The following is a 44,107-nucleotide window of genomic DNA, read 5'->3' as shown; positions in this document are numbered from 1 at the left end:
CTTTGCGGTGGTTTATGTGATTAAGGCGCTGTGCGGTAGCTTTTGTATTGCGTTACTCACACCTTAGCAAGGCGTTAACTGGCGCAGAAAATATGAAAGCGCAATGATACAGTTTCTAGGTTCAGAGATTTAGCGTGTTCGGTCGGTTTCCTTAGCTGAGCTAATGTGACTAATTTCAGTTTGATACTTAAGTTTACTGATGTGAAAGGCGGCACAAAGCCTTCTAATAATATAAGGCATTCGCGATTAGTCCGGCATACTTACATCGCCGAAGTATGGTGTTGTGAGACGCATTTCAAACTAAAGATAAACGGTAATTTTTTGGTTAAATACAAATTTGGGTTAGCTTTGCTAATCATTAATTAGCAAAATGAGCTTTGGCGAAAGTGGCTGAAAGAACGGCGAAAACTGAAAGGCGCTCAGTTAACAAACTGTTCAAGAGGGATTCGCAACGCGTGGCATTTTCACTATGCGTTGGCTTAAGTGATTAAGGTGGTATGCGGCAGCATCGGTATTGCGTTGCTCACCCCTTAACAGGGCGTTATACCTAAGGAAGCAAATGAGCAGTATTTACGAAATTATTCAAAAAGACCCACAATACTATGTTTGGCTTTTTGGGTTGTTCAATGCGGGTTGGATCGTATTCGCATTTCTATTTAAATCATGGCATGAAAGGCAACTCAAAAGGCTAGAGCAAGACTTAAGGTTTGATGCCGAAAGGCGCTTAAAAGTCTTTGACTTGAAAGCCACTGAGTATGCCAACTATGTTGCTAGTTTGGATCAGTTTGGAAAGAAAAATCAAAGTGAAATAATGGGGCGCATGCAACCTATTTTCGATCAATACCTTAATGATTTTATGGCAGCTTCGGCTGAAAACAACCAAGAGAAAACTCGTGAAGTGTTAGTGTGGTTTAGCCAACAAATTTCACTTATCATGCGCGAAGGAGGAGAAGACTTTTTCAAATTAAAGTCAGAGTCTAATAGGTTAAAGCTGATTGCAACCGACGAGATGCTTGGTACTTTTCAACAGTTGGAAGATTTGACTGAATTATCAATGAATACAGCACATGAATTCATGGGTAAATTGACGGAAATAGTCCTACATCAGCAAACTTCAATCCAAGAAGAATATTTGGCGAAACTGAATGATATATCATCAGATATTCAGGTGCAGTCTAAGTTGCTAATGACTCAGATGCGTACGGAAATTCGTGGAATTTAGGTATAACAAACTGTTTAAGAGTGATTCGCAACACGTGACATTTTTGCTATGCGTTGCGTTTTGTGTTTAAGGTGGTTTGCGGAGGCTTTGGTATTACGTGCCTCACACCTTAACAAGGCGTTATAAACACTGGCACGGCTCGAAGTTTAGATACGTTCACACTCAATAATCAACAGCATGCATGAAAATGCACTTTCATTTCAAGGAGGTGTGCATGCCGAAAATTTATGAGTACTTAGGGATTATATTGTTCTTTTATAGTAACGAACATGAGCCAATTCATATTCATGGTAAGTTTCAAGGTAAAGAGTCTAAAGCGGAAATTCACTTGAAAAATGGCCGCATTACAAAAATTGTCGTTAAAGATAAAGGTGCAGGATTAGAGAGCAAAAAGAAGCGTGAGTTTGAAGAGTTTGTAAACTGTTATACCGATGATATTGTAGAAAAGTGGATTGACTATTTTGTTAAGAAAAAGCTTGTAAGTCCAACTACAATTACGAAGAAGGTAAAAAATGTCAGAACTATCAGTGGTTAAAGTTACACATGTTACGGGTCATATTTTAGAAATAGAGTTTAGTGATAATCACGTTTCAATCGTTGATTTTGCTCCATTCATCTTTAGTGTTGGCCATCCTGATTACGATGTATATAAAGACATCTCTCGCTTTTTGCAGTTTGATTTGCTTGATGGAAACTTAAACTGGGACGACTACACAATGATCTTTCCTGTTGAACATCTATACGAAAATAAGCTGTAAATCGAGTTTATAACAAACTGTTTAAGAGTGATTCGCAACGCATAGCATTTTGGCTATGCGTTGGCTTTAGTAGTTAAGGTGTTATGCGGAACCTTCGGTATTGCGTGCCTCACACCTTAACAAGGCGTTAGCAGTCAATGGGTGGATTTAAATATGTATCTATACCACAGAGTACCTGTCAATTTACAAGGCAATATGCTGTTTCCACTCAATGAGTTGAAACAAGTGCATGACAACTTGTATCAGTTTCACGTGAAGAAATATCGAGACAGAGAGGGAGCATTAGAGCGTAGGGTATTACCTCTAGACTCTCTCTGGAATGACGTACTTCATTTAAGTCCGATACATCCTCATAAGATTAAAAAAGCTTTGATAGAACAAGGTCTACAGCTATCGAATTTAGGGCCTATTTTAGATTCGAGGCGTTGAACTTAGGGTTGGACGAATGCAATAGCACTTTCTTTTGGTCAAAAGAGCAAAAGTTTGGTGAGTGGTCTGCTAAAGAAATTGATTACTTCAAGTTTGATGTTGCTCGGCTCAGTGAGATGTCAGACTTGCAGCCAGAAACTGAGCGTTACTATGCGCAACAAATATCTATCGGAGCTAGCCCTCTTCTCTATTTCAGAACACCGCATGTCTTATTTAAAGGGAGTATAAATATAGATGAGAGTGTCGAAATAATTGACTGCTAACAAATTGTTCAAGAGTGATTCGGCACGCGTAGCATTTCTACTATGCGTTGTTTTTAGTGGTTAAGGTGTTATGCGGAGGCTTCGGTATTGCGTGCCTCACACCTTAACGCGGCGTTAGCCCTAAATTAAATAGAGAGGAAAGTGTAATATGCAACAAAGGAAAAAAGCGATAGTTCTCAAAAAGAAAAAGTCTTAGATGGTGACAATAAGACAGAAGCACTCAAAAGAGATGAAATCAGGCGTTCAGCAGCGTTAACTGAACGAGCAACGATGAATGATTCAAAAATAAGGAACAAAGTAACTTTTATTGAAATGGAGTAATAAAAATGAACAAGGATGTAAAGGTTTTTGTAAGCTCAGGATTTAGAGATAGTCTTGATAAAAGTAAACTAGATTTATTGGTCAGTCAGTTCAAAGATTACAAGAAAACGGGTGTTCCCCACGAATCATTTGGTCGAGACATTACTTATGATTTTCCAAGTCAGGTCAAGCAGGCTGGGATGTCCCACATCCATATTAGAGATTCTTCATCCAAACTTCGGCATTTGAAGAAGCTTTCATATCATAAGACCAGTAACACCGCGTTGATCTACTGCGAGGGCTTTTTGAATAAAAATTACTTTTTACTCTTAGGTTTTATTGAAAACGCTCATCAATTATGTAAATTAAAACCACTTTACTTAATGGAATTGGCCGACGTAGCTGAACGCTTTCGTGAAAAGTTTTAGGAGGTAGTATGAGTATTGAGTTGAATTGGGAAAAAGGACTGCCATCATTTGTTGGTATGTATTTTGTTGCGGTAAAACTAGGGCCAGCTGCAGGTGTTTATGATTTTGCTCAGTGGAATGGCTCGGCGTGGGAGTTACAAATAGAGGGTGACATAATTGCTTATGTAGATATTCAAGAATTCAAGAACTCCTTGGATATCAAATGGCCTGAAGATGTAGTTATAGAAAGAGAGCTTCAACAGCTATCAGAAGATGACTCTGAACTTTGGTCAGAATCCTAGGGCTAACAAAGCATTTAAGAGTGATTCCCAACGCTTGGCATTTTCAGTTCAAGGTTGGGTTTCGTGTTTACGGTGATATGGTTTGGTTTCGTGGTAGCGTTGCTCACACCTTAATGCGGCGTTAGCTTTCAAGGAGGAAAATTGAGCGCAAGTGACTATATCAAAGAGGTTCGTTCTAAGATTGGAACCATGCCACTTCTTATCCCCGGCGTTGCGGGTATCATTTTAAATGAAAACAAAGAGCCACTACTTCAGCAAAAATCAGATGGTACATGGAGTCTTCCTGCCGGAATGATTGAACCTCAAGAGTCGCCAGTGGAAGCATTGACCAGGGAAGTGCGCGAGGAAACAGGTTTAGATGTAAAAGTAGATCGCCTACTTGGTGTATTTGGTGGTGAGGGTTTTGGTTTTACATACCCAAATGGTGATCAAGTTGAATACACAGTCATCATGTTCAAATGTGTAGTAGAAAGTTCTTCTCAATCCGTAATCGATGATGAAACGGTAAGCCTTAAATGGTTTTCAAAGGGGAATATGCCAAGGCTTGAGCTTCCTTACCCGTTGTTTGCAGAAAATGATTCAGCGTACTTCGTTGGCTAGAAAGCTAACAAATTGTTCAAGAGTGATTCGGCACGCATGGCATTTTTACTATGCGTTGGTTTTAGTGGTTAAGGCGTTATGCGGCTTTTCATGGCTATTACACACGAGTTTTAACTCCATCGTATATTTAATATCGACAATTAGGTCACTTGTTAGTTCGTAATTAATGTTCAGGTTTTATTTCATCTGGAGTTAATTATGTTTCCGAAAGATTTTTATTTTCAGCCTTAAACCACCTACTTCAGTAGGTGGTTATCATCCGCTTCGGCTTTGCCTGTAAATCTACTCATGCTAAATGCATCTTTGATTTTTCCAGAAGCCAAAGAGGACAAATAACATGAGTAGATACAATCAAGTTTCCTCACCTTAGGAAGAACAGGCTTTGGGGTAATCACTTTTGGCAAAGAGGCTATTTTGTCGATAGTGTTGGAATCAATGAAGAAATAATACGCCGATATGTAAGACATCAAGAGAAGCAAGAGCGAGTAGAGCAGCAGCAATTGGCGCTGGACTAAACAAAGGCCCCCTCTTAGGGGGATCACACAAAGCCACCTTCTTTAGAAGGTGGTAATTTACATCTTACCCGAAGAACTATTTAGGATTGGTAATAAGGAAACTCCCAAGCTATCGCATGTGAGATCTAAGGATGTGGAAACGATGCAGTTAAATGGTACAACGGTAATAATTGCTAATGGAAAGGGGATCAGTGTATTTGACAAGACTGGTATTAACCAATCTAACATGACGGGTTGGGTTTGGAGGTTTCCACCCAACACGCGCCCTCCTCAGGGGCTAAAGCTTGTAAATGATAAGCCACATCATTACGGTATCGCACCTGTCACAAATATGCCTTTAGATAAGTATAAGGGGTTACTGGAAGAGATGGCTTTGAAAGCAACAAGGGTGTTTAAAAAAGAGGGTAAAGTAGTTTGAGACGGATAACTTTAGATTTAGCATCTTCGGATATGAAATTAGTCCTAGAAGGTTTGGAGTCATTGGAAAAGCAATGGGCACATGTTTGTGAGAACTCTGACGATGAGGATGAAATATCAGACTACGGTAACGATCTGATTGAATTGAGGTTGCTCATTAAATCACTACGAAACGATGCTATAAGTGTATTTGGAAATAATGTGGTTAATTTTTCAAGAGACCTTCTCTAAAATAAAGCTAACAAACTGTTTAAGAGTGATTCCCAACGCTTGGCATTTTCAGTTCAAGGTTGGGTTTCGTGTTTACGGTGATATGGTTTGGTTTCGTGGTAGCGTTGCTCACACCTTAATGCGGCGTTATGTAACTTCATGATTAGTCAGTTTCAAAACAATATGATTTCAATTATAAAATTTTCTTCTCTTTTTTACATGAGGTCGAATCAGCGGCACATTATATATCTTAAGATACTTACTAAGGATTGAGGTGAAAATGAAATTGCCAACATGGGAAAATCTTCGTGCCAATTACCCTGCTTTACCAGCTAATGTGGTTTTTAAAAAAATTGGTGGTAAAGTAGGTTCGAAGTACGAACTAGGTATATTTTCAAACGCTTGTGCTATTTGAGTTTCCAAAGCTCTTAATGGTAGCGGCGTAGAACACAAAATTCCTCGTTACAACGCGATTAGTCCGGAAGGAAAAATGAGTCTTCAAGTCTCTTCGGGACAAGATAAATTTTGGTATATTTTTCGAGTCAAAATTCTTATCAAATACCTATCAGAAAAATACTTTAGCCCTGAAGAGCTGACTCCCGAAGAGCACCTAGAGAAAATTAAAGAGCGTAAGGGCATAATTATCTATCAAGTTGACGGATGGAGTGATGCGACAGGGCATGCTGACCTATGGGGTGGGAATAAATGCGTATACCAAGGGTATGCATCAGTCACTCACAAAGTTCTGTTCTGGGAGTGCACATGATCAAGGTTATGACTTTCATACTTTTACTGATGTCATTATCTTTAAAAGCTAATACTGGTCCCCAATCTAATATCGATGAACGACTAATACAATTCGCGAGAGCGAATTGTTTATATCAGTACTTTCAACATAAAAACTATGACTTAGGTGATATTAGAAATATCTCTGCAGGTATAGTGCAAATGAATTCTATATCACCAGACACTTTCGTTGAAGTATCTAGGCTAGTAAAAAAATATGAGCCCGCAATTAATTATAAGAATGAGACGTCTCCTTTACTCGCGAAGTGTTTTACTTTGGAATACGATCCTTTTTTTCTAGAAAATCTGAGCTTGTTAACTCAGGTTGAGTAAAGTTACATAACAAACTATTTAAGAGTGATTCGCAACGTATGGCATTTTTGCTATGCGTTGCGTTTAGTGGTTAAGGTGTTGTGCGGAAGCGTCGGTATTGCGTTGCTCACACCTTAACAGAGCGTTATTGGAATTTAGATTTAGATATTTAACGTTAAAGGAGTAAAAATGAAATAAAAATCAAGATCTAAGGCGAAAAAACAGGAAACTTTCCCCTCTCATTATGTTGCTATAAATAGAGCAAAAAGGAGCTTTGAGCGTGCTAAAGATAGGCAAAGTGAAAGTTTCACTGAATTTGTAGAAGTCAAATAAAAGAGAAACGGTTTAAACATGGAGGTCAAAGTATACGTAACTAGGGTTCTCAGTGAGGAAAGAAAACTTAACAAAGACCTAGATTTATTAATTCATGACTTTAAGCCGTCACAAGCAAGGTCATCAGATATCATATTTTGGTAAAGAAGTCCCATATCATAGACCAGCTCCTGCAGCAGAAGATGTTGGGTTAATGCATATTCATATACTAGATAAAGTTAAAACGCTAAAACTTGGCTATATTAATACAAGTGATAGTGTCTTAATTTATACTGAGGATGCTACATGCATCAATGCTTACTTTATAATCGATTTCTTGGTGGATGGTGCTCATGTGCCGGCGAGAAGACCCGAGTCTATGAGTTGGTTAATTGATAAGGTGGAAGCATTTAGGAATCAGAAATAATGAGTAAAGTTAAGATCAAAGCTACATGGTTTGAGGGTACAGAGCCTAGCGAAATTGGTGTCTACTTAGTTGCAATAAGACATCTTAGTGGTTTTGGCTCGTATGACTACTTATACTGGGATGGTAAATGTTGGTTGAATAAAACGACTTCTGATATTGTCGGCTGGTCGCCAATATCTGACATGCTGACACAACTAGATGCTGGTTGGCCTACTGGTGACTTAGAAACAGATATAGAGTTTGAAAAATACAAGAAACAACATGGTGGTAAGTGTGATGATGATTTCATCGAAGTAGAGTAGCCCATAATAAATTCAAATAACAAAGCATTTAAGAGTGATTCCCAACGCATGGCATTTTTCACTCCATCGTTGGGTTTTGTCTTTATGGTGGTCTGGTTAAGTTTCGTGGTAGCGTTGCTCACACCTTAATGCGGCGTTAGTTTACATGGATAAACTCTCACCCTAATTATGCTTCTAAGGTGAAAATCGTGTTATTTCAGATGATTCTGGGGTAGCTGTGATTGACCTAATACAGCAACAACTAAGATAAAGTTATCTTCTTTGGTGAAACAAGCTGTGTGTTTTCCTATCGGGAAATAAAAGCCATTTGGGTACATCTCGTCACAACTTCTTCCTAAATCTGGATTATCAGCTAGCATCTGAAACCCTGATAGCAGAGTATCTTTACTGTTTTTGCTGATTTTTACTGGCTCGCGTTGTGCGCTTAGAAGTAGTTCGCCGAAATTTTGTTTGGCATCATTGGCTGTTAATGTATGCATGGCCAGTTCCCAATTGAGTGTACAGTTAGATCATAATGTATCGCATGAAATGTTCAATTTAATTAAATCGCGTGATTCGTGCGAAATGTAAACTAACAAACTGTCTAATATTGATTCTCAACTCGTGGCATTAACTGGGCGTTGAGCTCAGTGATTAAATCGGTATGCGGCGGCTTTTGTATTGCGTTGCTCAACTCCAAAAGGTCATTAATACTCAAAGGTCAAATATGGATATTTACCCAGAAATCGAGTTATCTAAAGCGCAGCATAATGCAATTGAAGCTCTTAGAAACAAGTCGTTTCCTGAACACCAAGTTACTCGCTCTTACTATAAGCAACTCCCGCATATGAGAGTTCTGAATTACGAAGGTGATCAGTTAGTTGGTTACATGGGATTAGACTACAGAGTTGTTCGCGTTGGTGATGAAATTTATAAAGTATTAGGTGTGAGTGACTTTTGCGTCGAGAGCACAGTTCAAAGACAAGGTATTGGCACAACAATGTTGTCTCAACTCAGCGAGTATGCGTCCACTAAAGATGTCGACTTCATCATTTTAGTCTCCGATTTGGAGCGTTTTTATCTGGCTAATGGTTATCAGCGCCTTAACTCTCTAAGTTCTTGGTTGCGAGTTCACGAACATAAAAATTACGGTGTTGCTGTAGAGCAACTAGATGATTTATATGTTAAACCTATCAGCGGCAAAACTTGGGCTTTTGGTCATATAGATTGGTTAGGGTATATGTATTAGTCTGTAGTGGGCTAATAATTGGTTCACAACAAGAGTGGTTACACATGGCATTTTCACTATGAGTTGATTTAAGTGATGTGGGGCAGTTTTGTATTGTGATACTCACTCCTTAATAATGTGCTGCAACTCTTAGGAAGCAAAAGGTTTAATTTATGAAATGTAGAGTACTAGTAACCAGCATAAGTATTGCTCTTTGTAGTGTAGGAGAGGCCGCGAATCCACTAAGTATTCAAAGCGATGAGCAACTGTTTAAAAACTTCGCTCTCTCATCTTGCATTGCGACTAATTACAAAGGATCAGCTGTTGCGAAAGATGCGATAACGGCGATGCAAGGCTACAGAGAGTTTTCCGAGCTTCCTTTGGAGTCATTCTTTGGGGTTAGCGAGCTATTGGAAAAATATGATATGGCTATTTACAAATCAAAAAATGGTAACGTGATCAAATTGGCCTACTGTATAGACTTTTCTAATTCAGACGATGTTCATAAGCTATATATTAATGCGAAATCAGAGTTATAACAAACTGCTCAAAGTTGATTCGCAACGTGTGGTATTTTTACGGCGCAATACGTTGAGTGATTAAGATGATTTTTAGTGGCTTCTGTATTGAATTACTCATCTCTTAGCGGGGCATTATGCGGTGATGTAAATATGAAGATATTTTTAATAGTAGCAACACTCGTTCAGTTCACTCTCCTGAGTTTCTCGAAATACTATTGCTCAATTGCAAATGAGGTGCTTAGAAAGGCGGTGGAAACTAAAGAGAGTAATTTTCTATCTTTCCTTGATAAGTATGATTATTACAATGACTTAGATAATTATCTAGGCTTAGCGTCCGCTACAGTGTGGGTTATGGTCGTGCTCGTGATAAAGTTGAAAAATGTATCAAGCACCGACATGGCTCATATGGCTGTTTGTTTGCCGTTATTTTTTCATATGATTTTGATGTCGATGTAGCTTCAATAGTTGTGGTTGGGTGATTAGGTACAACAAACTACTCAGGCTAGCGTGCCATACGTGGCATTTCCAATTAGCGTTTCTTATACCTTACGGGAGCGCTTTCCCACAAGGAGCAATATGTGATTGTAGTAGCAAGGTTTTCTTTTCCTCATGAAGCTCATATTGCGAGAGCAAGCCTAGATAGTGTCGGAATAGAAAGTTACATCGCTGACGAGCACACGGTAAATACTCAGTGGCTTTATTCAAATGCAATAGGCGGCGTCCGTCTGATGGTGGCCGAAAGTGATGCAGAAGATGCGAAACAAATACTTAGTAGCGATTTCTCAGAATCATTGGGAAATGAAGTTGACGTTGATGAAGAAAAAGACGTTTGCCCTAAATGTGGTAGTAAAGATCTATTTGCATTTACAAAAGGTAAACGCCCAGCTTTCTTAGTTTTTATTTTACTGGATTTTCCACTGTTTTTTTACAAGCATGGTTATAAGTGTAAGCAGTGTGGGGAGTTTAGTGAAAAACTTTAAATCTTTAGATAACAAGGCATTAAAGAGATAATTTGTACTCGTAATATTTTTACGATGAGTTAGGTCTAGTGCCTATACAAGAAGTCAGAGTTACTGCTTGCTTACAAGCAAAGCATTATACGATAGTGAAGGAATAACATTGAATGAGTGAAATTAAAACAATAGAGCAGTTAAAAGAAATTTACGCAGAGCCAAGTGCGAGAGCTAAAAATAAAGCTCTGCCTGTGCTGGATGTTCATGCGATTACATTAATTAATAACTGCCATTTTGCAGTTCTAAGTACCGCTGATTCACAAGGGTACATCGATCTTTCTCCTAAAGGAGGGGAGCCTGGCTTCGTAAAAGTTTTAGATGAATCAACATTGTTGCTCCCTGATAGCTCGGGGAACAATCGTATCGATAGTCTAAAAAATATCATTAGTAACCCCAAGGTAGGGTTGTTATTGATGGTAAATGGTATTGATGAAGTGCTCCGTATTAAAGGAATCGCAAGTATTCACACCGACGCCAACTTGATATCTGCTTGCCCCGATGGAAGTAAAGATCCTAAGGTTGTTATCAAAATAGTCATAGAGAGTATGTATTTTCATTGTGCGAAAGCGGTGATGAGAGGGAAACTTTGGTCTGATGACTATAAAGTAAATCGCTCAATTCTCCCTTCATTAGCTCAAATCTTTAAAGATCAACAAAAGTTAGAAAGTAAAGCGCTTAATCAAGAAGAGATGTTGAAATATTACCAATCTAGCCTTTAGAACAAGCGTGGTAATATATTGAAAAGATAGAAAAATCAGGTTCGACCTTGCTTTACGGAAGTATGGATTAGGTTTAGTGGGGATGTTACTGTCTCAATAGCGTTAGTTCACAAATAAACAATTGTTAGTCCAAATTTTAAAATGAAAAATGCAGGAAAATTTACTCTAGAAAATTACGTTTTGGCTAGTCCGGGAGTTAGGTGTGTTGGACAAATGATTGATCTTTTTGTCAGTTTTAGCATTTTTACTCTCGTTTTATGGGTCGGCTTAGAAATCGGTATTGAAAAAGAGCTTGTGCGCGCTACAGCAGTAACTGCGACTGTATCGTATTACCTTTTTTCTGATTGTTTACCAAATGGTCAAAGTGTGGGTAAAAAACTTTTGGGCATTGCAGTTATAAGTGCAAGAACGGGTAAAAAGTGCAATATTTTTCAGTCGCTCTTTCGAAATGTTATTACTCCATTCTTAGGTTTTATTGACTCAATTTTCATTCTTGGTAAAAAGAGGCAACGGCTCGGTGATAAGTTAGTGAGAACGGTGGTGGTAGTGCACTAGTTTGTTGAAAAAATTGATAGCGCTGAGGACTTGCGTTCAAGTCGGGCTTTGTTTTCGTGGTGGAGCAGCCTTGCTTAGGTGGTAGCGTTACTCACATACTTAATGTAGCGTTGTAAGAAAATTGGTATTGGAGTCCAAGTTTTATGTCAGAAAAAGAGAAAATGTTAGCAGGTGAGCTTTATGACCCAAGTGATGAAGAGTTATTAAAGTTAAGGTTGAGCGCTAGGTTACTAACTGAAAAATTGAATGCTACCTCTGTTGAGCATAAACAAAAGCGAGTTGAAATAACTAAGCACTTGTTCGGCACAACAGGTGACGATATTCATGTTGAATCTTCTTTCAATTGCGACTACGGATCCAACATTCACGTTGGAGATAATTTTTACGCTAATTTTGGTTGTGTGATTTTGGATGTTGCGGAAGTTAAGTTTGGTGATAACTGTTTACTTGGGCCTCAAGTTGGCATTTATACTGCGACTCATCCCTTAGATCCTATCGAGAGGAACAGTGGTTTAGAGCTAGCAAAGCCCATAAACATTGGTGACAATTGTTGGATAGGTGGCCATGCCGTAATCAACCCTGGCGTAACACTTGGGAACAACGTGGTGGTAGCCTCTGGCGCAGTCATTACGAAGAGTTTTGGAGACAATGTCGTTGTTGGTGGCAACCCAGCCAGAGTACTGAAGGAAATCGTCACTAAGCGATAATAAAGTATATGGACTATTTTGAGCCTGAGTTTAGGACTTATGATCAACTCACTCCAAGCTTTGATGCGTTCAGCGGTTACTTGTTGACGCACTTGAATGTCTAACATTTGCTTCAATATAGAATCGTTACACGTGGCGCTTTTGCCGTGCGTTGAGCTTGTTTAAAAGTCTCATACGAAATCATTTGTATTACGTGTCTCACACTTTTATTGGATTTTCGTCACCAATAACAAACCAAAAGGCTGACCCCAAAATGTTAGTAACAAAGATTGAAACGGAACGATTAATTCTAAGAGAGCTAGTTGAAGATGATGCAAGCGAATTGTTTGACATCTTCTCAGACCATGAGGTCATGAAATATTGGAACTCTGGCCCTTGGGTTTCAATTGAAGAAGCGCGGACATTTATAGCCAAGAGTACACAGGCCATGAATAGCAATACAGAAGTGACACTAGGCATCTTCCTAAAGAGCAATGGCCAACTTCTGGGTAAGATAATGCTGTTTAATCACGTGAAAGAGTCTAGGCGCGCAGAAATTGGCTTTGGCGTTAGTCGTCATTTCTGGGGTAAAGGCATTGTATTAGAGGCGGGAACTGCATTAATCGAACACGCATTCAAAACACTGAATCTACGTCGAATCGAGGCTGAGATAGATCCAGACAATACTTCTTCAGGTAAAGTCTTGGAACGGTTAGGTTTTATAAAGGAAGGTTTCCTAAGGCAGCGTTGGGAAGTGAATGGAGTAGTCTCAGATTCCGCAATTTACGGGTTGTTAGCTAAACCCCTAGACAGCGTTTAGTATCCGGCCTTAAACGCATCTAATAGGTCTAGCCTGCTCGTGCTCTATACACAGCCTTACATTTGACGGTGAGGTTTCTTGAATTGACTTGGTGGTCACTGAATGTACTATCAAAGATAGGACTTACTGCAAGGATAGCAGCATGAGCGAGAAATTATTTTGGGTTAATCCCTACCAAACAGAACTTAACTCAAGAGTGAGCAATGTAGACGGAAATAAGGTTGAATTGGACCAGACTATCTTCTTTGCAGAGTCTGGAGGCCAAGATAGTGATAAAGGAACGATTAATGGTATTCCGGTTTTGATTGCTCAAAAGTTAGGTGTTCGACTTATTTACACATTGGAATCCTCTCCAAATTTTGCTCTTGGTGACATTGTAACTACGAATATTGATTGGAAGCGTAGATACGCCTTAATAAAGCTACACTTTGCGGCTGAAGTGGTGCTCGAGATGTTTTATCAGCGTCGGGAAGGCATTGTTAAGATAGGCGCGCATATTTCTGAAAATAAGAGTCGCATAGATTTCGAGTGGTCTGAAAGTATTGGCCCGCTATTGAAAGAAATTGAAACTGATGTGCAAGATTTGATTAACTCTGATTCAGTTATTATTAGTGACTTTTCCGATCAAGAGAGTGAAAGAAGGTATTGGAGAGTGGATGGGTTTGCGCAAGTGCCTTGCGGTGGCACTCACTTAAAGCGCACATCAGAAGTCGGCCAAATTCAATTAAAACGCAAGAACATCGGTAAAGGCAAAGAAAGGGTAGAGATAACCTTATGCTCGTAAGTCGATAGGGCATTAGAAATAGATTCCTAACACGTGGCATTTAATTCATGGTGAGATTCACATTTGCGATATGATGGTTGAGATTGAGGGCGTGTTGGCTACTTCTTAACGAAACGCTACACGATAGGGGCGGGAGGATGATATGTCGAAAGTTACATTGAAAGGCTTTATTTTAGTTCCGGAAAAGGATCTAGAATTAGTAAAACATGCGTTAATAACTCACAAAAGGCTCACGTTAGAAGAGCCGGGCTGCCTTAGTTTTCTTGTGACTCAAAGCTCGACTAATCCGTTTCGTTTTGATGTCTATGAGGAGTTCGTCGACAAAGCCTCTTTTAAACAACATCAGGAAAGAGTTCAAGCCTCACATTGGGGAAAAGTAACAGCCAATGTTAAACGGCAATACGAAATCTTTGAATGTGTGCATGACTAATCGAATCGGAGTGATTTAGAGCGTTTACACTTTGCTTTTCATGTTGCTCTACGCTCTACTATGTTGCTTTATTCAGCTATTCACCTGGCTTAGTGCTCTTAATACTTTGCCGTATTAAATCTAGAAATTTTAATGGAAGTGTTATGTTTAGAGTTGTGTATGAATGGCGTGTGCCAAGTGAAAAAATGGATGAGTTTCAAAATATATGGCGTTCGACGACAGATTCAATTCATCAGTCAGTAGAAGGGGCGCTTGGTAGTTTTATGCTTCGTTCTTACGATGTACCGGAAAAGGTTTTAACTATTGCCAAGTGGCGAACACGTGAAGACTGGGAGCGGTTTTGGGGAACTAGTAACCCAGAAAAAATGAAGAAGATGAGTGAAATTGCAGAGCGTATTTCAGTTGAACCATTCGATGAAATTGAAGATAGAACTAAGTAGGGCAATAGAAACGTTAAAGTGATGCCTAATGAACAGTTTGGCGGACAATATGAAAGACAACCTTAACCAAGGAATAGGGTTATGCAGATTTTAATCGTTGGAGGTAGTAAGGGTCTAGGAAGGTTCTTGGCTACGAACTTACAGGGTACAGAAATTTATGCGATTTCTAGATCAAAGCTAGTTGATGAGGGAGTCGCTTCTGTTTGTATTGACGTTGATCCCGGTAAAAAGCCAGATTATACGTGCTTCAAAGGTGTAGAGTTTGACATCATAGTTTATTTGGCGTCGATGTGGGGAGAGTCTTCAGAATTGACAACAAACGAACTGATTGAGTTTATGAATGTTGGTCCGATTGGGTATCTTAATTTAGTCAATGAGCTTAACGCTTTAGGTTCACTTAACGATAAATGCAATATTGTATCTATTGGCTCTACAGCAGAGCTTTCAGAAAGTAGTGAATACCCTGCATTCGCCCTCAGTAAAAGATTACTCAAAGATATTTCTAGCCAGCTGCAAAACGTTTATCGTGATTACCGCTTTACTCACTTTACAATAGGTGGGATCGGGCATGCTGAAGAGGAACGTATTGAGTATTCGAGTGTTTTGGAGATTATAAATATGCTAACCAAGCTTGATCCAAACACATACCTTTCAAATATGCATATAAAGTCCAAGCTAGGAATGTAGCTCTCAAGCTGTATTACGTACCTGCTTCTATGGTTTGGCATCATGTGCATTCTTTTTATTGAGCTATGGTTATAACTCCAATGAAAGGAGTTTACTTATGTCATACATTGATGGGTTTGTCGCTGCAGTGCCGACAGCGAATAAAGAAAAGTATATCGCACACGCAAAAATAGCAGCAGAAATGTTCAGGGAGTTTGGGGCCTTAAAGGTTGTTGAGACGTGGGGGAGTGAAGTACCAGATGGTGAGATCACATCATTTCCCATGGCAGTTAACGCTGAAAGCAACGAAACCGTTGTGTTTTCGTGGGTAGTCTGGCCTTCAAAAGAAGTTCGAGACTCAGGGTGGCTGCGGATCATGGGTGATCCTCGAATGAGTCCAGACAATAACCCAATGCCCTTTGATGGAAAGCGTCTCATTTATGGCGGATTTGATGTTATTTTGGAGCAGTAAAATAACAAATAATCTCAACTCGATTCGTGACACTTGGTGTTTTAATCAGTATTACGCTTCTGATGTACGTTCAATAGAGTATTCCGCGATAAGTGTTGATAAAACTCCATTTGGAGGCTTAGAGTAAAAATGGAAGAGATAAATTATTCACTGATTGTCGTATCAGCTATCGCTGCCATCGCTAGCCCTGGACCTGCAACTCTTGCGATAGCAGGCACGTCAATGAACCACGGTCGACGCTTTGGTGGGTATTTGGCTGCAGGTGTTTTAACGGGGTCTTTATTTTGGTCAACCTCAGCCGCTTTTGGTCTCGCAACCATACTCTATAGCAATGTTTGGCTTTTTGAAATTCTTAGATATTGTGGGGCATTTTATCTTTTATATTTGGCTTTAAAGTCCGTACATTCTGCCTGCAACATCGAGCAGCTAAAGTTACCCAAAACATACGTAACGACAGAGAAGGGTAACTACTTAACCGGAGTGTTAATTCACTTAACTAACCCAAAGGCTATTCTGTTTTTTGGTGCGCTTTATTCGATAGGGGTTCCTCCTACGGCCAGTCCGTTGGAATTGTTGTCGGTCATTTTTGTTGTAGGGCTGGTTAGTGCTTTGGTTTTCTTTGGCTATGCTTTTCTTTTCGCGTATAAAAAGGTCAGGCAAACCTATCTCAGATCCAAAGCAGTTTTTGAAGGCGTGTTCGCGTTATTTTTTGGTGTGGCAAGTATTAAGTTGCTGCTTAGTGAGGCAGGAAAATGAAGCAAAAAAGGCTTGAAGAAATAAGAATAGATAATCTATCTGATTTGACGGTCTATTAAGTATACTAAGTGGCCGATTTGTTAACTTCCATAAGAGCTGCTGGCTAGAAAAAGCTTACAACCAAACGATGCTAAATATTATCATTCAAAGGGCTAACAAAGGCCCATAATTTAATTCGTATCACTGTTCATGGTTGTGCTCTTCGCGCAGTGCTGTAGTATTAGTAACGTGTTGTTAATACTAAATATAACCAATTGAAACCTGGACGTTGCATTACTTGTAGTTCGATGAAATGTTATCCCGCAAGACGTTAATTTGGAGAAAAGAATGGATTCAAACTCACTATTATTATTTGTTGTCGCTTGTCTCGCTATCAACATGATTCCTGGACCTGATGTAATTTATATTGTTTCCAATACAATGAAAGGTAAATTATCTGCTGGGTTGAAAGCGGCTCTGGGGCTTGGTATTGGTTACTTTTTTCATACACTAGCGGCATGTTTAGGTTTGTCAGCAATAATTCTGAGTTCATCTTTGGCTTTTAGCGTTGTTAAATGGTTAGGGGCCGCTTACCTAGTTTATTTAGGTGTTCAGTCATTACTGTCTATGTGGCGTGGAGAAAGTAAAATCGTTGAAAACAAAAATGTTGATAATAATAAAAATGTGTTTGTTCAGGGGGTTATCGTCAGCGTCTTGAATCCAAAAGTAGCGCTATTCTTTCTCTCGTTTCTGCCTCAATTTATTGATACGTCTGCAAGCTCAACATCAATGCAATTATTAGTACTTGGCTTGCTGTTCAGCGTACTTGCGACGACATGTAACGTTTTGTACGCCTCTGTGGGTAATTGGGTATTTAGTCGTCCACACTCTCAGCGTTATTCAAGAACTCTTGAAGGTGTTTCAGGTATTCTACTTATCAGTCTAGCGAGTAAAGTGGCATTTAGTGATCGTTAGATACAGGGCATTTTATTCTCGTGATTATTATATGGCTAATGTTTGCTCAATCTATACGCTAAATGAGTGCTATTGCATAGGTTGAATCACAAATTTCAAAAATACCAATAAGTGAACGTATTTATTTATAGTATGGTTGGCGCGATTTTATCGTAGCTAGGTTAATAACATGAAAAATAAAGTAATTCTGTGTTCCGCATTCCTTTTGGGTTTGTCAGGTTGTGCTTCTGTTCCTACTGTTGATTCGACAGTATCAAATCAAATGAAATCATTTGAAGCACCTCAAAAGGGGAACGCAGGGATTTACATTTACCGAGAAGATGCTTTTGTCGGAGCAGCGCTTAAAAAGTATGTTTACGTCGATGGGGAATGTATTGGTGAAACCGCTCCTGGTGTATTCTTCTACCATGAGGTCGAAGGCAATAAAGAACATCAAGTAAGTACAGAGTCTGAGTTTTCTGAAAATCACTTAACTATCTTAACGGAAGAGGGCCGTAACTATTTCGTTAATCAATACATTAAAATGGGTGTATTTGTTGGTGGTGCGGGCGTGGAACTCGTAGACGAAAGCAAAGGTAAAGCAGAAGTACTAAAAGTAGACATGGCAGAAAAAGGAAACTGTTCTTCGATCTAGTTTTACTAACAGACCGCTTTTTAGATTAAAACACACATTATCAATGTAACCCAACGCTTGATGAGAACCATACAGCGTTGGGTTTTGTATTTTTGACAAACAGTATACCTATTTCAGACCGCATGATTTGCCACCTCCTAGCTTGAGCCAATTTATCGTTCAAAGTATCTACTTGTGAAACGTGAATTTTCGAGAGGATTTCGTAGGGAGCAATCCTACAAACGCGATTAACTGATATGCCATTCCATCATTAACCTTGTCGAGTGTATTGCTAAACTAGGTAGCGGTGTGTCTCCTCTCATTAAACAAATAATAGGTATATCAGTTTTAGCTTCTATGCCTTTACATCATGCACTCGGAGCGCAATTTAAAATCAAAGGGCTAACACCAATATTAGAGAAAAATCTTGAAAGTCACCTTACACCACTAACGAAACTCTCTGTTTCAAACATTACCTCAAATCGACTAACGCAGATGGTTAATAATGCGTTAAACCCTTATGGCTACTATCATTCCGAGCTCAATGTTCAGAGATCAGAGAATGATCTCATCACGCTTGAGGTTGACGCAGGGGAGGTGATGTTGGTCAAAAAATCTAATATTGCTGTGTCGGGAGAGGCCAGTAATGATCAGGATTTCATCGAATTAATTAATCAAGCTCAACTTAAACAAGGTCAGCCGTTGCTTCATTCTGAGTACGATACGTTAAAGCGAAACTTAATTTCATTGGCTCAGCAAAAAGGTTATTTAGATGGGCGTTTTATTGAATCGTCTTTGGAAGTCATTCCCAGTTTGAATCAAGCCCATGTGAATCTGCATTTCTCTAGTGGTTCTCGTTACCAATTTGGAGAACTCTCTGTTCTTACGTCGGGTATCGAAACGGCACGAATAGAAGCGATGAGAACATTTGAACGGGGCGACGATTTTGATACTTTGAAATTGAGTCAATATCAGGCCGATCTTTCCAGTACTGATTGGTTTCGCAGTGTGATTGTGAAAGCGGATTTCGAGGAGATATCCCATGGTCATAAGGTGCCGATAGAAGTGCTCGCAGAGCCGAATTCACGCAATATTGTGCAAGTCGGTGGAGGGTATTCGACAGACTTGGGATTACGCGCTTCGCTAAACTGGACCAAGCCTTGGTATAACGCACGTGGACACAGTTTTGAGGCACAAGCGTACGCTTCCAAACCGGAACAATCGCTATTACTAGGTTATAAAATTCCCACCCAAAATGTTCTAACGGATTACTACGGGATTCAGTTTGAATCTAAGCATGTCGACTATCGAGACACATCGAGTTTTTCTAATGATTTATCGTTTGAAAAACACTGGCAGTTAGACAGTGATTGGCAAAGCACCATGCACGTTCGTTATTTGCAAGAAAGTTATCGACAAGCGTCGGAGAATAACGAATCACAGTTGTTATTACCGGGGGTGACATTTTCACTGCTTGATCGCAAGAACGATCAATTAGAAGTAAAGCACCGTCACGTCTACTCATTGGAATACTCAGACCCTAATTTTTTCTCCGATTCTCGTTTGCTGCGTATTGAAGGCAACAGTGTGCTGTCGTGGGATATTAGTGAAAAACACAAGTTTCACTTTCGTTCCAATGTTGGCATTAATGTCGCTGACACTTTGAGTGATATCCCATCATCATTACGCTTCTTTGCGGGAGGTGATGGCAATCTTCGTGGTTATGGTTATGAGTCTATCTCTCCGAGAGATGAAAATGGCGATTTAACCGGTGCTCGTTACATGTTTACTGCTGGGCTGGAATATCAATATCAGGTCTACCGCCAACTGTGGCTTGGGGCATTTTATGATGTTGGTGATGCCTTCAACGATAGGGTGGATTGGAAAAGCGGTACAGGGTTGAGTTTGATATGGAATTCAAAATACGTGCCCGTCAAAGTGGACTTTGCTTATGGTTTAGATGCCCCACAAGGAGACCAATTCCGCGTTCACTTTTCGCTAGGCACGCAGTTTTAGCGGCATTAAAAAGGCTCTCATCCTTGCAGATAGAGAGCCTTTTTAAGTCTTGATTGTTTAGAGTTCGAACTCACCATTCAGTTTCTTGAATATCCAGTTAGGCGCCTTATGCCATCCACCATAGTTTGGATTCTTAGTATGGATCTCATGCATTGATTGCCACTGAGTTTGGCCTTGTCCATCTCGAGATACTCGCCAAAACAGTTCATCTTGTTGTCGAGTTAAGTAGTGCATGACATGTTCTGCAAAGGCTTCGCTTTGGACCAACACACCAAATTCCACATTGAGGAAATCCGATCTTGGGTCGAAGTTTGATGAGCCGATATAAGTTAGCCGATCATCGAGTATCACCGTCTTGTTGTGATAATAAGTATCCGCATGGAAGTAATGGTCATCATTTTTCGCTTGGTTTTTGTACTCAAGTATATGAACGCCCTTATCCAACAAGGTTTGGCGATGCTCCTCGTAATAAGCCGGAATAAAGCCAGAATCATTAGATGCAGACGAGTTCGTCATTAACGTGATGTCCGCTTTTTGCTCCATCAAGGTATCAATAAAGGTAAATTCACCATCACTTGGTACCACATAAGGCGTTGATATCACTGCTTTTGATGCAGAGGTTATTTGTTGCCAAACTTGGTGTTCTGCACGTTTTCTAAAGTAGGGTTTGTTGTTTGCTAACTTGTTTAATGAGTCGAAAACGGGGGTGACTTGCGCAGTAATGAAGTTGGGACTGGTCAGTTGCTTAACTTGTTTTTCAACTTCCGCCTGAATGGTGCTTTTGTCTTTCTCACCTTTATTAAGCGCTTTAGTAAACGCGGAATAGTTTGGGGTAACGTTAACGATGTTTTCTATTGGCGTAACATGTTCGCTGTCCCAAAGTTGTTGGTAGTTTTTGTCGAATGCTCGAATAATGCTGCCTTTGAACAAGACATCCATATCAAAGAAGTTGGCTTTGCGGCTGTAACCAAAATAGTCGTCGCCAATGTTACGTCCACCTAGAATCATCCATTGATGGTCGACGTTGAAGTACTTCTCGTGCAGACGATTGTCCAAACGTTGTTGATGAGTAGAGAAGTTGACGGCGCGACCAATCCAACCTGACTTACGTGAATCAAACGGATTGAATAAACGGATTTGAATGTTGTCGTGAGCGCTGAGATCAGCAAGCCATTTCTCGTTAAACACTAATAAGTCATCGAGAGTGAGTCGAACTTGCACGCCTCGATCTGCTGCTTGCTTGAGTTCATTGAGTAGCATCAAACCAAGCGTGTCACTCTCCCAAGAAAAGTAAGTCATATCGATGCTTTGCTGAGCGTTTCTTACCAGTTCAACACGACGAGCAAAGGCTTCTGGAGCGGTAGGAATTAAGTAAACTTCGGATTGATGCTGAGTAGTTTGCCAATTGGCTTCAAAATCCGGTTCAACTTGAGGGTAGGGCTGGGCACAGCCAACCAACAGCGCGCCGAAGATAAAGAGTAGCAGAGCACGAAGGGCGTTAGGAAACATGAGTAAACCTTCCTAATTATGTTCAAGGAATAAGGATGAAAAAAGCCAGCGGACTGGCTTTTAGGTATTCGGTAACGAGTTTTTAGTGGCTGAGGATGAAGTTACATGTGACTCAGAATCAGCCCAAGTTCCTCGAGACCGTTGAGGCGACCTTGGCGCAGTTTTGGATCGATGCCTGAGTGATGAGCATTGTCCCAGTCTTGTGTGGATTGAATACCGCCATCGTTATCGATCAGCAAAACTCGATCAGTCGCACTGTTGTATTGGAAGTCTTCAAATAAACGTTCGCTAAACCACATACGAGAGAGCTCGTTCATCATTGCTTTGTCTTTGCTACCCGGACGAACACTTGAACCATCAAGCTTTAATGCTTTATTAAACACAAATGGTAATTCCGATGCATTGCAAGCGCCGACAATACAACTGATGCTTTTGAGTAAATCGCCAACGTCGAGATCGCCATTTTCACCTTTGGTATTGTAAGTCCATACGTTGAATCCAGGTTTGTAGTCAAAGTAGTAAAAGCTTGGCGTCGCTCCTGTTGCTTCTTCAGTTGAAACTTTATGACGGTTTGGACCCGTGAAGAGCAAATCATGCAAAGTGGTTTTGAATTGCTGCATGTTTTTGGTCGCACCATTTAGTTCGCTTTCATCGTTAGGGAAGAAGTCAGCCAGAGCAAGTAACTCCGTTGTTGAATCGGAGTTCCCCAAACCGAAGAACAACTTAGTCATCGCCTCATAAGCGGTGCTAGGCAGCAGTTCCAATAAGTCAGAAAGATCGAGTTCAATTGAAGCTGAATCGCTGAGTAATGAACGATATTCAGCGCGTAAACGGTTTAAGTTCGTTTCCGATTCTAGCCACTCCACCATGTATTCGACGATTAAGTTTTCGTCACCACTTTCAATGATCTCTGGCGCTTCTTGGCTCAAGATTTCAATGATAGTTGGGATCAAAAATGTCAGGCTCGGCAGCATGCCCAGAGTATTGCTTTCTGCACTGTTAGAGCCAATTACCGTCGGTACGATCCATTCACTCTCAATCGCTTGTTCAGTAAAGTGATAGCCTGGAACTTCTTTCACTAGAAACGCTGGTGGGCGATGCTCGATGTAAGGCGCAAATGGCATCAACGTAGCTAATGGGCTGTTGTCTCGTGTTGGACTTATAACCGGAATATTCGCAGCGGTCAGTACCCAGCTCTTAAGACGTTGAATGGGATCAAGCATCTCGCTCTGTACCTTCATGATCTCTTCAAGTGGTAGTAACGCAAGATCTTCAACGCTTTGTTCTGGTCTTTGGCTCTTGGCAACATCGTAACTTTTATATTCAAAGCCGTACGCGTTGCTTTGCATGATGGCACGCTGAAAGTGCTCACCTGCGATTGCAGCATCGCCTTTTGATTGCTGTAAAATTCCCACAGACATGGCACCCGCACCTTGACCCATGAGTGTCACGTTTTGCGGATTGCCGCCGAATGCCTCTATGTTTTGTTGAACCCATTCAAGCGCGTGTTTTTGATCGCCTAGGCCAAAGTTACCGCCCTCTGGGTTGTCCAAACCATCGACCCAAACACTGCCCAACAAGCCCAAGCGATAGTTAAAAGTAACTGCAATAAACGGGTTACCATCGTCAGCACCTTGTGCAACCACCATATCACCATGAATCAGCGGTTCTGAGCCCGCGCCGTATTCAAAGTCTCCACCGTGAATAAAGACATACACTGGCAAATCTGCGTACGCTTCTGTCCCTGCTGGTCGCCAAATGTTTAGGTTCAAACAATCTTCTGATTGCGTTTGTGCCGTGGTTTTTAACTGCGGGCACGCATCACCGAACTGAGTCGCATCAATATCGCCTTCAAGTGGGATCGCAATGCTGTGCTGAAAGCGGTCTGCTTGCGCAAATTGGATACCTTTGAACGCCTCTACCGCTGCCAGTTTTTCATCCGCAGCAAGAGGCGTGATGACAAGGGACTCTTTGGTCGCTTGAATGGTTGCATCGCCAATTTCCAAAGCGATTTGCTCTGGTGGTAAGGGTTGTAGTGGCTTCGGGCTGTTAGGAACGCTAGGTTTACCAGAGTCATCACTGCAAGCTGCTAAGGCAAGAGTGATGGTAATGGCTAAAGTTGAGCGATTGAGTAAAGTCATTGTTATGTCCAAAAAGTCATTTGGTGCGTGCACCGAAAATGTTAAACGGCATCTAACAAGCGACGTCCTGACGCTTTGGCATTAATCCGTGAATGGTTGGATGGCTTGTTGTATTGATGGCTCAAATGGTAGGACATCGGCGACAGTTTCAGTAATCGCCTTTGTAGGATGCAGTCCTACCATCGTCTAGGGGCGGGCTCTTTATGAGAGCTAGAAACGGTAACCAAGATTTAAGGTTACTGACTCTCGAGTTTCCCCTTTGTTATAGAGAAAGGTCAGGTTGTAGTTTTTGCCGATTTGCTTATTGAAACCAGTCAAAAACGCCCATTGATTAAGATCTACACCAATGTCGTAATCGAATTCGATATCACCACTTTTTACATGCCCGTCCATTCGAGCGTCCAGTCCTTGATATTCTGCTCCGACAAAGAACTGCGTGCGATAATCGACAAGTTGATAACCCAACATCGGCTGTACAGTAACAATACCATCGCCCCAATCATCTAAGCCCTTTAAGCGAGTTTGCGAATAGGTACCAGTGACAGAAGCAAAGAATTCTTTATAGCCAACCGAAAGGGTTGTACCTATACCTCGAAGGTCATATTCCAAATGCAACGGCACGTCTAAGCGTCCGCGACTACAAAGTGCAGATAAACCATCGCAAAACTTATCACCTAATCCTGGCAGTTTATCGTTCAGCTTATCTTTTATGTACTGGCCACCTTCACCCGTGTAGGAGGCATCAACATTGGCATCGACATTAACTTTTCCGATGTAACCAAATACATTCCAAAATGGCAGGATGTTTACATCGCCACGAAGCGTCATGCTCTCAGCACTGACGATGCCGACACTGTCTTCTGGATCAAACAGTTCATTAAGGCCGATACCTTCAATCGTGAAATCATTAAATGGAATATTCATATCTTGATTTCGATACGCTAGCGACACACCAAACGGCAGAGGCAAATCGATACCTTGACGACGAACCATATCACCCATTAAAGGAAAAACGCGGTCTAGCTTAACACTGGCTTCTTGCATGCGTGGATCAGAGACCTCATTCAAGCGTTTTTCGTCTAGTACTTGCACGCCAAGCTTATCTTCATAAATCGCTACCGGTTTTACGCTGCTCATCATTTCGAGGGGTTTATTTTTCTTTGAACCAACTATCTTGGTGTTTTTACTGGCAATCGCAATTTTGCCTGATGTTAACTTCTGGAAGAGGATCTCTTGATCGTAAGAATCCACTTGGTAGTTGTGATGTGTGAACGGTTTATCGTTGGTAATGACCATACGTTTCGGTTCACCATTAACCAACTCAATATCAACGCTTAAAAAGCGGAAGTAGGCGATATCTTGAGGAAGACCGTATTTTGAGTAATTGAAGCTGATGATCACATTACCGTTCTGATCCTCTTTTGCTCTTACTGATGACGGATCAAAACTCTCCGCGTAGTTTCGAAGGCGGTATTCTGTTCGTGTGAAAGCTTCGATCTCATCAAGTACTTTTTCATTTTCATCGAGTTGTTCAGGGTTGTACTTGATACGCAGATCAATGTTGCCTTTGTTATCGGTGTTCTTAACCAAGTAGACGGACGAATCGCGAACGCTATCACCGATTTTAACACTTCGGTGGGCATGCTCGACCAAATGCTCGCCTTGAACTAGAGAGCTGATGGCCAGTTTTGGTAAATCATGACTGATACCGTATTTGTCGAAGAGTTGGCGACCTTGTTCCATGACTTCGTTGTAAGTTGTCTCTTCTGCGGCGAAGCTAAAAGTGGGGGTAGTAAGCATTAGTGCGCTCGCTAGCACAGTAAGAGAAGATGTCTTGCTAGCGCGTATTTCAAAAAAACTCATGACGATTTCCACTCTGAATAGCCTCAAACCTTCGAGACTCAGACAGTTAATGTGTCACTGAACTTCTTGTTCAGTTAGATAGATGTGTTTGCTGTGATTGATGTTGTGAATGCCGTGTTTTTAATTGCATTTCGTAAATCAATGAGAGGATTTTATGGTGGGTAGAGAAATCCCGTTAATCGCTTTTGATGGATACTATCCTCGCTTTCAGGGTGAGGCAGGAATAGGGCAGTGAACAAAGCAAAAAGCCCCGCAGAGCAAAAGCAATGCGGGGCTTTAGTTTCAAGAACGGAGGTGACGCTTAGGCCGTGACGCGAACACGGAACAGATCAGTAAACAACTTGGCAATCATCAAAATGATCATAATGTTTACCAGCATCAGCAAGGGCGTTTCAATTCGATATGCTGGGGTTAAGTTGAGCGCACCCGATGTCAAAACAACCAATAAGTTAATACCTAGAATTCTATGTACCATCAGTTTTGGTGTGGAAAAGACCTTCCAAATCACGATGATGTTAATGAAGTAGAACAAGGCAAGTTGCCATAGCTCGGTCATCATTGGCATTAAGAAAATGTATTGCAGAAGGATTACCGTCCCCGTGCCTATTACTCCAAAAAAAGCATCCTTAATAATACTCGGAGGCATGGTAGGAACGAGTGATGAGAATACACCGGCCAGCATAGGGAAAATAAACCCTCCGGGCACAGGAAGGTAAATCCAGATCAGCAGCGACGTCACGAACATGGAGACACCTTGCAGTACCTTTCTGCTGTCTTCATTCAAATGCTGGATGAAGGTCCGATGCTCATGATGCCAGACAGTATTGTTATCTCCTTGAATGACAAAAGGGACGTCGCCAACAAACGATGTACTCGGCTTTTTAATATCAAAGCTTTGAAGTTGCTGTGCTAACGTCGGCCAATCGATCTCGTTACGTTGCGGCTTATCGGCTTGTTCTAGCAATCGGTCTTGGAGCTGTGCCATCTCATTTAAACGCGCGCGCCATAGCTGACGATGCTCTTTTAAACGGTAGCTACCAGTAAGCGGTAAACCGAGCAATTGGAACATTTTTTCTATGTTGGCAGTATTGGTTTCCACTGCTTCGATATCAATGTGGTGAGGGTTATTCATGGCACTAAGCATCACCTCACGGCTTGTCTCAAAACGCTGAATGAAGTTTTGTTCCGTGTTTACTGGCCACACTAAGCGATACACCACCGAGAAGGTGATCACGCCAAGAATCGTCTCCTGCATACGAAGGACGGCGAAGTGGAACGTTGCTTGATTGTCAAAGCCACCCATGCAGGCGACGATCGAACACACAGCAAAACCGATGGTAAACACATAACCATAATTTTCGTCGCTCGACATGAAAATGCACACACCCAAAAACAAGGTGAAGAAGGTGAGGAACAAAAAGCGGTCTTGAGAGAACATCGCGATAAGAAAGAAGGCATAACCGATGCCCAATAAGGTTCCCAGCAATCGGTTATTACCTTTGTTTATCGAGTGTGCGAAGCTTTCGTTCAATGCCATCACCGCGACCGCAATTGCCGCCCAGTAAGGTTTCTCCCATTGAAACCATAGGGCAAGGCAGATCGCGATAACGATAGAAAGTGCAGCTTTGATCGCTTCTTTGGTAGAGGCGTTGAACATAACAATCACCGAATTATTTAATGATTTTGATAGAAGCCGTCATACCCACGCGAAGTTGCAGATCGTCTGGCAGTTCATCCAGTTTTACTTTGATGGGAATACGTTGAGCCAATCGAATCCACTGGAAGTTCGGATTGACGTTTGGCAGGAGGTCGTTGCCTGTGCTGCCATCTTGCTTTGCAATACCGTAGCCGATGCTTTTGATTTCCCCTTTTAGTTGCACATCGTTGTGCATCATCAAGGTTACATAAGCAGTGTCTTCAGGATTGACGCCTACCAGATCTGTTTCTTTGAAGTAACCCTCTATCCAGAAGCTGTCTTCATCAATTAAGGCTACGACCGGAGAGTTGGCGACCACTTGAGAACCGACGCGTAAGTTCAAATTAGTGATGTAACCATTCGTTGGAGCATAAACTTTGGTGTAATCAAGGTTCAGTTTTGCTTCCTCTACATTGGCTTTCGCAAGTTCCACGTTGGCCACCGCCGTTTCTACCGCATTGTTTAGGTTGTTCAATGTCAGTACCGGTACGGCTCCAGGTGTGCGCTTTTCTAACTTAAGTGCGCGTTGCTCTTCGTTTTTTGCTTTTGCTAACAGAGCGACCGCTTGCTTTTGAGTCGCCAATGCTTTGTGGTATGCCGCTTTATAGATGCTAGGATCGATCTCAAACAGTAAATCGCCTTGTTTTACTTGAGAGTTGTCTTCGACATACACGTTAATGACTTGTCCTGTCACACGCGGCGTGATTGAGACAATGTATGCACTGACTTGACCGTCTCGTGTCCAAGGGCTGCTTGAGTACGACTGGTAATAGCTGAAAATCACACTGCCAGCGGCACAAAGCAGTAGCAATGTGATGAGATAACGTTTAATCACGGGATTTGCCTCAAAAGATGGTAATGAATCGACCAATAACGCCAGTAAAAATCACAATTAGACTCAGCTCTGCGAGTGCAGGAAATGCAACGTATTTGTGGATACCCAGTTTTGTAGCAACGGTTCCGACCAAAATGGTGAGCATGTAAGCCAATGCAATAACCAGCAACAAGGGTGGGAAGTAAACTTCGCCCCACACAAGTTCATGTGGCATTGAGTTCATGGTGTTTTTCTCTATTAACTTGATGAATGGAAAGATAAGGCAAATGATGACATCCGTGATAATCGCTTTTGGAGGATCTAATCCATCAAACGAAAGGTGCTATGCGCTAAATAGAGGGAATGATGCAACCAAATCGCTTTTTGGAGAGCGAAAACAAAAATAAAATTATTTTGCGATTTATCTGGTGCCTATTGCAGAACACTAAGTTATTCAATTTTCGACAATTATTTTTCAATGTTTGCGTTTGAATATGCGAAGTGATGGTTTCGTCCTTCAAATGGGATTACGAGTTGTGAGTTTTTGTTCCTAATATTCGCTTCGAAGCAAACGAGATGCTTTTTAAATTAAATAATCCAACAAATATGAGTGACAGATTATTCGTTAGATTATTTGAGTTTTATATTTATTAATAAGAGTAAAATTGTCATGGAAATTATTTCTAACCTTTTTGACATGGCACCATTTGTTGCTCTCTTTATTACGCTCTCTCTCGGTTATATGGTTGGTAAAATTACCATTGGTCGATTTGTTCTTGGCGGTGTTGCCGGAACATTATTAATGGGTGTAATTATTGGGCAATTTGGTGTTCATATTGATCCCGGCGTAAAAAGCATTTTCTTTGCGCTCTTTATTTACGCAGTAGGGTATCAAGGTGGTGCGCAGTTCTTCAAAGCATTGAACTTTAGAACCATCAACATTCTACTTTCTGCCGTGGTTATGACGGTTTCAGGTCTGCTTTGTGTGTTAGCGGCAGCTTGGATGTTTGATCTAGACAGAGGTACGGCAGCAGGTCTTGCAGCTGGTGGTTTGACTCAATCGGCAATCATCGGTACAGCGGGTGATGCGATCGCACGTCTTGGTGGTGTGACAGAAGAAGCGAAACACCTAATGCAGACCAACGTCGCAGTCGGCTATGCAGTTACGTACATCTTTGGTTCGCTTGGTCCAATTCTTATGGTGACATGGGTATTCCCAACACTGATGAAGTGGGATATCCGAGCAGAAGCGATTGCTCTAGAAGAGAAAAACTCAAATGGTAAGCGCGATCTTGCGCCGGGTGAATTCAACGCAGTAACCGCGCTGGTTACACGAGCATTTAAAGTGAGCAAAGATGGCGGGCTAGCAGGCAAAACCCTAGCTCAGTTAAACCAACACGCTCTAGCTGCTTGTATTGAATTGATTCAACGTGATGGCAAAGTGCTAGAAGTGGACAAATTCACAGCACTGAAAGAAGGTGATGTCATTGTTGTAACAGGTCGCCGTAATGCGGTACATCAGCTGCAAGATGGTTTGGCTGACAATGAGATTGCACTTCCTGAAGGCTATGAAGTTATTGAAGAAAACCGTCAACTGATCGCAGACAATCGCAAGCTGATTGGTAAGTCGCTGCAAGAGATCAAAGAGGCTTCGAACCAAGGTTCAATGCGCGGCATTTATGTGACGGATTACATTCGTGAAGGCAGCTCTATCGAAATGACGCCGGATCTTGTGGTGAAGAAAAACGACGTCATCCAGCTTACAGGTACAGCAAAAGACATTAATCGCGTTGAGAAAAACATCGGTCAACGCATGGGCTCTGCAACCATGACGGACTTTATTGTGCTTGGTATGGGTATGGTGCTTGGTCTATTGATTGGTCTCATCAGCTTTAAGATTGCAGGTATTCCCGTCACCATCGGTTCTGGTGCAGGTTGTTTGATCTCAGGTTTGATCGTCGGTTGGTTGCGTAGCCGCAATCCCCACGTTGCTCAGTTCCCAGAAGGTGCGGCGAACTTCATTCGAGATTTCGGTTTGGCAGCATTTGTGGGCATTGTTGGCCTTGAAGCGGGCCCTCAAGCGGTCGACACCATCAAAGAACACGGCATGTCTCTGTTGTTCCTCGGTATGGCTGTGACCATTATTCCTCAGTTTATTTCGTTCTTCTTCTCATACTTTGTATTGAAGATTAAGAACCCAGTGGAAGCACTTGGTTGTGTTACAGGTGGACGAAGTGCGAACCCAGCATTCGCGGCTTTAATGGAAAAAACAGGCAACGCAACGCCAGTATTCTCATTCACCGTGACTTATGCAGTGGCTAATGTACTGCTTACCCTATGGGGTCCAATTATTGTCGGCATTATTACTTTAAACGCAGGCATGTAATTTAAATAAATTTGAACACGCTTATCGCCTAATTAAATAGGTGGTAGGGGAAGTATTATCCAAATTTCATTAAATAATAGATTCAGGTAAATATTATGACTACGCAAAACACAACAATTGATTTTTCAAAATTTGCAGATTTAAGCCCATTTGAATTAAAAGATAAACTTATTGAAGTGGCACAAACTGTTCCTGACCGCGCTTTATTAGATGCTGGTCGTGGTAACCCTAACTTTCTAGCGACACTACCTCGTAAAGCGTTTATTCGTTTGGGTGAATTTGCAGTATTGGAAGCTGAGCGCACTTACTCATACCTAGATGGTGGTTTCGGTGGCATCCCAGATGGTGTGGGCATTGTTGAGCGCTTCGACACGTTTGCAAGCAACAACAAACAAGACCAAGGCGTGCAGTTCTTAGAAAAGTCGCTGAGCTACGCAAAAGACCGTTTGGGTTTAGAGAAACAAGCATTCTTGAATGAACTGGTTAACGCATACCTTGCATGTAACTACCCAGTGCCACCACGCATGTTGACGAACATTGAAACCGTTGTGAAGCAATACATTGCAGAAGAGATGTACGGCCCAATGCCAATGACAACAGACTTCGATTTGTTTGCAACTGAAGGCGGCACAGCGTCTATGACGTACACCTTATTATAAGACTATAAATTAATGCACATTAAGGTGATTACTATATCTAAAATGTGTCTTCTGTTGACATGAAAAAAATGCCTATAACGTTATAACTGGTTCAATAAATCTAAACATCTCCTATGCATTTATGACACCATGAACTACAGTTACTGTGTGAATGTATTTTCGCCTCGAGCAGGAACTTTGGCTTAGAACCAGTTGAGTAATCTAATTGAAGATAATGGTATTGCTTATGTTGCTGTCAGAACTGATAAAAACATTTACAGGATTAAAACGGCTATTCCTTGCTTTTCTGGAACTAGCTCTCTTGTTAGACCGACACTTCAACACGGATACGACTTATATGGTTTGCAAAATGAAGCATTTGATTCTTTTACCCACTCCGAAGAAATTGTTTCTCTACTGAGTTCCGTTTAGTCCGCTATTCACAAAATCCATTCCCAACAATTGCGAGATAGTTGAGTTATGTTCTTAAAGCAGTGTTTCAAACAATCTGTTCAACTAAATACTTGTGGGAATAGCACTAAATCGAAGGTGTTTACTAATGTGATCGCTCTTGATTCTAACATGAAGGTAATGCCGATACTTACATTGTATCTACGAAAATCTTTAATTAAAGATAAATTGTCTTCGGCTACTGTTTCAAAGCAGTTCGATATTATTAAATTATTTGTAAAGCATCGTGTAGAAGTTGCCGAAGAAGCGATTTTGAATGAGGAACAGATTCTAGTTCTTAGTTCTGAGTTCGAAATTAGAAAATACTTAGATTATAAAACCAATGTCAAAGGTCTTAGCTCCGTAACAGTTTCAAATTATGATGCTCAATTGAGGCGATTTTATGCGTTCTTATATACCAATAATTTTATAATAACCGATCCTTATGTTAATGGTCCCCTTGCAGTAAAGAGAAAGTCGAATATTGTAGATTCCTGTTCATTTGATGAATTGTTCGAGCTGATATCTGCTACTAAAAATGAACGAGAGCGAGCGCTACTTCAATTTATCTACGATTCTGGGTTACGTGTATCAGAAGTGCCAAGAGTAACACTTGAAGATATCCAGCAGTGTACCGAACGCACATACGAAAGCATTAAAAAGTCATCAGACAACTTTGCTGCTAGTGATTATGTTCCTTTGAGTGTTCGTGGCTCTAAGAGTCGTGAACAAGGCGGATGGAAGTACAGGACAACAAGAATAAGTCTTCCTACTTTAAATCGCATAAAAAAGTACCATTCTTCACCTTTGTATAAACGGAATATTCGTTCATTCAAGGGAATAGCCAGTATCCCCGCGTTTCTTGATTCGGAAGGAAGGCCTTTGACTAAAAGCGGCATTTCCAAGTTATTTGAACGACTGTCCAAACGCGCTAGAGCTAAAGGTACACTCAATCGAATGATTACTCCACATAAGCTTAGACATGGCTTTGCTTATGCTGTTTTGCAATCTAACGATGACAACACACAGTACCTCGATCGACTAGTACAAGTTCAACTGATGTTAGGCCATACCTCACTTAAAACCACTCAGGATGCCTATACCAGTATACCTATGGAAATATATCGAGAAATGGTTGACGACAACGGAGAATCGATTACAAGAGCAATGATGATGGAAAGACTTTGCAAGAAGACCCAACTAAAAATCAAAGTGCAGGACAAGAAATAATATTATGGTTCTATTCGTTCGTGATACGATCACTAGGCCCAATACAACCCAAGGGAGCTCTAGCCAGAAAGCTTTGGCAGAGAAATGGGCTGTAGATGTGCTCTCATGGTCGAAGGAGCGCCTTCTTGAAATACCATTAAGTAGGGCAGAAAAAGGTGTACCAGGCATTATCCCATATGCTTCGCATTGTTTGAGGATATCAGTCGCAAGTTTATCGAGGTGGAAATATTTTTTCAGACCAATACAGCAAAAAATGATTGAAACTGGCTGCTATTTCCCTGAGTTTTCAATTTATGCCAACGAATACAATAGACGGCTAGTACTATTCTTACGGGATTGTGATTCGTCACAGTATCCTCACGAAACACCATTCCAAACAAAGCTGAAAATTAAAGAAGATGCTGGCATACCAAGGTACTTACAAAAAGGGCAAGAGCCCTTGTCAATAGAACTTTAGATGAATATTTTTCTCAGCTTCAGCAACATGCTGGTGTTGAGGGAAAGGACAATTCGAGTCGACGTGAACAAGCTGAGATTTCAAAGGAAACACGAAAAAAAAATAAGTTACTAAACACACTAAGAGGTATTGCTGTCACACATTCTGATGATTTAGTTACAGCCACGAAAGCCGAGCCTTACTTACCATTCAAACATCTTTTCTATCATGGAACAATTAACACCAGTTATGGTCGAGCTGAGTTCGAAACATATATTGAGCCCTACTTAGGCTATATCGGAATAAATAGCAGTTCTTCGCTCCATGATGTTTTCCACACATACTCATTAACAAGATTTAAGAAGTTTCAGGAAGAGAATGTTATTTCCAAGAAATTCTCAACCAGAGCTGCGAACGCTGCAATATCAGCATTTCGTTTATTTTTAAATAGGTTTTCCGTTCTTCAAGATCAGCGAGAGTTTAAGTTCATAGATGTTATCGGCTTTAAAAATGTCAGAGCCACAGAGCAAAGAACTCCGTTTAGCATCAATTCTAGGTATGACTTGATTGAATGCATAGACTCAACATTGAATGACATTGATTCAAAGACATTAGTAGTGTCAGAAGATAAATATAAAGAGGTTGACCCTTTTTATCACCCGTTACTTAACTGCATCATTGAACACATGGGAGGTTGTTATGCTTTGAGGGATAAAGATTCAAGTGATAAATTTTCAATTGAGTGTGCCAAACTTGCTCGGACTAGAGCCAAAGATGAAAATTGGTACGGCAATAGCCTAAGACAGGATGCATTACATTCAATTGGCATTATTCCGGAAATTGATAGTTATTTGATGTATGTGTTTATGATGAAACTGGCTGCAGTGACCGGAATGAATAGAGAGGCAATCGTTGATCTCGAGATAGATGACTTTGTATGGAATCACCCAGCAACCGGAAAGCCCTGTATTCGCTATTGGAAAGTCAGATCATTAGGTCAAAAAAGGCTTCACTTAGACCTGATTGATGCAGAAATACAGTGGATGACAATTAAACAGGGTCAAGAAGTCCGATGGATCTTTGATAAAGTTACGAAACTCACAGAACCTTTTCGAAAATATGCATCAGAATCTAATATCAACAGATTATTCATATTTAGGCACAAGAGTCGAAAAATAATCTCAATCCGTAGCTTTCGTGATGAGCGTAGTTTTGACAATGCGTCAGCTGTTCGGTTTGTGAAAAATCACAACCTTAGGGATGACAACGGCGATTTTCTGGAAGTTAATATATCAAAATTTAGAGCTACATTTGTTTCCGAACACATAGAGGCCGGTGTATCAATTCGAGAGATGCAGCTGTTATTAGGTCACCGTTCAATTACAACCACAATTGATTATCTTGATCGAATGGACTTTGATCGCTTTGCTAGAAAAAAGGTCAATGAAGCCCTAAAGAAAATTCATTCAAAATGTATAACGTCCCCAAAAAAGGCCAATAAACATACTGATAAAAACAAGCCGGAAGAGATACCTATTACCACAGTAAGTACGGGATTAGTTGCCTGTGTCAACGTAATGGACCCACCAGAGTTTATTCGTAACTTACCAAACTATGTGGAAGGGCAACCATGCTCGCTATTCAATAAATGTCTTGTTTGTGATAACTGCTTAATTACGAGGGATCACCTTCCTATGCTGTTTGCACAACAACGAGAATTTTTGAACTTATTGAACAATTCAAAAATTCTAAATACTCCGTACCATAGTGTCATTAAACAGAACACTGCTTTGTTAAATGAAGTATTGGGAGAGAATTCAGATTTTGATATTGATATCCGAAAAGAAGCAGAACTACTGTCACTCCATATAGAGCTTTCAAATGGAGCACTAATGTAAATGAATGAATTAAATGTTGAATTACTCATCAACGCGAAGCTATTCAAATACCCGATAGTTAAGATAATCCAACAACACAGTATCAATGAATTAACCGATGTAGAGGATAACCTAGTTGACTCTCTCCGAGTTTACATTGCTTTACTTGAAACTAAAGTGTCTAAAATATCTGTGTTTGGATCCAATGAATGGGACTTTTGTCACGAGAACCCAAAGTCTTTGTTTGCAAGTCATAATTATCGAATTGATTTTTCATGTTATAAATGTGTCCCAGAAACCATCTTGTTTGAAATGAAGTGCATAGCATTCTATTGGCTATTAGTTGGCAAGATAGGCACATCAAGTAAGAAAAAGCATAAGACAATCACTGTTCTAGAAACTATCAAACGAACATTAGCCTTTTTCGATAAGGTGTTTGACTATCTACGGTGCGAATATGGAACTGAGTTTATAGTTCAAAAAAAGGCACTCTTGAGCGATATAGATAAAAGCGATATTAAGCAAGCTTTGCTAAATAGGTCTGTAAAAAAGAGTTCTACTGTTAATGATTTTCTATCAAATAAACTGCATGATCCCATGCTAGTTAAGGATGTCCTTGGTAAGCCTTTTCTATTGTTTTGCGAAAGTGAATACAATTGGACTGGTACCAAACATAAACCAAACAATTTAGATATTTTACCAAATAGTGTGTTTGAGGAGTGTGTAACTAGCGCATCTCTATTAATTTATGATTTTCTGTCAAAATTTAATCTACCGATAAATGATAGTGTTATACAGCAACGCTTTAGTCTACTCTCAGCTTTACATAGTCCTTCAATATACGGCCAAATAAAAGCGTGTCATATAAACGCATATCGAGTTTATAGATTAACCAATGCTGGTTACGACGAACCATTCATTCGTAAATACGAAGTACCAGACGACATTATCCAAGAAAATGGTAGGTTATTTTCGATCAGAATGCAGGATAGACGCTATTGGTATAGTGATTTAGAGTCATTACCAAATCGGAGAAAGATTAAACAGTATATTCATGTAATTCAAGGCGCAGCGTTATTCCTATTTCTTGCTTTCACCGGTATGCGAACATCTGAATTAAAGTTTATCAAGCTTAACAATTGGGAGTTCACAACTGGCATTAAAGATGGCCGTATAATTAGTGACATCCCTCAGATAGCAACCAGAGTGTCTAAAGGTCAGGATGAAACTCATGGCTTATTCCATGATAAATGGGTATTGATCCCAGCTGTTGTTGATGCACTAGCTTGCTTGGAATTTCTTTCTACGATATCTCAGAATGATTATATTTATTCAGCACTTAATAAAACAATTAGGAACTACGAGTCTGATACTGGGACACCAACAAATCGTAATTTTTATGAACTAGTAGCGGCATTTATTACGCCAATAACAGAACTAAAACCGACAATTCAAACAATGCGTGATACGCTAGCATACCAGATGTTTCGGATAGACCTTGGACTACCATTCATTTCCTACCAGTTAAAACACCTTGTTGATTTTGTTGATAAGGAAACATCTTTAGGTTCGGTTGCTGATGTTACTCTTGGGTACGGTGGTATAGGCCAGATTCTTACTAAAAATGGCCGTATTCGCCAGAAAGTCGAAAGAGAGAAGGTTGAATCTAATTATGACCCCGATGGCATTTACTATGGTGGGAAAGGAGCAGAACACATAAGCCGAATGCAGACATTGTTCCAAGGCTATATCGAAGAAGGTCACACAAAAGATGAAGTGTTTGCAGCTCTTGCCGAACAAGGTGTTGGGTTAATCGATGTGGGCGGTGCTCTTTGTTATGGTGATAGAACAGAGGAATTTGACCCAACCCTTCCGTGTGTTGGTTCCTTGAGATGTAATCCTGTTCGTTGCAAAAATGCTGTAATTTCAAAAACTCATTTACCAAGATGGAAAGAAATTTATCTTAGTAACAAGTCCTCACTTGATAATGGAACCGCTGATGATAACAAAGATGCTGTTGTTGAAGCAATGCAAGAAGCAGAAGAAGTAATCAAGTTCATTCAATCAAATGGTGACGATAATGACTAATGCATTCGATAAAGCAAATCAGCAAGAGTTTGATGAGAACACAAAGGTCATTAATGCAGCTCTCTTTAAGATTGAATCTAATCCAGATCTAAAACCAACTATCGCTCAATTAGTGAAATTAACTGGCCTGCATAGAAACACTATTTCAAATCGAGGTTGGCCCAGTTCAAAACTAAATGCTATCAAAGGTGACCGACATGAGAAAAAACTGAAATCAAAAGAAAATGTAAAACAACAAGATGTAAGTGTTCAGCTGGATCAAGCACTTGATGAGTTGTTGTATTGGCATCATCTTGCATCAGAGCAAGAAGAAGAGATCTCCAATCTAAGAAGGCAGTTATCATTAAAATCTGAATCAATGGAATTTTATAAGTCTGAAACCAGTTCTCTACGTTTTAAAATCAAAGCATTTGTCGATGAGAATAGTCGATTAAAGTCATTGCTTAATTCACTATAAACGGCGTTTAATTTCAAGTTCATAGCTTCAGTGGCTAATCATGGTGCAACCGGTTAAAGATTGGAAAGCAACTTTTATTCAAGGCCATTTGTTATCTCTAGTTACGCGAGCCTTAAGGTTTTGAATTAGCTTGACAGCATAGTCTAACACCTCAGGACTTTGCTCATTTTTTACTGCAAGAGGTACGGCTTTCAGACGAAGATCGACTTTGTTTCTTTCATTACCTTGTGGTAATGAAGAAGCCCACATACCTATATCGTATCTCGCCCTTTCTCTGTTAGGTATAGACAAACTGCCTAATGAAATGCAGCTTTAATGTGCTCATCTTAATCCACAAAAAGTGGATGATTGATGAGATAATTTGCATTTTTTGTGAGGAAAACTCTTATACGTGTTTCCTTTTAACTCTAAAGCCCTAGTTGCCGAAAAAGTCTATGATTTAAATGCTTATCTTACGCTCAATACAAATGAAACGTAATCAGATATTTTCCTGTTGGTTACTTTTATTAGATTGAATGACGGGGGTTGCTCTATCTTAGGACTACAATTTTTAGCAAAAAATGGCCAATGATTAGTCATTCAAGAGTTAACAGTATTTCAATGAATAGAACCGGTTCTAGTAATAAGTGATGGTTGCTATCAATTAAAAAAGAACCAGTAAGACTAATCTTCTTCGGTTTCTGTTACCTTAAATCTCTCGAACAAGCGATATGTACATGTAAGGGACAGTAAAGTATTTCTGTGCTTTGATATGAGAAGCACGATTTTGTGATCATTTAAGCTTTGCTCAGCTAGCGATCTGACAAAGACGGCGAGCTAATGACGATTTCCACTGATTTTTAAAACATATCTCATATTCCAATAAATGCCTCAATAACTCGTTCTCTAAACTGTCCTAATGTTAGTGATTGATGAAGTAGGCTGTGCTTGCTCCCAACTATTTCTCCTTTATCGCTATTCCAATACATCTCCCCATCACTTCTAATGGTACTAGATGGGAGTGATAGATCATTTGGAGGCGTCTGATTTAGCATCTCTTCGTTGACATTTTTCTGCATAACATATAAGCAAGACTCAGGAATATCCTGTTCAATTCTCTCAGAAAACTTCATCAAACTTTCTTCTGCAAAGGTGTATAACCAAGCTTCTTGGTTATTGCTTTCTGTGATCCTAAGGATACGCCCTAATATCTGACGAAAGTGCAATTCAGTACGAACACTACTTAAATGACAGCAGACTTGAAGCCTTGGTATGTCGGTTCCTTCACTGATCATGCCAATACTGATAATCCAGGGAGAATAACCACTTTTGAATTGCTCAATAATACTTTGAGCGTCTGGGTCATGGTAGGAGACCATCACACTATGTTGCTTTAATTGCTCGTGCAGAATTGCCTCTATTTGTTTCGCATGTGATACGGATGTGGCAACGATAAGTCCGGCAGCATTGTTGTTTGTTTCTCTAATTGAGTAGAGTTTTTCTACTGAAAGTTGGAGAATATGAGTTAAAGCATCTTTATCTTGTAAGATACTGGAGTAACTGATCTTTTGCTCTTTAAATAGGGCCTGAATCGATGAATAGGACTTATTCTGTTCTGAGCTGATAAATTGTAACCGTTCATTATCCACTAATACTAGTTTCGGCTTTCGACACACTTTTTCTGAGATAGCCTGCCTTAAAGTGTATTGGTAATCACAGATGATCTTTCCTTCCGGATCGCTGTAAGAACTCAGTGATATAGGTAGGCAATCTGTACGCCAGGGAGTTCCCGTAAGTGCTAAAGTATACGTAGCTGCTTTCTGAACCTTCAAAATTACCTGCTCTCCCCAGGCATTAGCTTCAGCTAGTGTTTCGCCGGAACAATGGTGAATTTCATCGAATATTGCTAATACTCGGTGTTTTGAGATAGCTGTCCAAAACGACTCATCTAGGTATTGGATGGCTTGATACGTCAGTGAAGTCCCTAATGAGCCAAGCGTGCCATTAAATGGGCATTGTAATATACTCGAGAAGGTTACGGTAAATCCGCTAGCAACGTTTACTGATGGAGAAAAACACATGATTAAGTCAATCATATTTGCATCTAGTAATTGCTTGCTAACATGAGCTGCCATTAGCGTTTTGCCTGCTCCGGGAGTAGCTTGAACGAGAAAATGCTTACTACCAGATGTATATTTTTCAATTGCTTGTTTTATACACTCTTGTTGCCATGCTCTCAGCATTAACTCTCCTCCGTTTGGAGTAATTCTATCGTTTTTGTTAAAGCTGTAACCTGCCCAGTTATAATTGCAGAGCGCTGTGCTGATTCTTGATGCAGCCTTCGTACTTTTTCCTGTGTTTGAGGAAATTGCGTCATAATCGAACGATATTCGTCCATTTCAGCAATTGATATTGCAAGCTCTCCATTTAACTGGCTCCTTATTTTGTTTAATTCATCCAAGTAAAAGGGTGGTTTGGTTGTAATTGTAGTATCAGCTTTGCCCCGTTTTTGCTGATCATTGACCGTAGCTTTGAACTCTTCAAATCGATGGGTTTTGTGAAAAACTTTGTTTCGGAAGCTTCCTTGAGCTGTTAGTAACCCTTGTTTAACCATAGCGTTGAGTTGTTTGGATACGAATATACGCACATAATCTTTACTCTTCTCTTGCATGGTTGTCGCTAATAGAACATCTCTAATATTGGGAATTTTAAATTCATCAGCATCAGACTTATTAAGAAAATCAATGATATCGTGGTGAATGGTAAAGACTTTCGACACGTATAAACTCTCGGTATTCAATTGTGGAGGGCAAAAAAACAATTGCGGATTATAGTCCGTGGTAATGGACGCATCAAGAATGGATAGTCTTTCTTTTTAATGTACGATTGAAATGAAAGACTTAGCGAAAAAATTCGGTGATAATGTTCGTTCTATTCGAAAAGATAGAGGTATTTCTCAGGATAAGTTAGCCTTAACTGCCGACATTGACCGCAGCTATGTAGGACGTATCGAGCGTGGTGAAGTGAATATTACCCTCGAAAAAGCATATAAAATAGCTCAAGTACTTAGCTGCGATATTCGTGATTTACTACCTTAGAGTTCATTAGTTTCGTGAGTGCTACAGATCTAATCTTAATGGTTAATGTAATGTCGGAATAACATAGTAGACTTGTATAAAGGCTTACTAACATCACAAAATACATCCTGGCAATCGTTGAAAGAACCAAGAAAAAATACAACTCATAAGTTTTATACTGCTTGTACTGTCAATCGATGGCGTTTCAACCTGAGAAGTTCGCATCTTTTAACACATAACATCATGTAGTGTTTAAAGAACAACACGCAAATGAAAACGATAACTTATTTCATTTGCGTGCGCTGATATTAATGATCATTTTTCAGGTAGTTAGACTTAATGTTCTAATTATTAAAGTTGACACTTTTGTAGATTAATATATTTGTTTTTAAATGATTTTAAAGTCTGATAATTGTGTTAGGTTATTTAAAGTTTGGTTGATTTTAAGTATTGGAATATTCCGAATGGTTATATTTAGATATATACCTTAACTTTTCAGTTCTACCCATTTCTGGGTATTTGGGGTTGTCTTAAGTGGCTTTATCTGGAGACCTTTGTAAGGTGAGTGCCTTTATATATATTGTTGGCTCATTTAACCACAATAAATGCATTGATATATAACCACTCTAATTTTGTTGTCTTTAAATAAAAATATATTTTAATCTTGATTATTTTTATTTGCCTTCTAGTCTTTATGTATTAATAACATAATATTATAAATTTTTAGTTTAGAGCGAGCGTTAATTGATAAACCCGCCTTTATAAAGGTTATTAGCTTACTCAACTAAAGGCTAGGAAGGATTATTGAAAGCAATGAATGCAATTAAAAAGGTATGTCTATTTATTGGCACCATCGCTTTATCTGCTTGCACCAGTAAAGGAAGCCTATTAGTAGGTGAAGAGCCCGTACAGCCTAAGGGAGGTGAATCAGTCTCCCAAGTTGTCTTCTCGTATGCCAGTTCAATTGAAGAACAGTCAGAAGCCATAGTCATTTTTGCTAATGGTGCCGTTATGGCTGGGTTACAGCCCTCACAGCACGTTGTTTTACCTGTTTGTAATGGTAATCAGTCATTCCAAGTCACGAGAGGTGGAATGCTGGAGGCTGTTAATGTAGATGTTACAGGCAGTTTAGTTCAACACATCAAGTTTTTACCTTACTCCGCACCTTCGGGTATACGCTACGAACAAACAAACATTTCCTATTTAGACGATAGTGTCGCTAACGCTAGCTCTAGGAGCTTCTTAGTTCCTCGCCACGATTTAGATTGTAGTATCGATCAACCGATTGAGTTCAATCTCAGCTCGGAATCATTTTTTGAGTTTGGGGGCGCGCAGCTTATGGATGTTGTTCAAGGTGACGAGTTGCAGAAGCTAGTCGACTTTATTGATAACCATAAAAACAAGGGTTTAAAGGTCACTGTCTCTGGCTATACCGATCATATAGGTGAAAGAAACTTTAATCAGAAGCTTTCTGAAGAACGTGCTCAAACTGTGGCTGATTACATTATCAGCCGTGGCTACGATGGGCCGATACGCGCTTTTGGTTTCGGTTCTAGTGAGCCTATCGTTAAGTGCTCGACTAAGCTTGCTCGCAAGGAATTGATTCGTTGCTTGCAGCCTAATCGTCGTGTCACGGTTCGGATCTGGCAGAGCAAGAAATGAATCACCACACTTGGCATTAATCAGTAAGAAATGCCTTAAATCATCCGTTGTTTTTACTCATTCATCGTAAGGGGTAGGAACAGGTTTACGTGACAACCTATGTACAAAACTAGGTCATCAAAAACATTTAACTAATCAATAATTTGGCAGGTATTGTGTTATGGATAATCAGTACGAAATCATCGTTCGTGATGGCGATCAGATTGTTGAACGCTATGATGTGGCGGCTAACAATGGTAGTACTTCTATAGGGGTACAAAATAATGTTCTTTACGAAGTGGTTGAACCAAGTACGGGTGTAGCCCCACAACAAGTTTTGTTTAAACGAATTGATGACTCGTTAGAAATCCGTTTGGGTGGCACGCCAGCCAATGCTCCAGCTAATTTAATACTCGAAGGCTACTTTCAACTAGATAACCCTCCTAAATTTGTTGGCTTAGCGGAAGACGGACAATACTACTACTTCGTTCCACAATCTGGATTAACGGAAGATCTTCTAGAAAGCTTAGAAGAAGATGAAGTTGTTTTTCAAAGTTTAGGCTATGACACGGTCGAAGAACAAACAGTTTGGTGGCCGATGATCTTGGGTGGCGTTGCTCTGGTGGGACTCGGAGCTGCCGCGATAGGAGGGGGGAGCAATGGAAGTAGCAATAATGATGAACAACCTGCTGTTGAAGATACTGAAGCTCCTAATGTTGGTTTTAGTGACTTGGCGACTAATGATAGTACACCTGCCTTAAGTGGTACTGTAAACGATGCTACAGCATCGATTGTTGTTACGATTAATGGGGTTGATTACCCAGCTATAAATAATGGTGATGGTACTTGGAGCTTGCTGGATAATACCTTACCCGAGCTTGCAGAAGGAGAGTACGCTGTAAAAATAACCGCGACAGATCCAGCTGGTAACAGCAGCACAGTATCCGGCAGCTTGGTCATAGATCTAACAGCTCCTGATACCCCAACGATAAACCCTAGTGATGGTAGTGACTTAAGCGGCAACGCTGAACCTGGCAGCCTAATTCAGATAGATGTCAACGGTGATGGTAAAACTGATTATACTACTGTTACTGATGATTCAGGGTCTTGGAGTATTACTTTTGAGCCTGCGTTAGAGAATGGATCAGAAGTCAAAGTAACAGCCACTGATAAAGCTGGCAACGAAAGTGGGCCTAGTGTATCGACGATTGACGCTCAGGGGCCTAACATACAAGTAAACGATGTGCTGACTAATGACACAACACCAGAATTAGGTGGCACCATTGATGATCCCACGGCGACTATTATTGTTAGCTTGAACGATGAGCAATACGTTGCAACTAATAATGGTGATGGGACTTGGATACTAGCAGACAATACTTTACCGTCGCTAGCTGATAACAGCTACACCGTTACGGTGACCGCCACCGATGAAGTCGGCAATCAAGGGACTGCCACAGGGGTTGTGGTTATTGATACAAATGCACCTACTGTACCTGCTGCGCCCTCAACCCCAGAATTAAACCCTACTAATGGCTCAGAGATCAGCGGCACGGCAGAAGCCGGCAGTGAAGTGCAGGTGGATGTGGATGGGGATGGCATTTCCGATTA

The 44,107-nt window shown here is 40.4% G+C and carries 41 protein-coding genes and 5 pseudogenes; 36 read left to right on the top strand and 10 right to left on the bottom strand.

What is annotated here, in order from left to right:
* Nucleotides 1-559: 559 nt before the first annotated feature.
* The 11 genes and pseudogenes from R7Q46_RS23100 to R7Q46_RS23050 all read left to right on the top strand — a co-directional run bounded on the left by R7Q46_RS23100 (nt 560) and on the right by R7Q46_RS23050 (nt 7,562).
* Complete coding sequence (locus tag R7Q46_RS23100) at nt 560-1,222, top strand: hypothetical protein (RefSeq protein ID WP_151514859.1); 663 nt, start codon at nt 560-562, stop codon at nt 1,220-1,222.
* Between the two features lie 214 nt (nt 1,223-1,436).
* Nucleotides 1,437-1,757 (top strand): DUF4160 domain-containing protein, encoded by a 321-nt coding sequence (locus R7Q46_RS23095; RefSeq protein ID WP_318077812.1) that lies wholly within the window; start codon nt 1,437-1,439, stop codon nt 1,755-1,757.
* Nucleotides 1,735-1,980: a DUF2442 domain-containing protein gene (locus R7Q46_RS23090; RefSeq protein WP_029823389.1), complete on the top strand. Its 246-nt coding sequence runs from the start codon at nt 1,735-1,737 to the stop codon at nt 1,978-1,980. Before R7Q46_RS23095 ends, R7Q46_RS23090 begins: the two co-directional genes overlap by 23 nt.
* Before the next feature lie 1,018 nt (nt 1,981-2,998).
* Entirely contained in the window at nt 2,999-3,400 is a 402-nt protein-coding gene (locus R7Q46_RS23085) for a type II toxin-antitoxin system YafO family toxin (RefSeq protein WP_151514855.1), read from the top strand.
* A gap of 8 nt (nt 3,401-3,408) precedes the next feature.
* The gene (locus R7Q46_RS23080; RefSeq protein WP_025441781.1) at nt 3,409-3,681 is read left to right on the top strand and encodes a hypothetical protein; all 273 of its coding nucleotides are present in this window, start codon (nt 3,409-3,411) and stop codon (nt 3,679-3,681) included.
* A gap of 141 nt (nt 3,682-3,822) precedes the next feature.
* Nucleotides 3,823-4,281: an NUDIX domain-containing protein gene (locus R7Q46_RS23075; RefSeq protein ID WP_151514854.1), complete on the top strand. Its 459-nt coding sequence runs from the start codon at nt 3,823-3,825 to the stop codon at nt 4,279-4,281.
* Between the two features lie 353 nt (nt 4,282-4,634).
* Nucleotides 4,635-4,796, top strand: a pseudogene (locus R7Q46_RS23070) (transposase); the annotation flags it as partial.
* 142 nt (nt 4,797-4,938) lie between these two features.
* Nucleotides 4,939-5,214 (top strand): hypothetical protein, encoded by a 276-nt coding sequence (locus R7Q46_RS23065; RefSeq protein WP_198556807.1) that lies wholly within the window; start codon nt 4,939-4,941, stop codon nt 5,212-5,214.
* 636 nt (nt 5,215-5,850) lie between these two features.
* Nucleotides 5,851-6,189 (top strand): annotated as a pseudogene (locus R7Q46_RS23060) (T6SS effector amidase Tae4 family protein); the annotation flags it as partial.
* Nucleotides 6,190-6,948: 759 nt separating this feature from the next.
* Entirely contained in the window at nt 6,949-7,260 is a 312-nt protein-coding gene (locus R7Q46_RS23055; protein ID WP_198556806.1) for a type II toxin-antitoxin system YafO family toxin, read from the top strand.
* Nucleotides 7,260-7,562, top strand: coding sequence for a hypothetical protein (locus R7Q46_RS23050; RefSeq protein ID WP_033907473.1), 303 nt, complete (start codon nt 7,260-7,262; stop codon nt 7,560-7,562). The genes R7Q46_RS23055 and R7Q46_RS23050 overlap by 1 nt, the downstream gene beginning before the upstream one ends.
* Before the next feature lie 191 nt (nt 7,563-7,753).
* On the opposite strand, the pseudogene R7Q46_RS23045 reads toward R7Q46_RS23050, so the two are convergent.
* Nucleotides 7,754-7,948: pseudogene (locus tag R7Q46_RS23045) on the bottom strand (type II toxin-antitoxin system RelE/ParE family toxin); the annotation flags it as partial.
* A pseudogene (locus tag R7Q46_RS23040) lies at nt 7,934-8,041 on the bottom strand (type II toxin-antitoxin system Phd/YefM family antitoxin); the annotation flags it as partial. The pseudogenes R7Q46_RS23040 and R7Q46_RS23045, both read right to left, overlap by 15 nt.
* Before the next feature lie 227 nt (nt 8,042-8,268).
* Here R7Q46_RS23040 and R7Q46_RS23035 point away from each other — a divergent pair.
* The 16 genes from R7Q46_RS23035 to R7Q46_RS22960 all read left to right on the top strand — a co-directional run bounded on the left by R7Q46_RS23035 (nt 8,269) and on the right by R7Q46_RS22960 (nt 20,214).
* Nucleotides 8,269-8,790: a GNAT family N-acetyltransferase gene (locus R7Q46_RS23035; RefSeq protein WP_137282083.1), complete on the top strand. Its 522-nt coding sequence runs from the start codon at nt 8,269-8,271 to the stop codon at nt 8,788-8,790.
* A gap of 152 nt (nt 8,791-8,942) precedes the next feature.
* On the top strand, nt 8,943-9,308 hold the full coding sequence (locus R7Q46_RS23030) for a T6SS amidase immunity protein Tai4 family protein (protein WP_053306977.1): 366 nt from the start codon (nt 8,943-8,945) through the stop codon (nt 9,306-9,308).
* 560 nt (nt 9,309-9,868) lie between these two features.
* Nucleotides 9,869-10,270, top strand: coding sequence for a DUF2007 domain-containing protein (locus R7Q46_RS23025; protein WP_151514849.1), 402 nt, complete (start codon nt 9,869-9,871; stop codon nt 10,268-10,270).
* Nucleotides 10,271-10,413: 143 nt separating this feature from the next.
* Nucleotides 10,414-11,022: a pyridoxamine 5'-phosphate oxidase family protein gene (locus R7Q46_RS23020; RefSeq protein WP_005389306.1), complete on the top strand. Its 609-nt coding sequence runs from the start codon at nt 10,414-10,416 to the stop codon at nt 11,020-11,022.
* 141 nt (nt 11,023-11,163) lie between these two features.
* Nucleotides 11,164-11,577: an RDD family protein gene (locus R7Q46_RS23015; RefSeq protein ID WP_130546149.1), complete on the top strand. Its 414-nt coding sequence runs from the start codon at nt 11,164-11,166 to the stop codon at nt 11,575-11,577.
* A 143-nt stretch (nt 11,578-11,720) separates the two neighbouring features.
* Entirely contained in the window at nt 11,721-12,284 is a 564-nt protein-coding gene (locus tag R7Q46_RS23010; protein WP_213872156.1) for a sugar O-acetyltransferase, read from the top strand.
* Nucleotides 12,285-12,537: 253 nt separating this feature from the next.
* Entirely contained in the window at nt 12,538-13,083 is a 546-nt protein-coding gene (locus R7Q46_RS23005; RefSeq protein ID WP_053304370.1) for a GNAT family N-acetyltransferase, read from the top strand.
* A 142-nt stretch (nt 13,084-13,225) separates the two neighbouring features.
* Nucleotides 13,226-13,867 (top strand): alanine--tRNA ligase-related protein, encoded by a 642-nt coding sequence (locus tag R7Q46_RS23000; RefSeq protein ID WP_213872155.1) that lies wholly within the window; start codon nt 13,226-13,228, stop codon nt 13,865-13,867.
* Between the two features lie 142 nt (nt 13,868-14,009).
* Nucleotides 14,010-14,297: a putative quinol monooxygenase gene (locus R7Q46_RS22995; protein WP_053306982.1), complete on the top strand. Its 288-nt coding sequence runs from the start codon at nt 14,010-14,012 to the stop codon at nt 14,295-14,297.
* A 143-nt stretch (nt 14,298-14,440) separates the two neighbouring features.
* A complete protein-coding gene (locus R7Q46_RS22990; protein WP_033907479.1) occupies nt 14,441-14,737 on the top strand; it encodes an antibiotic biosynthesis monooxygenase family protein in 297 nt (98 codons plus the stop codon).
* Between the two features lie 81 nt (nt 14,738-14,818).
* On the top strand, nt 14,819-15,424 hold the full coding sequence (locus R7Q46_RS22985) for a hypothetical protein (RefSeq protein WP_213872154.1): 606 nt from the start codon (nt 14,819-14,821) through the stop codon (nt 15,422-15,424).
* Between the two features lie 97 nt (nt 15,425-15,521).
* The gene (locus tag R7Q46_RS22980) at nt 15,522-15,875 is read left to right on the top strand and encodes a DUF1428 domain-containing protein (RefSeq protein WP_005387184.1); all 354 of its coding nucleotides are present in this window, start codon (nt 15,522-15,524) and stop codon (nt 15,873-15,875) included.
* 129 nt (nt 15,876-16,004) lie between these two features.
* A complete protein-coding gene (locus tag R7Q46_RS22975; RefSeq protein WP_064354013.1) occupies nt 16,005-16,631 on the top strand; it encodes a LysE family translocator in 627 nt (208 codons plus the stop codon).
* Between the two features lie 327 nt (nt 16,632-16,958).
* Complete coding sequence (locus tag R7Q46_RS22970; RefSeq protein WP_033907480.1) at nt 16,959-17,585, top strand: LysE family translocator; 627 nt, start codon at nt 16,959-16,961, stop codon at nt 17,583-17,585.
* Between the two features lie 169 nt (nt 17,586-17,754).
* Nucleotides 17,755-18,219, top strand: a complete 465-nt coding sequence (locus R7Q46_RS22965; protein WP_005377099.1) for a DUF2846 domain-containing protein — start codon at nt 17,755-17,757, stop codon at nt 18,217-18,219.
* Nucleotides 18,220-18,555: 336 nt separating this feature from the next.
* The gene (locus R7Q46_RS22960) at nt 18,556-20,214 is read left to right on the top strand and encodes an autotransporter assembly complex protein TamA (RefSeq protein WP_262638129.1); all 1,659 of its coding nucleotides are present in this window, start codon (nt 18,556-18,558) and stop codon (nt 20,212-20,214) included.
* Between the two features lie 57 nt (nt 20,215-20,271).
* Here R7Q46_RS22960 and R7Q46_RS22955 read toward each other — a convergent pair whose 3' ends face one another.
* From R7Q46_RS22955 to R7Q46_RS22930, 6 genes are all read right to left on the bottom strand, one after another.
* On the bottom strand, nt 20,272-21,723 hold the full coding sequence (locus R7Q46_RS22955; RefSeq protein WP_262647557.1) for a phospholipase D family protein: 1,452 nt from the start codon (nt 21,721-21,723) through the stop codon (nt 20,272-20,274).
* 101 nt (nt 21,724-21,824) lie between these two features.
* A complete protein-coding gene (locus tag R7Q46_RS22950) occupies nt 21,825-23,864 on the bottom strand; it encodes a carboxylesterase family protein (RefSeq protein WP_262647558.1) in 2,040 nt (679 codons plus the stop codon).
* 210 nt (nt 23,865-24,074) lie between these two features.
* Nucleotides 24,075-25,727, bottom strand: a complete 1,653-nt coding sequence (locus R7Q46_RS22945) for a hypothetical protein (RefSeq protein ID WP_213871892.1) — start codon at nt 25,725-25,727, stop codon at nt 24,075-24,077.
* A gap of 301 nt (nt 25,728-26,028) precedes the next feature.
* Nucleotides 26,029-27,384 carry an FUSC family protein gene (locus R7Q46_RS22940; RefSeq protein WP_262647559.1) on the bottom strand — a complete coding sequence of 452 codons (1,356 nt, stop codon included), beginning with the start codon at nt 27,382-27,384 and terminating at the stop codon, nt 26,029-26,031.
* A 13-nt stretch (nt 27,385-27,397) separates the two neighbouring features.
* Nucleotides 27,398-28,258 (bottom strand): HlyD family secretion protein, encoded by an 861-nt coding sequence (locus R7Q46_RS22935; RefSeq protein WP_005435679.1) that lies wholly within the window; start codon nt 28,256-28,258, stop codon nt 27,398-27,400.
* Nucleotides 28,259-28,268: 10 nt separating this feature from the next.
* Nucleotides 28,269-28,481, bottom strand: coding sequence for a DUF1656 domain-containing protein (locus R7Q46_RS22930; RefSeq protein WP_031781105.1), 213 nt, complete (start codon nt 28,479-28,481; stop codon nt 28,269-28,271).
* Nucleotides 28,482-28,907: 426 nt separating this feature from the next.
* On the opposite strand from R7Q46_RS22930, the gene aspT reads away from it, so the two are divergent.
* From aspT to R7Q46_RS22900, 6 genes and pseudogenes are all read left to right on the top strand, one after another.
* Complete coding sequence (gene aspT / locus R7Q46_RS22925) at nt 28,908-30,623, top strand: aspartate-alanine antiporter (protein WP_031781104.1); 1,716 nt, start codon at nt 28,908-28,910, stop codon at nt 30,621-30,623.
* A gap of 95 nt (nt 30,624-30,718) precedes the next feature.
* A pseudogene (locus tag R7Q46_RS22920) lies at nt 30,719-31,273 on the top strand (bifunctional aspartate transaminase/aspartate 4-decarboxylase); the annotation flags it as partial.
* Between the two features lie 549 nt (nt 31,274-31,822).
* Complete coding sequence (locus tag R7Q46_RS22915) at nt 31,823-32,941, top strand: tyrosine-type recombinase/integrase (protein ID WP_161781350.1); 1,119 nt, start codon at nt 31,823-31,825, stop codon at nt 32,939-32,941.
* Nucleotides 32,942-33,994: 1,053 nt separating this feature from the next.
* Nucleotides 33,995-35,275: a site-specific integrase gene (locus R7Q46_RS22910; RefSeq protein ID WP_318077805.1), complete on the top strand. Its 1,281-nt coding sequence runs from the start codon at nt 33,995-33,997 to the stop codon at nt 35,273-35,275.
* Nucleotides 35,276-37,342 carry a site-specific integrase gene (locus R7Q46_RS22905; protein ID WP_180208725.1) on the top strand — a complete coding sequence of 689 codons (2,067 nt, stop codon included), beginning with the start codon at nt 35,276-35,278 and terminating at the stop codon, nt 37,340-37,342.
* A complete protein-coding gene (locus R7Q46_RS22900) occupies nt 37,335-37,799 on the top strand; it encodes a hypothetical protein (protein ID WP_180208724.1) in 465 nt (154 codons plus the stop codon). Before R7Q46_RS22905 ends, R7Q46_RS22900 begins: the two co-directional genes overlap by 8 nt.
* 851 nt (nt 37,800-38,650) lie before the next feature.
* Here R7Q46_RS22900 and R7Q46_RS22895 read toward each other — a convergent pair.
* Together R7Q46_RS22895 and R7Q46_RS22890 are read right to left on the bottom strand one after the other, a co-directional pair.
* The gene (locus R7Q46_RS22895; protein ID WP_180208723.1) at nt 38,651-40,021 is read right to left on the bottom strand and encodes a DEAD/DEAH box helicase; all 1,371 of its coding nucleotides are present in this window, start codon (nt 40,019-40,021) and stop codon (nt 38,651-38,653) included.
* Entirely contained in the window at nt 40,021-40,557 is a 537-nt protein-coding gene (locus tag R7Q46_RS22890; protein ID WP_235213044.1) for a hypothetical protein, read from the bottom strand. Before R7Q46_RS22890 ends, R7Q46_RS22895 begins: the two co-directional genes overlap by 1 nt.
* A gap of 112 nt (nt 40,558-40,669) precedes the next feature.
* Between R7Q46_RS22890 and R7Q46_RS22885 the strand changes: the two genes are divergently transcribed.
* From R7Q46_RS22885 to R7Q46_RS22875, 3 genes are all read left to right on the top strand, one after another.
* Nucleotides 40,670-40,876, top strand: a complete 207-nt coding sequence (locus tag R7Q46_RS22885) for a helix-turn-helix domain-containing protein (RefSeq protein ID WP_154204496.1) — start codon at nt 40,670-40,672, stop codon at nt 40,874-40,876.
* Nucleotides 40,877-41,668: 792 nt separating this feature from the next.
* Nucleotides 41,669-42,517 carry an OmpA family protein gene (locus R7Q46_RS22880; RefSeq protein WP_218955752.1) on the top strand — a complete coding sequence of 283 codons (849 nt, stop codon included), beginning with the start codon at nt 41,669-41,671 and terminating at the stop codon, nt 42,515-42,517.
* Nucleotides 42,518-42,677: 160 nt separating this feature from the next.
* A partial coding sequence (locus tag R7Q46_RS22875; protein WP_318077804.1) for an Ig-like domain-containing protein occupies nt 42,678-44,107 on the top strand: 1,430 nt, incomplete at its 3' end.

The sequence above is a fragment of the Vibrio sp. 811 genome (assembly GCF_033339195.1).
Note: the sequence above shows the minus strand (reverse complement) of the source record. Positions and strands in the feature narration are given on the sequence as shown.

Bases quoted from the DNA above. Each gene is read 5' to 3' on its own strand.
- R7Q46_RS23100 (WP_151514859.1), top strand. From the start codon at position 560: ATGAGCAGTATTTACGAAATTATTCAAAAAGACCCACAATACTATGTT.
- R7Q46_RS23095 (WP_318077812.1), top strand. From the start codon at position 1,437: ATGCCGAAAATTTATGAGTACTTAGGGATTATATTGTTCTTTTATAGT.
- R7Q46_RS23090 (WP_029823389.1), top strand. From the start codon at position 1,735: ATGTCAGAACTATCAGTGGTTAAAGTTACACATGTTACGGGTCATATT.
- R7Q46_RS23085 (WP_151514855.1), top strand. From the start codon at position 2,999: ATGAACAAGGATGTAAAGGTTTTTGTAAGCTCAGGATTTAGAGATAGT.
- R7Q46_RS23080 (WP_025441781.1), top strand. From the start codon at position 3,409: ATGAGTATTGAGTTGAATTGGGAAAAAGGACTGCCATCATTTGTTGGT.
- R7Q46_RS23065 (WP_198556807.1), top strand. From the start codon at position 4,939: ATGCAGTTAAATGGTACAACGGTAATAATTGCTAATGGAAAGGGGATC.
- R7Q46_RS23055 (WP_198556806.1), top strand. From the start codon at position 6,949: ATGACTTTAAGCCGTCACAAGCAAGGTCATCAGATATCATATTTTGGT.
- R7Q46_RS23050 (WP_033907473.1), top strand. From the start codon at position 7,260: ATGAGTAAAGTTAAGATCAAAGCTACATGGTTTGAGGGTACAGAGCCT.
- R7Q46_RS23035 (WP_137282083.1), top strand. From the start codon at position 8,269: ATGGATATTTACCCAGAAATCGAGTTATCTAAAGCGCAGCATAATGCA.
- R7Q46_RS23030 (WP_053306977.1), top strand. From the start codon at position 8,943: ATGAAATGTAGAGTACTAGTAACCAGCATAAGTATTGCTCTTTGTAGT.
- R7Q46_RS23020 (WP_005389306.1), top strand. From the start codon at position 10,414: ATGAGTGAAATTAAAACAATAGAGCAGTTAAAAGAAATTTACGCAGAG.
- R7Q46_RS23015 (WP_130546149.1), top strand. From the start codon at position 11,164: ATGAAAAATGCAGGAAAATTTACTCTAGAAAATTACGTTTTGGCTAGT.
- R7Q46_RS23010 (WP_213872156.1), top strand. From the start codon at position 11,721: ATGTCAGAAAAAGAGAAAATGTTAGCAGGTGAGCTTTATGACCCAAGT.
- R7Q46_RS23005 (WP_053304370.1), top strand. From the start codon at position 12,538: ATGTTAGTAACAAAGATTGAAACGGAACGATTAATTCTAAGAGAGCTA.
- R7Q46_RS23000 (WP_213872155.1), top strand. From the start codon at position 13,226: ATGAGCGAGAAATTATTTTGGGTTAATCCCTACCAAACAGAACTTAAC.
- R7Q46_RS22995 (WP_053306982.1), top strand. From the start codon at position 14,010: ATGTCGAAAGTTACATTGAAAGGCTTTATTTTAGTTCCGGAAAAGGAT.
- R7Q46_RS22990 (WP_033907479.1), top strand. From the start codon at position 14,441: ATGTTTAGAGTTGTGTATGAATGGCGTGTGCCAAGTGAAAAAATGGAT.
- R7Q46_RS22985 (WP_213872154.1), top strand. From the start codon at position 14,819: ATGCAGATTTTAATCGTTGGAGGTAGTAAGGGTCTAGGAAGGTTCTTG.
- R7Q46_RS22980 (WP_005387184.1), top strand. From the start codon at position 15,522: ATGTCATACATTGATGGGTTTGTCGCTGCAGTGCCGACAGCGAATAAA.
- R7Q46_RS22975 (WP_064354013.1), top strand. From the start codon at position 16,005: ATGGAAGAGATAAATTATTCACTGATTGTCGTATCAGCTATCGCTGCC.
- R7Q46_RS22970 (WP_033907480.1), top strand. From the start codon at position 16,959: ATGGATTCAAACTCACTATTATTATTTGTTGTCGCTTGTCTCGCTATC.
- R7Q46_RS22965 (WP_005377099.1), top strand. From the start codon at position 17,755: ATGAAAAATAAAGTAATTCTGTGTTCCGCATTCCTTTTGGGTTTGTCA.
- R7Q46_RS22960 (WP_262638129.1), top strand. From the start codon at position 18,556: ATGCCTTTACATCATGCACTCGGAGCGCAATTTAAAATCAAAGGGCTA.
- R7Q46_RS22955 (WP_262647557.1), bottom strand. From the start codon at position 21,723: ATGTTTCCTAACGCCCTTCGTGCTCTGCTACTCTTTATCTTCGGCGCG.
- R7Q46_RS22950 (WP_262647558.1), bottom strand. From the start codon at position 23,864: ATGACTTTACTCAATCGCTCAACTTTAGCCATTACCATCACTCTTGCC.
- R7Q46_RS22945 (WP_213871892.1), bottom strand. From the start codon at position 25,727: ATGAGTTTTTTTGAAATACGCGCTAGCAAGACATCTTCTCTTACTGTG.
- R7Q46_RS22940 (WP_262647559.1), bottom strand. From the start codon at position 27,384: ATGTTCAACGCCTCTACCAAAGAAGCGATCAAAGCTGCACTTTCTATC.
- R7Q46_RS22930 (WP_031781105.1), bottom strand. From the start codon at position 28,481: ATGAACTCAATGCCACATGAACTTGTGTGGGGCGAAGTTTACTTCCCA.
- aspT (WP_031781104.1), top strand. From the start codon at position 28,908: ATGGAAATTATTTCTAACCTTTTTGACATGGCACCATTTGTTGCTCTC.
- R7Q46_RS22905 (WP_180208725.1), top strand. From the start codon at position 35,276: ATGAATGAATTAAATGTTGAATTACTCATCAACGCGAAGCTATTCAAA.
- R7Q46_RS22900 (WP_180208724.1), top strand. From the start codon at position 37,335: ATGACTAATGCATTCGATAAAGCAAATCAGCAAGAGTTTGATGAGAAC.
- R7Q46_RS22895 (WP_180208723.1), bottom strand. From the start codon at position 40,021: ATGCTGAGAGCATGGCAACAAGAGTGTATAAAACAAGCAATTGAAAAA.
- R7Q46_RS22885 (WP_154204496.1), top strand. From the start codon at position 40,670: ATGAAAGACTTAGCGAAAAAATTCGGTGATAATGTTCGTTCTATTCGA.
- R7Q46_RS22880 (WP_218955752.1), top strand. From the start codon at position 41,669: ATGAATGCAATTAAAAAGGTATGTCTATTTATTGGCACCATCGCTTTA.